Source organism: Komagataeibacter melaceti (genome assembly GCF_003403295.1).
GTDB lineage: Bacteria > Pseudomonadota > Alphaproteobacteria > Acetobacterales > Acetobacteraceae > Komagataeibacter > Komagataeibacter melaceti.
Window position 1 is genome coordinate 57,672 of sequence record NZ_QUWV01000039.1, and the last position, 45,279, is coordinate 102,950.

Below are 45,279 nucleotides of genomic sequence, written 5' to 3' on the forward strand. Positions count from 1 at the left end.
GGCACCTGCTGGAGCAGTTGCGCCTCACCCAGCTTGCGGCGCAGGACGGCGGCGGCAAACGGCGTGACATAAACCGGGCAGCCAAGCTGCGGCCACAGATGGGCGATGGCGCCCAGATGGTCCTCATGCGCATGGGTGACCACAAGCCCGGCCAGCGCCTTTTTACGCTCGGCAATGAAAACCGGGTCCGGCAGCAGGATTTCGGCTTCCGGCGTGTCGTTGCCGCTGAAGCCGATACCGCAATCCACCGCCAGCCATGCCTCCCCCTGCCGGTAGAGGTTGAGGTTCATACCAATTTCGCCTGTTCCGCCCAGCGGAAGGAATGAAACGCCTGTTATATCATTCATCAAGAAGTCCTGTTTGTGTTGATCTGCTTTGATATGGATTCGAAAAAATGGACGCGGAACGCCTGCTCCGTGTCGAATTGCATGCCCTGTTGTCAGCCCGCTCGGGCCAGTAATCCTGTTTGTCGCCAGCATATTGCCAGCGTGTGGCCTGCCGTGCGCGGTGGACCCGGCTCACTTCCCCATGCCCCACCTGATGGATCGGATGGCTGGAAATGGCGCTCAACACCACGCGGGCCGACAGGCCAGCGTTATGAATTCTCGCATGGGATTATCATGTAATCCCGCGAACTTAAAACTCTTTCCGTGACCGGCCCCGATTATTCTTACCCTCCGGGGGCCAGCAGCACTTCCCCCGTAACCACGCGCCGCAGGCCCGATGGTGTCTGCAAAAGCAGGATTCCGTCATCCGCCAGACCATAAAAAGTCCCACTGAACTGCTGGTTTCCCGCCCTTACGCCGATCGTCGTACCAACCGGATGCGCGCGCTCAAGCCATGCATGACGGATCACATCAAACCCGCCGGTCGTATAACGATGCAGCCATGTATCGAGTTCGCGCAGCACGGCCCGCGCCATCTCCTGTGGTGTCGGAGCATCCGGCACGCCATCCGCCAGGCAGGCCAGTTCGCGCCCCTCGATCCGTGGGGCGCGCGCCAGATTGACGCCAATCCCGATCACCTGCCACGCCATGTTCGCCACGGCGCCGGTCTCGATCAGGATACCCGCCATCTTGCGGCCAGCCAGCAGCAGGTCATTGGGCCATTTCAGTTCCAGCGCATCATCGGTGGGCAGGAAACGGGCCACGGCCCCATACAGCGCCAGCCCGGCAATGAAGGGCCACAGCCCCACCGGCACGCCAGCCCCCTGCCCCGTCAGCATGATGGACAGCGCAAGGTTGCCGCCCGGATCGGTCCACTCCCGCCCCCGGCTGCCACGCCCGGCTGTCTGTTCCAGCGCGAGGATCGCGACACCATTCGCGCCCTCACCCGCTTCCAGCCGGGCCTTGCATAGGTCGGAGGTTGATCCCAGCCGGTCATACACCTCCATCCGCCATCCCTCCCCCTGTTCACGGGGAAGCTGGAAGATGGCGGGAGCGACCGGGATATCTGTCATACGTTACCTGAACAATGCGGCGGCGGCGGCCTGTGCTGCGGATGAAACGGGACCAAGCCCCACCACGAAGAACACGGTCACCAGCCCCATCCCGACCGATACGAACGAGACGGAAACAGGCGAACGGTCTAGTGCGGGCTCGGCCGCATCAAAGAACATGACCTTGACGATGCGGATGTAATAATACGCCCCGATCACGCTGCTGATGATACCGATTGCCGCCAGCCCGTAAAGCTGTGCATTGATCGCGGCATAGAACACCATCAGCTTGCCAAAGAAACCGGCCAGCGGTGGCGCGCCCGCCATGCTGAACATGAACACCGCCATGGCCAGCGCCATGCCCGGGTCCGTGCGGCCCAGACCGGCCAGGTCACTGATGCGCGAGACTTCCCGCCCCTTGCGGCGCATCGCCACAATGCCGGCAAACGCCCCGACATTCATGAACAGGTAGGTGACAAGATAGACCAGCGTGCCCCGCGTGCCTTCCGCCGTGCCCGCGGCCATGCCGATCATGGCGTAGCCCATGTGCCCGATGGAGGAATAGGCCATGAGCCGCTTGATGTTCACCTGCGGAATGGCGGCCAGCGAACCGAACACCATGGACGCGGCGGACACCACCTCGATCAGCAACTGCCACTGCGGCGTCATGCTGCCAAAGGGACCGGCCATGACCCGTAGCAGGACCGCGAAGGCCGCGATCTTGGGCGCACCGGCCATGTAGGAGGTAACCGGCGTCGGCGCACCCTGATAGACATCGGGCGTCCACATATGGAACGGCACCATGGACAGCTTGAAGCACAGCCCCACCAGCACGAACACGATACCAACCATAAGCCCGGCGGGCAGCACGGCGCTGCCGCGCACGGCCTGCTGCAGCCCGGCATATTCCAGCGTCCCGGCAAAGCCGTAAGCCAGCGAAATGCCATAAAGCAGGATGCCCGAGGCCAGTGAGCCAAGCACGAAATACTTGAGCCCCGCCTCCGCCGCCGTAACCCGGTCCCGCGCGAAGGCGCACAGGATGTAGATGGACAGCGAGGACAGTTCCAGCCCGACAAACAGCGTCATGAGGTTGCCCGACGATGCCATGATCATGGTCCCCAGTGTGGAGAACAGGATCAGGATGGGGAATTCGAACTTGTCGATCTCCATTTCCCGCGCGTAACCCACGCTCAGCACCAGCGACAGCGCCGCGCCGGACAGGCTCAGCACCTTCATGAAGCGGGCAAAGCCGTCATTGATGAAGACATGGCTGTAACCGGTGCCATCAGGCGACATGACGACAAGGATGCCGGTGACGACAAGCGCCAGCAGCGTCATCATCGTGCACGAGAAGAAGGCCTGCCCGCGCTTCTGCATCACCCCGGCAAGCAGGATGGCCAGCCCGGACAGGGCCAGCACGATTTCGGGCAGAGCAAGTGTCCAGTTCATTGGTAGTGGCCCTGACATCCTTGGGGTTAGCGGGAAAACAGCATGGTGGAGAGAAGAACCACCAGGCCGATCAACATGGAAAAGGCATAAACCGCGATGGAGCCGGTCTGGACACGCACGGCCTGCCCGGCCGTGCCCGCGGTCAGGCGGGCCAGCCCTTCGGGTATGCCCTCGACCACGCCTTCATCCGCGCCTTTCCACAGCACGCGCGCCAGCGCACGGTAGGGACGGATGATGATGGCGTCATACAGCTCATCAAAATACCATTTGTTCAGCAGGAACAGGTAAAGCGGGCGCAGGCTGCGGGCCATCGCCGCCGGAATGCCGGGGCTGGCGATGTAGCATACATAGGCCACGGCAATGCCCAGCACGGCGGCGAAGGTGGGCACCAGTGCAATGAACCCCGGTGTCTGCTCAAGCCGGGCAATCACATCGTGGCCGGGAACACTGGCAATCGCCCCGTTCCAGAACACGGCCTGGCGCGCGCCCACATATAGCGGCTCGAGTACCAGCCCCGCCACGACCGCGCCAAAGGCCAGCAGGATGACCGGCAGCAGCATGGAGGGCGGGCTTTCATGCGCGCCCTCATACAGGTGCGCGTCCCGGGGTTTGCCATGGAAGACCAGGAAGATCAGCCGCCAGCTATACAGCGCGGTCAGGAACGCGGTGACGCAGCCCATGACCCAGCCATAATGGCCCATGGCGCTATCGGACATCCACGCGGCCTCAAGGATCGCGTCCTTCGACCAGTAACCCGCGAACGGGAAGATACCGGCCAGGGCAAGGCTGCCGATCCACATGGCGGCATAGGTCAGCGGGATCTTGCGCCACAGCCCGCCCATGCGGAACATGTCCTGTTCATCATGCACGGCGTGGATCACGCAGCCCGCGCCCAGAAACAGCAGCGCCTTGAAGAACGCATGCGTGGTCAGGTGGAACATGGAGGCCTGATAGGCCCCGACCCCGACCGCCACGAACATGTAGCCAAGCTGCGAACAGGTGGAATAGGCGATGGTGCGCTTGATGTCCGGCTGCACCAGCCCGACCGTGGCGGCAAAGAAGCTGGTCGTGCCGCCAACCAGCACGATCAGGTCACGCGTAACGGGCGCAAGCCCCAGCAGCGGCGACATGCGCACCATCAGGAAGACACCGGCCGTGACCATCGTGGCCGCATGGATCAGGGCGGAAACCGGGGTCGGTCCCTCCATCGCGTCGGGCAGCCATGTATGCAGCAGCAACTGGGCCGACTTGCCCATCGCGCCGATAAACAGCAGCGTCGCAATCACTTCCAGCAGCGGATGCGTGCCGAAAAGCTGGAACGTATCATTCACATGGGCGGGAATGGCCGCGAAAATATCATCATACGACACGCTGCCCAGCCGGATGAAGATGAGCGAGATGCCGACCAGGAAGAACAGGTCCGCCACGCGGTTGACGACAAACGCCTTGATCGCGGCCCGGGCGGCGGCAGGACGGTCATACCAGTACCCGATAAGCAGGTAACTGGCGAGGCCGACCCCTTCCCACCCGAAAAATAGCTGGAGCAGGTTGTCGGACGTCACGAGCATGAGCATCGCGAAGGTAAACAGCGACAGGTAGGAGAAGAAACGGTACACTGGCGCGCTTTCATGCGCCATGTAGCCCACGCTGTACACATGCACCAGCAGCGAGACCACGGTCACCATGGCCACCACGCTGACCGACAGCGCATCCATGCGCAGTTGCCAGTCCGCGGTGAAATCCGCCGCGTGAATCCACTGGGCCACGGGAACGATGACCGTGTTCATGCCGCTGCCCATCTCGAAGCCCAGCACGCCGATCGCCGCCAGCGCCGCGCAGGCCATGAGCGCGATGGTGGTCAGCCGCGCCGCCGCGTCGCCCATCAGGTGGCCAAAGCCACCGGCGACAAGGAACCCGATAAGGGGCGCGAAGACTGCCACCTCAAAAAGGAGGGATGCCATCTGCATTTTCCCTTACCCCTTCATCATCGTAACATCGTCGACTTCGATCGAGCCGCGATTACGGAAATAGACCGTGACAATGGCCAGCCCGATGGCGGATTCCGCCGCCGCGATGGTCAGCACGAACAGGGTCATCACCTGCCCCGACAGATCGCCGGTAGCGGCTGAGAACGCCACGAAATTGATGTTGGCCGAAAGCAGGATCAGCTCGATCGACATCAGGATGATGATGACGTTCTTGCGGTTCAGGAAAATGCCGAACACCCCCAGAACCAGCAGGATCGCGCCAACACTCAGGTATGGCGTAAGGCCGATCCCCTCAATCGCGTTATCCATTGTCCTGTCCTTTCGCGCCATCCGCCGGGGCCACAACCACCAGGGCGGTCTGTATTTCTTCCTCCGCCTCGCTCTGGCGCCATGCCTCGGTCCCGTAGGTTCCGGGCACGGCCGCCACGTCGTAGGAGTCACGGGGGCGCAGGAACCCGCCCTGCGCCGCGACACCGGCGCCCAGCGGAACCTGCAGCATTTCAAGGGAATCCTGCGGCACACGGTCGTGCTGGCGGTCGATGTTCTGCCTGCGTCCCGTGGGCCGGTCACGCAGGGTCAGCACGATCGCGCCGATCATGGCCACCAGCAGCACCAGCGCGCATGTCTGGAACAGGAAGATGTAGTGGGTATAGATCACGTCACCCAGCGCGGCGGTATTGGTCCGCGCGGGCGATGAGGGCACGAGATGCCTGATCTGCCCGATATTGCCGGCAACCCGCCAGTGCATGAACGCCATGAGCAGTTCCACCAGCAGGACGCCGCCCACCGCCGCCCCGATCGGGGCGTAACGCTGCACGCCTTCGCGCATCTGCGCAAAGCGGATATCGAGCATCATGACCACGAACAGGAAAAGCACCGCGACCGCGCCGACATAGACAATGACGAGCGTCATGGCCAGGAATTCGGCCCCCGCGATCAGGAACAGCCCCGCCGCATTGAAAAACGCCAGTATGAGGAACAGTACCGAATGCACCGGGTTACGGGCACACACCACCATGGTGGCGGACAGAACCAGAACCGCCGCGAAAACGTAAAAGACGATTTGGGTCATCATGGGTGAGCTTCCTGCCGCATGGATGTTTCCTCCTGCTGGCATGGCGGCCACGGCCTGCGCCGGGGCGGCCGTGCGGTGTCAACGGTACGGGGCATCAAGCTCGAGCCTGCGGGCGAGAACACTTTCCCACCGGTCGCCATTGGCCAGGAGCTTGTCCTTGTTGTACATAAGTTCTTCGCGGGTTTCGGTCGCGAATTCATAATTCGGCCCTTCGACAATCGCATCGACCGGGCAGGCTTCCTCGCACAGGCCGCAATAGATGCACTTGGTCATATCAATGTCGTAGCGCGTGGTGCGGCGTGAGCCGTCATCGCGCGGTTCGGCCTCGATGGTGATGGCTTCCGCCGGGCATGTCGCCTCGCACAGCTTGCATGCGATGCACCGCTCCTCCCCGTTCGGGTAGCGGCGCAATGCATGCTCGCCACGGAAACGGTGCGAAAGTACCCCCTTTTCATAGGGGTAGTTGATCGTGGCCTTCGGCTTGAACATCGCCCTGAATGTCACGCTCATGCCCGCCACCAGTTCGGACAGCAGCATGGCGTGGGCGGTTTTGCCTAACTTTCCCATTAGCCTGCTCCTCCGGGCAGAAGGCCCGTAACCATCAGGAATCCCGCGCTCAGCACCATCCACGCCAGTGAGAAGGGCAGGAACACCTTCCAGCCCAGCCGCATGAGCTGGTCGTAGCGGAAGCGGGGGAATGTGGCGCGCACCCAGATAAACACGAACAGGCAGAACAGGATCTTGGCGATCAGCCACAGCGGCCCGGGTATCCATGTCAGCGGCGCGATCCCCAGCGGCGGCAGCCAGCCACCAAGGAACAGGATGCTGACCATGCCGGACATGAGGAACATGTTCGCGTATTCACCCAGAAAGAACAGGCCGAAGGCGAGCGCCGAATATTCGACAAAGAAGCCTGCGACGAGTTCACTCTCGCCTTCGGGCAGGTCAAACGGGGCGCGGTTCGTCTCGGCCAGGGCCGAGATGAAAAACACGATGAACATGGGGAACATGGGCAGGCAGAACCAGACATGGCGCTGCGCCAGTACGATGTCGTTCAGGTTGAGGCTGCCCACGGCCAGCAGGACCGATACGATCACCAGCCCGATCGAGACCTCGTAGGACACCATCTGCGCGGCCGAGCGCAGGCCACCCAGAAAGGCGTATTTGGAATTGGACGCCCAACCCGCGATCAGCATGCCATAGACACCCAGCGACGAGATCGCCAGCAGGTACAGCACCCCCACGTTGATGTTGGCGATCGCCAGCCCGTTGCCCGTCGGTATGACCGCCCAGGCCACCATGGCCAGTGAAAAAGTCAGGAACGGTGCGAACAGGAACAGCATCCGGTTCGCGCCTGACGGGATGACCGTCTCCTTCGTCAGCATCTTGATGGCGTCGGCAAAAGCCTGCAGCACGCCGAACGGACCGTTCACATTCGGCCCCTTGCGCAACTGCATGGCGGCCATCACCTTGCGTTCCGCCAGTGTCAGGTACGCCACACCCAGCAGCAGGGGGGCGAGCACGGCCAGGGATTCAAGCGCGATCAGCAGGATCTGGCCGATAATGGTATGAAAGAAGAAATAAGCCATCTACCTACTCCGCAGCCTCAATGGCGGGGTGCACGTAAACCCCTGAACAGGTTTCCATGGTCGGGCTGGCGCGGCACACGGCATGGGTCAGGTAATAATTCGTAATGACCGGCCTGAACGGCGCATTCGATACGGCAACCTTGCCCGCCTGCGGGGCCGTGGTGTCCGACGTGCCATGGCGGCTCCACTCCACCTGCCCGAACACGGGGCTGGCCTGTGCCATGCGTGCGCGCAGGGCCTCGAGCGTGTCATAGGGCAGCTTGTGGCCCACGACCTCGGAAAACGCACGCAGGATGCGCCAGTCTTCGCGTGCATCGCCCGGCGGCATGACGGCCCGGAAAGCCTCCTGCACCCGCCCTTCGGTATTGGTGTAGGTGCCCGGCTTTTCGGCATAGAGCGTGCCGGGCAGGATCACATCCGCCCGCGCGGCACCCGCATCGCCATGATGGCCCTGATAGACCACAAAGGTTTCCGGCGCGATCTGGTCGGTCGGGAACTCATCCGCCCCCAGCAGCCACAGCACATCCACCCCGCCCCGCAGCATGCCCGCAACGTCGCGCCCCTTCGGGCCGGGCACGAGACCAAGGTCCAGCCCCGCCACGCGGCTGGCCGCCGTGTGCAGGACATTGAAGCCGTGCCATTCAGGAGTGATGGCGCCAACCTGTGCCGCCAGATCCCAGCAGGCCCGTGCTATGGCCTGCCCGTCCGGGCGGGTCAGCGCGCCATGGCCCACGATGATCATCGGCTTTTTCGCCTTGGCCAGCACATCGGCAAATGGCAGCTTGCCCGCGGCAAGCGCCGCCAGCGTGTCCGGTCCCTCCCCCAGCACCTCGGCGGCGTAGGTCGGGTCGGCATTGGGTGCGCCGATCATGGCGATGGGGAACCCGCCACGCCCCGCCGCCAGGTAGCGCTTGCGGATGCGGGCATTGAGTACGGGCGCTTCCTGCCGGGGGACCGAACCCACGATCAGCAGGGCATCCGCTTCCTCGATCCCGGTGATGCCGGTATTGAAGGTGTAGAAATCCCGGCGGGAAGTATCGTATTTCGCCCCGTCCTGCCGGCAGTCGATATTGGCTGAACCCAGTGCTTCCATCAGGTCCTTGAGCGCCAGCATGCTCTCGGCGTCGCACATGTCACCCGCAATCGCGCCAATGCGCTCACCGGGCACACCCTTCAGCCGGGTCGCGATGGTGGCGAAAGCATCCTGCCAGCTTGCGGGCTGGAGCCTGCCATCCACCCTGATCCACGGGCGGTCAAGGCGGCGGCGGCGGAAACCGTCAACAACAAAGCGCCCCTTGTCAGACAGCCATTCCTCGTTCACCTCGTCATTGATGCGCGGCACGATACGCAGCACGCTCGCGCCACGGGCATGCATGACGATGTTGGTGCCAACCGCGTCGCACACATCAATGGAATCCGTGCGTTTCAGCTCCCATGACCGCGCCGTGAAGGCATAGGGCTGCGATGTCAGCGCACCCACCGGGCAGATATCAATCAGGTTGCCCGACAGTTCGGATGTCAGGGCCTTTTCGACGTAGTTGGTGATTTCAAGATTTTCACCACGCGAAATCCCGCCCAGTTCCGGCACGCCCGCAATCTCGGTGGAAAAGCGGATGCAGCGCGTGCACTGGATGCAGCGCGTCATGACGGTCTTGACCAGCGGGCCAAGATATTTGTCGGTTACCGCACGCTTGTTTTCACGGTAGCGGGAATGGTCGGCGCCATAGCCAAAGGCCTGGTCCTGCAGGTCACATTCACCACCCTGATCGCAGATCGGGCAGTCAAGCGGATGGTTGATGAGCAGGAACTCCATCACCGCGCGGCGGGCGCGGCGCACCACCTCGGTATCGGTGAAAATCTGCATGCCATCATTTACCGGGAAGCCACACGACGCCACCGGCTTGCGGCCGCCGGAAACCTCCACCAGGCACATCCGGCAGTTCCCCGCCACCGACAGGCGCTCATGGTAACAGAAACGCGGGATTTCCTTGCCCGCCGCCTCACAGGCCTGCAGGGCGCTGGAACCTGGGGCGACCTCTACCGAGATACCGTCAACGGTTACTTTCACCACTGTTCCTACTCCGCAGCTTCAACCATGCCAGCCGGAACCTGCACGCTCCGGTTGGTGCCATGCGCCACCTTGTAGGCGCGGATGCGTTCCTCCATCACCGGGCGGAAACGGCGGATCAGCCCCTGAATCGGCCATGCGGCCGCATCGCCCAGCGCGCAGATGGTGTGCCCCTCCACCTGACGGGTCACCTGCTCAAGCATGTCGATTTCCTCGATTTCGGCGCGGCCTTCGACCATGCGCTCCATGATGCGCATCATCCAGCCGGTGCCCTCGCGGCACGGCGTGCACTGACCGCAGCTTTCATGCTTGAAGAATTTGGAGAAGCGCGCGATGGCCGCGATGATGTCGGTGGATTTGTCCATCACGATCATGCAGCCGGTGCCAAGGCCCGAGCCTTCGGCGCGCAGGCTGTCATAATCCATCAGCACCGTATCGCACACCGAACGCGGCAGCATGGGCACCGAGCAGCCACCGGGAATGACCGCCAGCAGGTTGTCCCACCCGCCACGTACGCCACCGCCATGTTTTTCGATGATTTCCTTCATCGGCACGCCGAGTTCTTCCTCGAACACGCACGGCGTGTTCACATGGCCCGATATGGCCATGAGCTTGCTGCCCGCATTGTTGGGGCGGCCCAGCCCGGCGAACCACGCGGCCCCACGGCGCAGGATGGTGGCGGCAACCGCGATGCTTTCCACATTATTGACCGTGGTGGGGCAGCCATACAGGCCCATCGCCGCCGGGAAAGGCGGCTTCATGCGCGGCTGGCCCTTCTTGCCCTCAAGGCTTTCCAGCAGGGCCGTTTCCTCGCCGCAGATATAGGCGCCAGCGCCGCGATGGATGTAGAAATCGAAATCCCAGCCGGAACCACAGGCATTCTTGCCGATCAGGCCCGCGGCATAGGCCTCGTCAATCGCGATCTGGAGATGCCGGGCCTCGTTATAGAACTCACCACGGATATAGATGTAGGCCGTATGCGCACCCATGGCGAAGGAGGCGATCAGCGCGCTTTCCACCAGCTTGTGCGGGTCATGGCGCAGGATCTCGCGGTCCTTGCAGGTGCCCGGCTCCGATTCATCGCCGTTGATGACCAGATAATGGGGCCTGCCATCGTTCTTTTTGGGCATGAACGACCATTTTACGCCGGTGGGAAAGCCTGCCCCCCCACGCCCACGCAACCCGGAGGCCTTCATCTCGTTAATGATGGCGTCAGGCCCGCGGGCGAGGATGGCGGCGGTGTTGTCCCAGTCGCCCCGTGCCCGTGCGCCCGCCAGTTTCCAGTCATTCTGGCCATACAGGTTGGTAAAGATGCGGTCCTTGTCCTGAAGCATGATCCTACCCCTGCCCCTGCGGCTTTGGCGCCGCGTCATCGACCAGCACCTTGCGCCCGCCCGCCGGGGCGGAATCCATGCGCCCGGTGGTGGAACCCGCCGGTGGCCGTTCGCCACGACGCAGCGCCTCGATCAGTTCGTGGGTGCGCGGACCGTCAAGGTCTTCGTAATAATCATTGTCCACCTGCAGGACCGGTGCGTTGGCGCAGGCGCCAAGGCATTCGACCTCGGTCAGGGTGAACAGGCCATCCTTGCTGGTTTCACCAAAATTGCTGATGCCCGTGGCCGCCTTGCACGCGGCCGTGACATCATCGGAGCCACGCAGCCAGCATGATGTGGTCGTGCAGACCTGCAGGTGGTACCGGCCAATCGGCTTGGTATTGAACATGAAATAGAAGGTCGCGACCTCATACACACGGATCGGTGCGACCTCCAGCCGTGCGGCCACGACATCCATGGCCACGCGGGGCACCCACGCACTGCCCGTGGTACGGCCCATCTGGTCCTGCACCACATAAAGCAGCGGCAACGTACCGCTCGCCTTGCGCTCGGGCGGATATTTGGCAAGGATCGCGGCGATCTGGCGCTCGCTTTCCTCATCAAATGCGAAGTGGGTCGGTTCCACGCCCTGGGGCGCGTCAGACTGGACGGACATTTTGGTCACCTGTCAATCTCGCCAAACACCAGATCAAGCGATCCGATAATGGCCACGGCATCCGCCAGCATGTGCCGACGCGACATTTCGTCGATGGCCTGGAGATGGGCAAAACCCGTGGGCCGGATCTTGCAGCGATAGGGCCGGTTACTGCCATCGGCCACCAGATACACGCCGAACTCCCCTTTCGGGGTTTCTACGGTCGTGTACGTAGCGCCCGGCGGCACGTGATAGCCTTCGGTAAACAGCTTGAAGTGATGGATCAGCGCTTCCATCGAGCGTTTCATCTCTCGGCGCGGGGGGGGCGAAATCTTGTGGTCCAGCACCTTCACCGGGCCGGGGCGGATATGCTCCAGGCACTGGTTGATGATACGCACGCTTTCACGCAGTTCCGCCACGCGGATAAGGTAGCGGTCATAGCAGTCGCCCTGCCTGCCCACCGGCACGTTGAATTCCACCTTGTCGTAATTGTCATAGGGCTGGCTGCGTCGCAGGTCCCATGGCACCCCCGATGCCCGCAGACAGGGACCGCTGAACCCCCAGGCCAGCGCCTGTTCGGTGGTGAACACGCCAATACCAACCGTTCGCTGCTTCCAGATACGGTTGCCGGTCAGCAGCGATTCCAGGTCATCGATCCACTGCGGGAAGGTACGCGCCCAGTCGGCAATGCGATCTTCCAGCCCAGCGGGCAGGTCACGCGCGACACCACCGGGGCGGAAGTAGTTGGCATGGAAGCGCGCGCCGGATGCAGCCTCGTAGAACTCCATCAGTTTTTCGCGCTCTTCATACCCCCACAGCGCCGGTGTCAGGGCGCCGCAGTCCAGCCCCAGCGCGGTTACGTTGAGGATATGGTTCAGGATGCGCGTGATCTCGGCAAACATGACCCGTATCCACCGCGCGCGGTCCGGGGCCTCGATCCCGAGCAGCTTTTCAACCGCCAGCGCGAAAGCGTGCTCCTCACACATGGGGGAGACGTAATCCAGCCGGTCGAAATACGGCAGGGCCTTGGGGTACGTCTTGTATTCGATCAGCTTTTCCGTGCCGCGATGCAGCAGCCCGACATGCGGAATGGCGCGGGCAACGACCTCGCCCTCCATTTCCAGCACCAGACGGAGCACACCGTGGGCGGATGGATGCTGCGGGCCGAAATTGACCGCGTGGGAGTCAATCTCGACCACATGGCGCTTCACTTCGCCCTTGCTGTCTTCAGGCAGGAGTGAATCCGGAACAGCCGCATCGCTGCGAAGGGTTACGTCGCTCTCGCTCATCTGTCGCCTATCCCTGCCGTTTCAAGTTCTGGCGGTCCGCATGCGCCTTTTCATCGCCAGGCAGGGTCAGGATGCCCTCCCATGGCGATTCAAAATCGAAATTGCGGAAATCCTGCACCAGATCGACCGGCTCATAGACAACCTGCCGCCGTTCCTCGTCGTACCGCATCTCGACATAGCCCGTGAGGGGGAAGTCCTTGCGCAGCGGATACCCTTCGAACCCGTAATCCGTCAGGATGCGCCGCAGGTCCGGCTGGTCGGTAAACAGGATGCCGAACATGTCGTAACATTCACGCTCCCACCATGTGGCGGCGGGCCAGATCCGGTGCACGGACGGCACGGGGCTGGTCTCATCCGTGGTGATGATCACGCGGATGCGGTGGTTATGGGTGACGGACAGCAGGTTGTAGACCACATCGAACCGTTCGGCACGGTCGGGAAAGTCAACGCCACATATGTCCATCGCCTGTTCACAGGCATAACGCGGGTCATCACGCAGCATGAGCATGAGCGCAAGAAGCCGGTCGCGTGTGGTGCGCACCACCAGTTCGCCCTTTTCGATACCGGCGGAAATGATGCCCGGAATCGTGGTGGACAGGCGGAAGGCGATAACCCCCAGCCCGCCGGACACCACGCGCGGCACATCCGCCGCCGGCACGGGATGGTTTTGAGGATCAGCCACGGCGAATTGTCCCTGTCCTGCGAATTTTCTTCTGCAACTGCAGAATTCCGTAGATCAGCGCCTCCGCCGTCGGCGGGCAGCCGGGCACGTACACATCAACCGGCACGATCCGGTCGCAGCCGCGCACCACGGAATAGGAATAGTGGTAATACCCGCCGCCATTGGCGCAGGAGCCCATGGAAATGACCCAGCGCGGTTCGGCCATCTGGTCGTAAACCCGGCGCAGGGCGGGCGCCATCTTGTTGGTCAGCGTGCCCGCCACGATCATCACGTCCGACTGGCGCGGCGATCCGCGCGGGATGATGCCCATGCGGTCAAGGTCATAGCGCGGCATGTAGGCATGGATCATTTCCACCGCACAGCATGCCAGCCCGAAGGACATGGGCCACAGGCTGCCTGTCCGCCCCCAGTTCACCAGCTTGTCCAGGTTGGCGACGACGAAGCCCTTTTCGGTAATTTCGCCGGTAATGCCCTTGATGACCGCATCCTGCTCCGCCCCCGGGGGCAGCATTTCACGATTCCAGGCGATGCTGTCCGCCGGCCGACCCGGCCCTGATGTATCTTGGCCCATTGGTGCGCCTCCCTTTGTCATGCTCAATCCCAGTCCAGCGCGCCCTTGCTCCATTCATAGATGAAGCCAACCACCAGAACGCCCAGAAAGCCCATCATGGACAGGAATCCGAACCACCCGATCCGTGACAGGCTGAGCGCCCACGGAAAGAGGAATGCGACCTCGAGATCGAAAATGATGAATAGGATCGCAACCAGATAGAACCGCACGTCAAACCGGTGGCGTGCATCATCAAATGCCTCGAAACCACATTCATATGCGGACGTTTTCTCGGCATAGGGCTTCTGGTGACCGAACAGCAGCGAACTGCCCAGCATCGCGCCTGCGATGACAACCGCGATGCACCCGAATATCAGCACGGGCAAATAATCAGCGATAACGGAATGCATGCTCCGTGGTCCCAACCTGTTAATGCGCCAGCTGGTGTCTTAATCGACTTATGTCTGGCACGGGAGATGCTAGACCCAACATCCCGCAGGGAACAGTTGGTTAAGTATGTTCTTTCAGGAACATTACTGTGAGGTTAGATACAGGACTAAAGCAGTCAATATTGTGTGAATAATACTTGGTCGTTATATCCTGTTTTCATTTTTCCGTGCACAGGCACAAAAAAACACCAGACCTGCATATCAGGAATGGTGTGGCAGGATATCCGATCCATGATGTGGCGCGAGTGACGGGGCTCGAACCCGCGACCTCCGGCGTGACAGGCCGGCGCTCTAACCAACTGAGCTACACCCGCATGGTGCTGCCCTGCCGTGTAACGAGGCAGGGAATATGGTGGGCGATGACGGGATCGAACCGCCGGCCATCTCGGTGTAAACGAGACGCTCTACCGCTGAGCTAATCGCCCGCGACCCTACTAGTCGATTGTAAAAAAAGGGGCAACCCATAAAAATGGATTGCCCCCTCTTTTTTTGAAAAAGAACAGTCTTACTTGCTGACTGCTTCTTTCAGGTTCTTGCCGGGCTTGAAGCGCACGGAGGTGGAAGCCGGAATGTCCAGCGGCTCGCCTGTACGGGGGTTACGCCCCTTGGCGGCCTTGCGGGTTGCCGTCACGAATGTGCCGAAACCGACCAGACGGACTTCCTGCTTGCTCGCCAGCGCCTTTTCAATCGCACCGAAAACCGCATCAACCACTTCGCTGGCCTTTGCCTTGGCCAGATCGGCTTCCTCGGCTACCGCAGCGACGAGTTCCTGCTTGTTAAGTGGCTTCTCCATTTTACGCCTTTCTTTATACTGTGCGCCCACGCAATCGTTCAAAAGTCGCGCCGCATTTCTGCACGCACTATGCCGCTGTTTTTTCTCACGTCAACCAACAGAATTCGAGGAATGACAGAGATATCTGTCATTCCTCGCCTTCATGTCGCATTTACGACGCTACCCCTGCCCCAATATCGCCTAATGCGTCAATGCGGGCGTTGCCGTGCTTTCCGTGGCCGGGGGGGTGACGGGTTCCGTCCATTCGATCGGCTCGGGCTTTTCAACCAGCGCCTGGCCGATCACCTCATCCACATGTGAAACCGGCAGGATGGTCAACGCCCCCTTCACCGCATCAGGAATGTCGATCAGGTCCTTCTCGTTATCCTTGGGGATGAAGATGGTCGTAAGCCCCGCGCGGTGGGCCGCCAGCAGCTTCTCCTTCAGCCCCCCGATCGGCAGGACACGGCCACGCAGCGTGATCTCGCCGGTCATGCCTACGTCCCTGCGCACCGGGATGCCCGTCATCACGCTGACCAGCGATGTCGCCATGGCGATACCGGCGGACGGCCCGTCCTTGGGCGTCGCACCTTCGGGCACATGCACATGCAGGTCACGCTTTTCAAACAGGTCGGGGCTGATGCCAAAGGTCACCGCACGGCTGCGCACGTAGGACAGTGCGGCCGCGACGCTCTCCTTCATCACATCCCCGAGCTTGCCGGTCAGCTTGATGTTGCCCTTGCCGGGCACCATCACACTTTCGATGGTCAGGATTTCTCCGCCCACCTCGGTCCATGCCAGCCCGGTCACGACTCCGACCATGTCTTCCGACTCGGTCTCACCATGGCGGAAGCGCTTCACCCCGGCATATTTCTCAAGGTTCTCGGCCGTGATCTCCACGGTCTTGGCCTTGCCGGTCACGATTTCGGTCACGGCCTTGCGCGCCAGCGTCGCGATCTCACGCTCAAGGTTACGCACGCCCGCTTCGCGCGTGTAGCTGCGGATCAGCTCACGCAGGGCATCGTCGGAGACAGACCATTCACCCGGCTTGAGGTTATTCGCCGCCGTCTGCTTGGACAGCAGGTGCCTCTTCGCGATCTCGACCTTTTCATCCTCGGTGTAGCCGGACAGGCGGATGATCTCCATGCGGTCCAGCAGCGGCTGGGGCATGTTCAGGCTGTTGGCCGTGGTGATGAACATCACGTCCGACAGGTCGTAATCCACCTCCAGGTAGTGGTCACCGAACGTGGCGTTCTGTTCGGGGTCCAGCACCTCCAGCAGGGCGGATGACGGATCGCCACGCCAGTCGGCGCCCAGCTTGTCGATCTCATCCAGCAGGAACAGCGGATTCGAGGTCTTGGCCTTCTTCATGCCCTGAATGATCTTGCCGGGCATGGAGCCGATATAGGTGCGGCGGTGCCCCCTGATCTCGGCCTCGTCACGCATGCCACCGAGCGACATACGCACGTACTGCCGCCCCGTCGCCTTGGCGATGGACCGCGCCAGCGAGGTCTTGCCGACACCCGGCGGCCCCACCAGGCACAGGATCGGCCCCTTGAGCTTCTGCGCGCGACTCTGCACGGCCAGATACTCGATAATACGTTCCTTGACCTTCTCCAGACCGTAATGGTCCTTGTCCAGCACCTCCTGTGCCTCGGACAGGTCATGACGTACCTTGGAGCGCTTCTTCCACGGAATGGCGAGAATCCAGTCGAGATAGTTGCGCACGACCGTCGACTCGGCCGACATCGGGCTCATGGCGCGCAGCTTCTTCAGCTCCGCCACCGCCTTTTCCCGCGCTTCCTTGCTCAGCTTGGTCTTGGCGATCTTTTCCTCAAGCTCGGCGGTCTCGTCCTTGCCTTCCTCGCCCTCGCCCAGTTCCTTCTGGATCGCCTTGAGCTGCTCGTTCAGGTAGTACTCGCGCTGGGTCTTCTCCATCTGCCGCTTGACGCGGTTGCGGATGCGCTTTTCGACCTGAAGCACGCCGATCTCGGCTTCCATATGCGCGAAAACGCGCTCCAGCCGGGCATTCACGTCCTGAATTTCAAGGATTTCCTGCTTTTCGGGAATCTTGAGGTTCAGATGGCTGGCAATGGTGTCAGCCAGTTTTGACAGGTCATCAATCTGGTTGAGCGAGACCAACACCTCCGGCGCGATCTTCTTGTTCAGCTTGATGTACTGCTCGAACTGCCCGATCAGCGTGCGGCCGATCGCCTCGGCTTCCTTGCCGTCGGTTTCCTGCTCGGGCACGTCCTCGATCTCGGCCTCGAAGTGACCGTCAATCTCGTGCAGCGCCGTGATATGGGCGCGACGGCCGCCTTCGACCAGAACCTTGACCGTGCCATCAGGCAGCTTGAGAAGCTGGAGAATGGTGGAAACCGTGCCGTAGCGATAGATATCCTCCGGCGAGGGGTCGTCCTGGGCGGCGTTCTTCTGGGCAACCAGCAGGATCTGCTTGTCACTGCGGGTGACCGCTTCCAGCGCGCGGACCGATTTTTCCCGGCCGACGAACAGCGGCACGATCATGTGCGGGAATACGACGATATCACGCAGCGGCAGCACGGCGATCGTGTCATGCCCACCGGAGACCTCTTCGGGTTCACGCGTTGCGGGAACCGGGGTCCCCGCCGTATTTTCAATGGATTCCGTCCCCTCGGGGACGGGTGTCAGTCTGTCAGTTTCAGACATGTTTTTTGACCTCCTGATGGACGATCCCGGAGGGACACCCGCTCTGGCGGCCTGTCCCGTCCGTTGCGCCGCATATGCGACAACTTACAGCTTCATGTTGTCACGGCGCCCCACCATCACAACCCCGGCGATGACAGTTTGCGCGAACCGGAACGTGCCGACCTCAGGCAGACTGCTCGGCCGGCTGGTTCTTGCCGTAAACGTAAACGGGCTGCGCCTTGCCTTCCGCCACTTCCTTGTTGACCACCACTTCCTCAACGTTTTTCAGGCCCGGCAGGTCAAACATGGTCAGGAGCAGGATGCTTTCCAGAATGGCGCGCAGGCCACGCGCGCCGGTGCGCCGGGCAATCGCACGCTGGGCCACCTGACGCAGCGCGTCCTCGGTAAAGGTCAACTGCACGTCTTCCATCTGGAACAGGCGCGCGTACTGCTTGACCAGCGCGTTCTTGGGCTTGGTCAGGATCTCGATCAGGGCGGCCTCATCCAGGTCCTCTAGCGTGGCGACCACGGGCAGACGACCGATGAATTCCGGGATCAGCCCGAATTTCAGCAGGTCTTCCGGCTCCACGTCCCGCAGCACGGCCCCCATGCGGCGTTCATCGGGGGACTGCACATCCGCACCAAAGCCAATGCCCGAACCCTTGCCGCGCGCACTGATGATCTTGTCGAGTCCGGCAAAGGCACCACCACAGATGAACAGCATGTTCGTGGTGTCCACCTGCAGGAATTCCTGCTGCGGATGCTTGCGCCCGCCCTGCGGCGGCACGGACGCGACGGTGCCTTCCATGATCTTGAGCAGCGCCTGCTGCACGCCCTCGCCACTCACGTCACGCGTGATGGAGGGGTTGTCGGACTTGCGGGAAATCTTGTCGATTTCGTCGATGTAGACAATGCCGCGCTGGGCCTTTTCCACATTGTAATCCGCGGCCTGAAGCAGCTTGAGGATGATGTTCTCGACATCCTCGCCCACGTAACCGGCTTCGGTCAGCGTCGTGGCGTCGGCCATGGTGAACGGCACGTCAAGGATGCGCGCAAGGGTCTGGGCCAGCAGCGTCTTGCCCGAGCCCGTCGGCCCGATCAGCATGATGTTGGATTTTGCAATCTCGACATCATTGTTTTTCTGGGCGTGGGCCAGGCGCTTGTAGTGGTTGTGCACCGCTACCGACAGCACCTTTTTCGCATGGGCCTGACCGATGACATAGTCATCCAGAATCTTGCAGATTTCCCGCGGCGTAGGCACCCCATCGCGCGATTTGACCAGATGCGTCTTGTGCTCCTCACGGATGATATCCATGCACAGCTCGACACATTCATCGCAAATGAACACGGTGGGACCGGCGATCAGTTTGCGGACCTCATGCTGCGACTTGCCGCAGAACGAGCAGTAAAGCGTATTTTTGGAATCGCCGGATTTGTTGTTCATAACCGCTCCTATTCCCACAGGGGGAACTTCTCCATACCTTGCAGCCGGACTGCACCATCCCGGCACGCCGCAGGTGACCTGACCCCTAAGGGCGGGGAGCACGCCTGCGCGCGCCCTCCCCTGTTACCGGCTATTCCGCCGGTTTTGACGCCGCGTTGCGACGGACGACTTCATCCACGATACCGAAGGCCTGCGCCTCTTCCGCCGACATGTAGCTGTCGCGCTCCAGCTTCTGCTCGATTTCCTCAAGCGTGCGGCCGGTATGCTCCTTGTAGATCTCGTTCAGGCGCTGGCGGATCGTCAGGATTTCCTGTGCCTGGATCTCGATGTCGCTGGCCTGTCCCTGCGCCCCGCCCGAGGGCTGGTGCACCATCACGCGCGCGTTCGGCAGGGCGAAGCGCCGCCCCTTCTCACCACCCGCCAGCAGCAGCGACCCCATGGACGCCGCCTGCCCGATGCACACCGTGCTGACGGGGCAGCGGATGTACTGCATGGTATCGTAAATCGCGAGTCCAGCCGACACCACGCCGCCGGGGCTGTTGATGTAGAACGATATTTCCTTGCTGGGGTTCACACTTTCCAGATAAAGCAGCTGCGCCGACACCAGAGCGGAAACCTGGTCATAGACCGGCCCGGTCAGAAAGATGATCCGTTCCTGCAGCAGGCGGGAATAGATGTCGAATGCCCGTTCCCCGCGGGAAGTCTGCTCAACCACCATCGGTACCAGAGCATTATTGAAGATCTCTACGGGATCCCGATCCCTCATAGCCATATTCCCGATCCTGAAAAGCGAGGAGCCATTCCACCTCCCGTACCCGGCGCACACACGCACGGGCAGTTATGGAAGCAGCCGGACCCTTCCCGGTTACTTATGACAAAATAGAGACAAACACGCCAGATACCACCCCACCCCTGTCATTTTGCCACGAACGGGGGTGACAAACTGTTCGCATTCACCTGTCCGCAAACACATACGGCGCACGGAAGTCACCTTCCGTGCGCCGCATCCGTCATTCATGCCGCGTGGGCGAATCAGACGTCAGCTTCCGGCATTTCCGCCAGTTCTTCCGGCGTTACGGTCTTGTCTTCAACCTTGGCCAGCTCGACGATGTAGTCGATGACCTTGTTTTCGAAGATCGGACCACGCAGGCCATCGGCCGCCTGCGGATTCTTGCTGAAGAATTCGAACACGGCCTGTTCCTGGCCGGGGTAGCGCATCGCTTCGGCCCGGACAGCCTGCATCATCTCGTCAGGCGTGACGGTGATGGTGTTGACCCGACCGATCTCGGCCAGCAGCAGGCCCAGCTTCACGCGACGTTCGGCAATGCGGCGATAGTCGGCGCGCAGCGTTTCGTCGTCCTTCTCCTTGTCTTCCGCGTCGAGACGGCCGGCCTTGCGGTCTTCCTCGATACGGTTCCAGATCTGCTCGAACTCGGCCTCGACCATGCCCGGAGGGGCCTGGAAATCGGTCTTTTCAGCCAGCTTGTCCAGCAGTTCGCGCTTCAGGCGCAGGCGGGAAAGCTGCTCGTATTCCTGGGCCACCTGCTTGGTGATCAGTTCGCGCACCTGGTCCAGCCCCTCGAAGCCGAGCTTCTTGGCCAGTTCGTCATCGATCTTGGCTTCGATCGGGCGCTTGAGCTCCTTCACCTTGATGTCGAAGGTGGCTTCCTTGCCCGCCAGATGCTCCGCGCCGTAATCGGCAGGGAACGTCACGGTGATCATTTTTTCGTCACCGGCCTTCATGCCCACGATCTGCTCGGCAAAACCGGGGATGAATCCGGCGCCACCCAGCTCGACGTTCACATCGTCAGCCGAGCCGCCTTCGAACGCGGTGCCGTCCACCTTGCCCACGAAGTCCACGACCACGACATCGCCATCGGCCGAGGGACGATCTTCTTCGATCTTCTCGAACTCACGCTGGCGACCGGCAATTTCCTTCAGGGCCTTGTCCACGGTCTCGGCGTTCACTTCGGCCTTGAGGCGCTCGAGCGTCAGGGTGGACAGGTCCGGGATCGTGATTTCGGGCAGGACCTCGAATTCAACGGTGAACTTCAGTTCGTCCTTGCTGCCGGGGGCCGCACCGGACACGACATCCACCTTCGGCTGCATGGCAGGGCGCAGGCCACGCTCGTCGAGCAGGCTGCGGGTCGCCTCACTGACAACCTGTTCCAGGACCTCGCCCTGAACGGCTTCGCCATAACGCTGCTGCAGGATGCTCATGGGCACCTTGCCCGGGCGGAAACCCGGCAGCTTCATGGTCTGTCCAACTTCTTTCAGGCGCGCGGTGCGCTTGCTCTCAATTCCCGCCGCCGGCACCGTAACGGTGAACCCGCGCTTCAGGCCCTCGGAAAGCGTTTCAGTAACCTGCATCTGCCAGGCCATCCTCTCGGTCAGTAACGTGTCAAAGAACGCAAGAGGCCGCTCGGGCCACCCGCGCCTGCTCGCATAACGCGACTTGCCGGGATCTTGGTACGGGCGGAGGGACTTGAACCCCCACGACTTGCGTCACCAGAACCTAAATCTGGCGTGTCTGCCAATTCCACCACGCCCGCACTGTGCCCAGGCTGTAAGCGCGCGGCTTTAGCGCACGATGGGCCATGGGGCAAGATCCAAGGGGGTATGAATACCCTTTTCAGCCGAAAACTTTTTGCGCCTCCACCTCCGCCCGTGCCCGCGCAGCGCCCACATGCAGGTCGAACGCCTCGGCCACCGGCCAGTCACCCGCGTGCAGCGCCGCGTCGCCATGCAGCCACACGCCCGCACAGGCGGCGTCCCACCGGGGCATGCCCGCAGCCAGCATGGCGGCGATGATTCCCGTCAGTGTATCGCCCGATCCCGCCGTGCCCAGCATGGGGGTTGCGTGGTCATTGATGGCGACGCGCCCGTCAGGTGCTGCGATGATGGTGTCAGGCCCCTTCAGCACCGTCACTGCGCCGGTCCGGGCGGCGGCCTGCCGCGCCGCGCCGACACGGTCCGCACCCGGTTTGCCGAACACGCGCGAGAACTCCCCTATATGTGGTGTGATGATGGCGGCCCCGCGCAGCCGCTCCGGCTGCCCCTCCGCCATGCTGAAGGCTCCGGCATCCGCGATCACGTCCCGCCCCGCTTGCAACAGCACGGGCAGGGTTGCCGCGACTTCCTCCACCGACAGGCCCGGACCACACACCCATACATGGCGGCGCGCATCCTTGAGCAGTTCTTCCAGCGGGCCGGAGTCCACGATCAGGCCCGGCGGTGCGGTCATGCGGTAATCCGGCGCGCTGTCACCAGCGGCCAGCCGCACCAGCCCCGCCCCGGCAGCGCGCGCACCAGCGGCGGACAGGCGGGCTGCACCGGGCATCTCCCGCCCGCCGCATATGCTCACGATCCCCCGGCTGTATTTATAGCTGTCCACCTTGCAAAGCGGTGTGCGCCACAGGCCGGGTTCGTTGCGCCATGTCCGAATCGGCTGGGACTCCACCACGCTTTCGGGAATACCAATATCTGCCAGCACCGTGCGCCCGCACAGCGTCCGCCCCGGCAACAACAGGTGCCCCGGCTTGAGGCGGCAAAACGTTACCGTCATCTCCGCCTGGGGCGCGTAGCCACGAACCGCCCCGGTCGCGCCATCCACGCCGGTTGGCATGTCTATGGCGACCACGCGGCGCGCGGCCCTGAGCACATCGGCCACATCCGGCCCGATATCCCGGCTCAGCCCCGCGCCGAACACGCCATCCACCACCAGATCGAATCCGGCAACACCCTGCGCCGTGAACGGCACGACGGGGCCGCGCCACAGCGCCGCCGCATGCGCGGCATCACCACCGGGATGGGGAGCCGCCAATGCGGCTATGGAGACGGGCCATCCCTCCTGCGCCAGCCTGCGCGCGGTCACGTAGCCATCCCCCCCGTTATTGCCGGGACCGCACAGCACCAGCACCCGGCAGGGCCGCATATTCTGGCGGATGGCGCGGGCCACGGCACGCCCCGCGTTCTCCATCAGGGTCGCGACCGGCACGCTGCGCGACGCGGCGGCGTCGATCCGCCCCATCTCCGTCGGGTCCGGCAGCATGAAGCGCGCAACAGCGGCAACCCGTTCTGGTTCGGCCATGGATATTTTCCTCCCCTTTCCAACAACTTTGACTGCTGAAACCGCCCTGCGCATGATACAGGAACAGGAAAACCGGCATGGCGCACCTGCCCGCGCCCTGCCCTTACCCATTCATATCCAAACCCCGGCAAGGAGGCTTCGTGTCCTACCCCATAGTCTGGAGCCTTGTGCTCGCACTCCACATTACCGGCATGGCGGCATGGGTCGGCGGCATGATCTATGCGGCCTTCGTCCTCAAGCCCAGCCTCGGGCTGCTTGACGCGACGCAGCGCGCATCGGTCCACCTGCAGACGCTGGGCCGCTTTTTCCGTATTGTCTGGCATACCATGCCTACGGTGCTGATTACGGGCTGGCTCCTGATTTTTCATTATGGCGGGTTTGCGGTCATGCCATGGCAGATCAACGTCATGCAGCTTTTCGGGCTGATCATGGCGGGGATTTTCGCCCGCATCTATTTCGGCCCCTACCAGAAGGCCCGCCGCGCCATCCGCCCGCAGCCCGGCGTGTTCGACTCGATCCGCTCGCTCATCATGCTCAATACCGGGCTGGGCGTGCTGACCATTGTTGCCGCCTGCCTGGCCCATCCGTTCTGAAATTCCGGGCCGCACACGGAATTACGGAACCGCGTGGTCACGCCCTCTTGATTTCCGTTGCAAAGGTAGATAGGCACAGGGAATGTGGCGCATGAGGGGTCTGTCCCCGCCATGTCACATTCCCCCTCCCTGCATTGCTGCAGGTACATCAGGGACGGCAGCCTGATACAGCGCGACACGGTGGCAATCGGACGGGGCCATATCCATCTGCTGATATGTTCGAGAGTAATTTGAGCGCCAAAAAAACTTCCTCCGCCCCCGCACGTTCCGCAAAAACGGCGGCAGCCGCAGTTCCCGCCGCCAGCATCGACGGGACCGCCGCCAGTGACACGCCAGCACAAACAGCCGCGCCGGAACAGGCACAGCCCCTGTTTTCCGAACTTGGCCTGTCGGCCCCCATCCAGCAGGCCATAGATGAGATGGGATACCGTCATCCCACCCCCATCCAGGCCCAGGCCATTCCCTATGTGCTGATGGGGCGCGACGTACTGGGCGTTGCCCAGACGGGCACCGGCAAGACCGCGTCGTTCACGCTGCCCATGCTCGAGATGCTGTCCGGATCGCGCGCCCGCGCGCGCATGCCGCGTTCGCTCATCCTTGAGCCCACGCGCGAACTCGCGCTGCAGGTGGCGGAAAATTTCGTCAATTACGGCAAATACCTCAAGTTGACCCACGCGCTGCTGATCGGCGGCGAAAGCATGGCCGAGCAGAAGGAAGTGCTCAACCGTGGCGTTGACGTGCTGATCGCCACCCCCGGGCGGCTGATCGACCTGTTTGAACGCGGCGGCCTGCTGCTGACCCAGACCCGCCTGCTGGTGATTGATGAGGCGGACCGCATGCTCGATATGGGATTCATTCCCGATATCGAGAAGATCGTGAGCATGCTCTCCCCGCTGCGCCAGACCATGTTCTTCTCGGCCACCATGGCGCCGGAAATCCGGCGTCTGGCCGACATGTTCCTGAGCAACCCGAAGGAAATCACGGTCAGCCGCCCCTCCTCCGTCGCGACCACCATCGAGACCGGGCTTGCGGTCGTGGATGCCCATGACAAGCGTCGCGCCCTGCGCAAGATGCTGCGTGAGGCGGACATGCAGAACGCCATCGTGTTCTGCAACCGCAAGCGTGATGTGGACGTGCTGTGCAAATCGCTCATCAAGCACGGATTCTCCGCTGGCGCCCTGCATGGCGACCTGCCGCAGTCCACCCGCTTCGCCACGCTTGATGCCTTCAAGACCGGCAAGCTCCAGATACTGGTCTGCTCCGACATCGCGGCGCGCGGTATCGACATTGGCGGTCTGTCGCACGTGTTCAATTTCGACCTGCCATTCCATGCGGAGGATTACGTCCACCGCATCGGCCGCACCGGGCGTGCGGGCCGCACCGGACATGCCTACAGCCTGGCCACCCCCGATGAGGAAGGTCTGGCCCAGGCCATCGAGAAACTGACGGGCAAGCCCATCCCCCGAATTGAGGTCAATGGCGTGGATAATCTGGACTGGTCCGATGAGCCGCGATCCGCTGGCGGTCGCCGCAAGCCCCGCAAGGACAGCGCGGCACAGCCGAAAAGCAGCGCGCCTGCGCCAGCACCAACCCCGGCGGCACCTGCCGCCCCCGCCCCTGCTCCCGCAGCGGAGAAGGCACCCCGCAAGGGCCGCAGGTCCGATACGGCGGCAAGCGCCCCCACACGGCGCGATGCCGGCCTGCTGCCGCCCGCCGCCGATCAGGGCATTGTCGGGTTCGGGGAGGACATCCCCGCCTTCATGCAGCTTCCCCGCCGTGAAAAGACAGTCATCCCGGCGGATGAATAGGCAGGCGACGCTTCAAGCGACAGCATAATGGAAAACGTAATGGCCGATGCCATCCGGGTGGTGGCGCTTGGCAATGATGGGGATGGCGTGGCCCAGTCCCCGCAGGGGCGCGTGTTCATACCCGGGACACTACCGGGCGATGAAGTCCTGCTGGCCTGCCAGAATGGCACGCATGCCACGCTGGAGCGGGTCATCACCCCCGGTCCCGACCGGGTCACGCCACCGTGCCACCTGGCGGGTACCTGCGGTGGGTGCCGCCTCCAGCACATGGCGCTGCCTGCCATCGCGGCATGGAAAACCACCCGTGTGATCGAGGCACTGGAACGCTGCGGCTTTGCAGCGCTTCCCACCCCCACCACCCATCAGGTCGCCCCGCATGGCAGGCGGCGTGTCGATCTCGCCTTTCGGCGGGTGGACAGGCAGATCGTGCTGGGTCTCCATCGCCGCCGTGGCGATGTGGTGGACATGACGGAGTGCACCCTGCTGCACCCGGCCATTTTCGCGCTGCTCGCGCCGCTGCGCCAGATGCTGCACTCGCTGCCAGCGGTGCATGCGGGTGGTGATGTCCAGATCAACCTGCTTGATAGCGGGCCGGACCTGCTGATTACGCTCGATGGTACGCCTGACGCCAATGACCGGCGGATTCTGGCCCAATTCTGCAAAAGCCACGCCATACCGCGCATTTCCCTGAACGCCCGGCCACCGGAGACACTGGCCCTGACCGGGCCGGTCTTCCATCATTTTGGTGCCGTGCGTGTCGTGCCCCCTCCGGGTGCCTTCCTGCAGGCGGCACTTGATGGTGAAGAAGCGATCAGGACTGCGGTTCTGGCCGGACTGCCGCGCAAGGGCCTGAAGGCAGGCATTATCGAACTTTACGCAGGCTGCGGCACGCTGTCCTTCGCGCTGGCAGAACATGCCAAGGTTGCTGCCTATGAAGGGGATAAGGCCGCTTTTGCCTGCCTGAAGCAGGCCAGTGGCGGCACGCGTGTCATGCCTGCGCTGCGCGATCTCAACCGCCAGCCGGTCATGGCGACCGATCTGGCCAAGGCAGCCGCCATTGTGCTGGACCCGCCCCATGCCGGGGCCGGGGCGCAGGTGGCGCAGATCGTGGCGGGCAAGCCCCGGCACGTCATTTATGTCAGTTGCAACCCCACGGCACTCCAGCGCGACCTGACCCCGCTACAGCAGGCAGGCTACCGGGTGGACAGCGTAACGGTGATTGACCAGTTCCTGTGGTCAGCCGAGGTAGAGGCCGTATGCGTGCTGACCCTGCCCGGAAGCACGCGGCAGAACCGGCGCTAGGCACCGGGGGCCGTGTGCCCCCGGTATCCCATCAATGCCGCCCTTTCGAGAAAAAGCGGCACCCGGAAACGCCCGTTTTCAGACGTGAAAGCTCTCGCCGCACCCGCAGCGGCCTTTTTCATTGGGGTTGCTGAAGGTAAAACCGGCTTCAAGCTGCTTGACCTCATAATCCATGACCGAGCCGATCAGGAACAGCGTCGCCTTGCGGTCAACCAGCAGGGTCACGCCTTTATCCTTCACCACTTCATCACCCGGGCCGGGCTGTTCAACGAAGGTCATGTCATAGGCATTGCCCGAGCACCCCTTGGTCGAGACACCAATGCGCAGCAGGTGGCCGGCATGGTTGGTCCGGTACAGAGTCTCAAGCCGTTGCGCCGCGCGCTCCGTCAGTGACAGGAGCGGCGGCAGTTCACGGCGGACCGGGGGCCGGGCGGTTACGGTATTCTGTTCGGTCATGGCACGTTCCCCTTGCTGGGTTCAGAACATGTTCAGGGCGAGGCGCGCATCTTCACTCATACGCGACATATCCCATGGCGGTTCCCACACGATCTCGACCGTGGCGCTGGTGACCGCATCAATCTTTTCCACGGCTTCCTTCACCTGCACGGGCAGTTCCTGCGCGCTGGGGCAGTTGGGGGCCGTAAGGGTCATCTCGACCTTGACCGACCCATCATCATGCAGGTCGATGGCGTAGATCAGGCCGAGTTCATAGATGTTGACCGGAATTTCCGGGTCATACACCGTCGCGATCGCCTCGATGACGGTATCTTCATCCGGAGTACCCGTCTTTGCGCTGTTTTCCGGCGGCTTTTCACCATCCGGCGTCCAGGCCGACACGGGTTTGACCTTCGTCGCCGTATCATCCGCCTCCAGGGAGAAAGAACCGGTTCCCTCAGCCATGCCGATGGCGGGCTCTACCTGATGTTTCTCGTCCATGAGACTTTCACCTGTCTTTGTCATCATTGAGCATCTCCATCAGTGCCGTCCATGGCAGCATGGCGCAGCGGATACGGGAACGATGCCGGTGCAGGGGTGCGAAGGCCGAGAGTTCACCCAGGGCCGCCGGGGCGTTGCCCGTCTGCACCGCTGCCTCCATATCCGCATGAAGCTGCCTGATCCGCGCCGGTTCCTGTCCCGTTACCCTTTCCGCCATCAGATCAGCGGAGGCGGCGCAGATGGCGCAGCCACGCGTTTCATGCCGGATCGCGTCGATACGTCCCTGCGCGTCAATGACCGCATGGAGGTGAACCCTGTCCCCACATAGCGGGTTCGTGCCCTGCCCCTGTGCGTTTGCCTGCGCCAGCTTGCCCGCGTAAAGGGGCGTTTTGGTCCGTTGCAGTACAACGGTGCGGTACAGATCGTCCTGCGTCATCACACCGTCAGACAAAAAAACCGCGTATCTGCACCAGCGTCGCGGCCAGCAGGTCTATTTCCTCCGGCGTGGTGTAGATGCCAAAGCTGGCCCGCGCTGTGGCCGACACGCCCAGCCTGCGCATGAGCGGTTCGGCGCAGTGATGCCCCGCCCGCACCGCGATTCCGTTGCGGTCCAGCAGGGTGGCAATATCGTGCGGGTGCACATCCGCCATGGTGAACGAAATGACCCCGCCACGTTCCGGCGCGGTCCCGATCACCTTCAGCCCGCTGACCTGCCCCAGCGCCTTGAGCGCGTGGGCGGTCAGGGCTTCCTCATGCGCGCCGATCCGGTCAAAGCCGATGGACTCGATATAGCTGATGGCGGCACCCAGCCCGATGGTCTCGATAATGGCGGGGGTTCCGGCCTCGAACTTGTGCGGCACGGGCGCCCATGTCGAACGGCCGAAGGACACGGTTGAAATCATGTCGCCTCCGCCAAGGAAGGGCGGCATTTCATCCAGTATCTCACGCCGTGCCCACAGCACGCCAATACCGGTCGGCCCGTACAGCTTGTGCCCGGTCAGCACGTAGAAATCCGCATCCAGTTCGCGCACGTTCACCCGGCGGTGGACGGCAAGCTGGCTGCCATCGAACAGCACCTTCGCCCCGGCGGCATGCGCCATGTCGGCAATGGCCCGCGCATCCGTGATCGTACCCAGCACGTTGGACATGTGCGTAATGGCAACCAGCGCCACCCGGCCATCGGACAGGTTCTGCCCGAGGGCTTCCATGTCCAGCGCGCCGTCATCGGTCACCGGCGTGACCCGCAGTTCGATGCCGGCGCGATCACGCAGCATCTGCCAGGGCACGATGTTGGCGTGATGCTCCATTTCCGAAATCAGCACCACCTGCCCCGGACGGAGCAGCGAGCCGTAGGAATGGGCCACGAGGTTGATGGCTTCGGTGCTGTTGCGGGTGAATATGATCTCCTCCCGCGCGCCAGCACCCAGAAAACCCGCAACCTGATCACGAACGGCCTCATAGGCTTCGGTCGTGCGCTCGCTCATCCAGTACAGGCCACGGTGGATGTTGGCGTACTGGGTGCGCATGGTCTCGGCCATGCAGTCAATGACCTGCCGGGGTTTCTGCGCGGAAGCCGCACTGTCCAGAAACACCAGGTCCTTGCCATGCACCTTCTGTGTCAGGATGGGGAAATCGGCGCGGATATGCCGGAGGCTCCCCGCCGCGTCGGAGGCCTGTGTCACGACCTGATCCATCATGCCGCCTCCCGCTTCCACCATGCTTCCACGGCCAGGTTGAGGCTGTCCTTCAGCCGCAGGTCAGCCACCTCGTCCACCACATCGTGCAGGAACGCACGGATCAGCATGGAACGGGCGACATCATCGGGTATGCCACGGCTGCGCAGGTAGAAAAGCTGGTCATCATCCAGCGCGCCCACCGTGGCACCGTGGCTGCATTTCACGTCATCGGCGTAGATTTCAAGCTCGGGCTTGGCGTCGATTTCCGCACCATCAGACAGCAGCAGCGCCTGGTTCATCTGGTAACCATCGGTCTGCTGGGCAACCCGTTCCACCAGGATCTTGCCCTGAAACACGCCGCGCGCCTGATCGGACAGGACGTTCTTGACCGTCTGGCGTGAAACGCAGCCGGGTGCGGCATGCGTAATCACGCTGGTCAGGTCCCCATGCTGGCGGCCCGTCAGAAGCTGCGCGCCGTTGACATGCACATGCGCGCCCGACCGGGTCAGCCCCGCATGCACTTCATGCCGCGACAGGTTGCCGCCCAGCGTCAGCGTAAAGCTATCGTACACGCCATCCGCCGCAACATGCGCATGACTTACAGCAAGATGCACCGCAAGCGCGCCTTCCGCCTGTATGCGGGCATGGGACAGGTAGCCCTTGTCGGCTACGGCAATGTCATAAAGCGGGTTATGCAGGTAATGGCCCTGCCCCACGGAGGCATCCAGCACGGCCAGCCTGCCACCCTTCTCCACCACGATACGGTGGCGCGGATGGAACGAGACCGGCGCGTCATCCGCCGTGATGCCGATGCTGACCAGCAGCAGGCAACCGGCATCCACCCCTTCGGGCACGACCAGATCCAGCCCGTCGCGCGCCAGCAGGGTGTTCAGCGCCGTCGTGACATCACCCGCCGGGTCAATCCCGTCCTCCGCCACATCCGCACCAGCGCCGGTGGAAATCCGGACATTGGCGGGCAGGCGCGAACGGGCGGCATCGAAATAACCGTTGACGAACACGGCACGGTTCGCCCCGGCCCCAAGGCCGGAAATGGTCTCGATTTCGGCCAGAAGCGTATCGACGGGACCGTCGTTTACATTGCGCGGGGCCGTGGCGAAGGGCACGTCGGCCAGCGTGCGCAGGGTGGTGTATTTCCATGCCTCCACCCCGGCACGCGGCAGGCCCGCGTGGCGCAGGAACTCCGCCGCCTTGCGCTGGCTGGCACCCGCCAGTCCATCATCCCGGTCGAGAAAGGCGCTGGCATTGACCCCGACCGGTGTCAGCGCGTTCACGCCGCCTCCGCCAGGAAGCGCGCGTAACCCTGCGCTTCAAGCTGCTTGGCCAGTTCCGGCCCGCCACTGTGGATGATGCGCCCCTTCGCCATGACGTGGATGCGATCGGGCACGATATAATCCAGCAGGCGCTGGTGGTGCGTGATGACCAGCGCGGAGAAATCCGGCCCGCGCAGGGAATTGACGCCCTCCGCCACGATGCGCAGCGCATCAATGTCCAGCCCGCTATCCGTCTCGTCCAGAATGGCGAAGGAGGGCTGGAGCATGCGCATCTGCAGCACTTCGTTGCGCTTCTTCTCACCACCGGAGAAGCCGACATTCACATTGCGCTTGAGCATCTCGTCCGACATGGAAAGATGCTTGGTCTCCTTGCGCACGGCCTTGAGAAAGGCCACGGCGTCCAGTTCTTCCTGCCCGCGCGCGCGCCGCACGGCATTGACCGCGGTGCGCAGGAAGTTGGCGTTGTTCACGCCCGGCAGTTCAACCGGGGTCTGGAACGCAAGGAACAGGCCCAGGGCCGCACGCTCCTCCGGTTCCAGCGCCAGCAGGTCCTGCCCCTTGAAGGTCGCGCCGCCGCCGGTCACCTCATAATCTTCCCGTCCGGCAAGGACGTAGGACAGGGTGGACTTGCCCGACCCGTTCGGCCCCATGATCGCATGGACCTCACCCGCGGGGATCTGCAGATCCACACCGCGCAGGATTTCCTTATGTGTCCCACCGTCCGAAATACGGGCGCACAGGCCATCAATGCTTACGAATTGCTTGCTCACGTTTCCCAATCCCTGTTAGCCCACGCTGCCTTCAAGGCTGATTTGCAGGAGCTTCTGCGCCTCTACGGCGAATTCCATCGGCAGTTCCTTGAGAACGTCCTTGCAGAAGCCATTGACGATCAGGCCCACCGCATCTTCTTCGGACAGGCCGCGCTGGCGGCAGTAGAAGAGCTGGTCTTCCGATATCTTGGAGGTCGTCGCCTCATGCTCCACGCGCGCGGACATGTTGCGGCTCTCGATATAGGGCACGGTATGCGCCCCGCACTGGTCACCGATCAGCAGGCTGTCGCACTGCGTGAAATTGCGGCTGCCCGATGCCTTGGGCATCATGCGCACCAGCCCGCGATAGGTGCTGTCGGAGTGCCCGGCGCTTATGGTCTTGGCGATGATGGTCGAACGCGTGTTGCGCCCGATATGGATCATCTTGGTGCCGGTATCGGCCTGCTGGTGGTTGTTGGTGACGGCGACCGAATAGAACTCACCCACAGATCCTTCCCCCTGAAGGATGCACGAGGGGTATTTCCATGTAATGGCCGAGCCGGTTTCCACCTGCGTCCATGAAATCTTGGAGCGCGCGCCCCGGCAGGCCCCGCGCTTGGTCACGAAGTTATAGATGCCACCCTTGCCGTTCTCATCACCGGGGTACCAGTTCTGCACGGTGGAATACTTGATGGAGGCATCATCCATCGCCACCAGTTCGACCACGGCGGCATGAAGCTGGTTTTCATCGCGCATCGGCGCGGTGCAGCCCTCCAGATAAGAGACGGAAGCCCCCTCCTCCACCACGATCAGCGTACGCTCGAACTGGCCGGTATTGCGGGCGTTGATGCGGAAATAGGTGGACAGTTCCATCGGGCAGCGCACGCCCTTGGGCACGTACACGAACGACCCGTCGGTAAACACCGCCGCGTTCAGGGCGGCGTAGAAATTGTCCGTAACCGGCACCACGCTGCCCAGGTACTTGCGCACCAGTTCGGGATGGTCGCGCACGGCCTCCGAAATGGGGCAGAAGATCACGCCCGCTTCCTGCAGGGTCTTGCGGAAGGTGGTGGCGACGGAAACGCTGTCGAATACCGCGTCAACAGCCACGGGGGGGCGGGCTTCCTGCCCCTCGGGCAGTTCCACGCCCGCCAGCATCGCCTGTTCATGCAGCGGAATCCCGAGCTTTTCGTAAGTACGCAGCAGTTCGGGATCAACCTCGTCCAGCGACTTGGGACCCGGCTTCTTGCGGGGGGCGGCGTAGTAATGCACGTCCTGGTAGTCGATGGGGGGATAATGCACCTTGGCCCATGTCGGCTCACGCATTTCCAGCCAAGAACGGTAGGCCTTGAGCCGCCATTCCAGCAGCCACTGCGGTTCCTGCTTGCGGCTGGAAATCAGACGGATCGTGTCTTCATTCAGCCCCTTGGGGGCGATATCCATCTCGATATCGGTCTCGAATCCCCATTTATAGGTATTCTGCCCAAGGGTTTCGACCGTCTTGCGGGTTTCAGCTACTGCCGGCATGGCTCTCTCCTTTCCCCAGTTCAGGCCGTGGCTTCGGGCGCGATGAACATGGTTGGGGCGTTCATGGTTTCCAGCCTGTCGGTAACGGTGTGGTTCTTCATGTCCGCCAGCGTGATGCTGGACAGGGCATTGCGGATGGCGGAGTTGACCAGATCCCACTGCTCCCCCAGCCCGCAGGTGGAGCGGGCGTCGCAGTCACCACCATCAACGCAGGTGGTCAGCGAGATCGGGCCATCAATGGCCTGGATCACGGTGGCGATCGAGATTTCCTCCAGCGGGGAGGCCAGCCTGTAGCCGCCGCGCGCCCCGCGCTGGGAAATCACGACACCCTGCGTTGCCAGAATCTTGAGCACCTTGGCCACCGTCGGTTCGGGAATGCCCGTCGAACGGGACAGGACAGGCGAGGTCGTGACCCCTTCCTTCTGCCCCAGCCGGACCAGAGCCACCACGGCATAATCGGTCAGTTTCGACAGTTTCAGCATTCCGTTCTCCCGTACGTCTGGCCCGGGGCACTAATTGGACCGAAACAGTACTGTTTCATGAATTCCCAGATGGGCCACCTGCGGCGCGTCGTCAAGTCCTAACGTACAATACCCGCGCACCCTACCCGATCCCGGTTCCGAATATGAGTTGTAATAGCACGGACAGGCCACACCCGGCCATAAAACCGACCAGTGTTCCATTAAGGCGGATATACTGGAGATCCTTGCCTACCCTCAGTTCCAGCCTGTCGCTCAGGCTTTCCGCGTCCCATCCGTTCACGACCGAGTAAATAAAACGCGACATCCGCTCCCGCAGGAAGGGCAGGCTGCCCAGAATCATGCCGCGCGCGCCATCATTTATGCGTTTGCGCATGGTCGCGTCATGATACATCTGTTCCGACAGGCGGTGCAGCGCATCGCGCACGATGGTGGCGGCCCAGCTTGTCTCCCCCTTGCGCATGTCTTCCTCGATCATGCGGCGCAGGCGGTGCCAGACCTCGCTGCTCCAGCCACGCACGCTGTCATGCGTCAGCACGCCCATCACCGCATCGGTAATCTCGCGCCTGCGCTCGCCATCCTGCTCGATCCGGTCGATTTCGGAGCGCACCCATGTCGTGAATCCCTCGCGCAGTTCCGAATTCTGCGGGTCGATCCGGTCAAGCTCCTGACTGGCCGCCAGCAGCACCTTGGTGGCGATCGAGCCGCCAATGGCCCAGCCCAGCACGCGCCCGCCCTGTTCGCGCACGCGGTCCTCGATCATCGCGCGCAGGGCCGGCTCCTTGGCCTTGAGCCCCTCCTTCAGCCGCGCGAGCAGGAAGGACAGCACCTCCTGATGGCAATCTCCCTCCACCATCGCGCGCAGGCTGCGGGTCACGACCGGCGCGATCTCCTCACCACCCAGCAGGACGGGCAGCATCCGGGCGATGGCGAGACTCGCCCGCCCGTCCTCCAGCCGGTCCAGCACGTGCGGCACGGAGCCAAGCACCGCGCGGTTGACCATTTCCGCCGTTTCCGGCTCCTGAAGGATGTTGCCGAGGATCGAAGGCAGGTCGATGCGGCTGAACGCGGACGCAACCTCCTTTTCCGTAAAGACGTTGGTGGAGACGAACCGCCCGAGCGCCTGCGCCAGCCGTTCCTTCTGCGCGGGCAGGATGGCGGTATGCGGAATCGGCAGGCCCATCGGCCTGCGGAACAGCGCGGTCACGGCGAACCAGTCCGCCAGGCCGCCCACTACCCCGGCCTTGGTGCCCGAACGCAGGATTTCCAGCCAGGGCCGGTCCGCCAGCCAGCCCATCTGCGGCAGGGCGTACCCCGCTACCGTAAGCGCCGCCATGGCGCCCAGCAGGCCGGTTGCGGACCGTTTATACCGCTGCAGTACCTGCCGCGCGTCCTGATCCGACTGTGCAATACCATTCATGACATCATTGATACCATTGTCTTCTCCCCAGCCCAAGCAACACTCGCCCCCCTACCCCAAATACCCGTGAAATGATGCTCCAGACATTGCGGCCCGCACCGGAACATGGGATTTGAAAAGGGCCATGACGAACTTTTACAACAGGACCACACGATGACCGAAGCCGCCGCGCGGAATGCGTCCGACCTGCTCCAGCAGGCCGAGCGCCTGATAGCCAGCCATGACGAGACCGCATCGGGCAGCCCGGTCATGGCGCTGGCACGCCACATCGGCCGGCAGATGGGCAGCGGCGCCCTGCCCATGGATCAGGTGGAGGACATCGTACGCCTGCTGCGCGACAGGGCCTTTGCCGGGCGGGCCTATCATATCGCCACCTACCTCGATGGCCCCGACGAAAAGACCGTAACCACGCGTATGTGTACGGTCGCGCGCCGGATCGTGCAGCCCGACCCCGATGACAGCCCGGTGCCGATCGCGCGTTTCCGCGCCGCCATCGAGCGCAGCCGTTTCGCCGCCGTCTTTACCGCGCACCCCACTTTCGCGCTGGCCAACCCGGTCTATGAGGCGCTGGCCGAGCTGGCATCCGCCAACCCGTCCGAGCCGCCCGCCCATGTCCCGGCCTTCCTGACGCATCGCCGCGCGGGGCCGCCCACGCTGGATGAGGAATTCAGCCTGGCCACGCAGGCCATCCTGCGCGGCCGCACGGCGCTGGACAGGCTGAATGCCATCCTGCTGTCGGAAGCCCGGACGCACTGGCCCCAGCTTTGGTTCACGCTGGTCCCGCGCCCCATCATCATGACAAGCTGGGTCGGGTACGACACCGATGGCCGCACCGACATCGGCTGGTGGGATACGCTGCGCCTGCGCCTGCGCATGAAGCAGCTCCAGCTTTCCCGCCTGCATGACCAGGTGGCCACGGTCACCGACTGCGCCAATGACCTGCTCCAGCGCATCGACACCGCGCTTGACGCGGTGAACGAACAGATCGCCGCCTGCCCCACCGGCCCCGAGCCCGAGGCGGTCTCGCGCTTTGCCGATGTGCTGATCAACCGCAGTGCCGACGCCCTGACCAGCACCAATGACCTGAGCGCTACCTTTGGCGAGGCCATTGACGCGGCGTCGGCCGATGACAAGATGACGCTGGCGGTGGCGCGCGCGGGCTTCATGGCGCATGGCCTGTCGGCTGCGCATACGCATACGCGGCTCAATGCAACGCAGCTTCACAATATCGCGCGCCAGCGGCTGAACATTACCGACAGCCCGGACGTTCCGGCCCAGCGCCGCGCCCTGATCAGCCGCATGAACGAGGCGCTGGATACGGTCGAACCGATCGAGATCGACTTCGGCTCGCTGCTCATGGAACAGGCCAGCGCCGGGCGGCTCATGATGACCGTGCGCCAGATCCTGCGTCATATCGACCGCACCAGCCCCATCCGCTTCCTGATTGCCGAGACCGAAACCGGCTACACGCTGCTGACGGCGCTGTGGCTGGCGCGGCTGTACGGCATTGACGACATGATCGAGATTTCGCCCCTGTTCGAGACGCAGGATGCGCTGGAAAATGGCGAGCAGATCATTGAGGAAGCCCTGCGCTCCCCCCACTGGCGCGCCTACCTGCACCGCACGCGCAAGCTCAGCCTCCAGTTCGGTTTCTCCGATTCCGGGCGTTATGTCGGGCAGCTTGCCGCCACCTATCTGATCGAGCGGCTGCGCATCAAGGTATGCGACCTGCTGCGCAAGTGGGACCTCGCCTTTGTCGAGGTGATCCTGTTCGACACCCATGGCGAGAGCATCGGTCGCGGCGCGCATCCCTATCGCCTGGCGGACCGCTTCGACTACCTCTCCCCGCCGCATGCCCGCGCCCGCTTCGCCCGCGCCGGTATCCAGCTACGTGAGGAAACCGCCTTTCAGGGTGGGGACGGCTACCTCCTGTTCGGAACGCAGGCGCTGGCGGATGCAACGGTCAGCATCATTGCCGAACATGCCTTCACCACCACGGCGCTTGATCGCGACCCGGTTTATGACGAGCCGGATTTCTCGGCCGATTTCTTCTCCACCATCGCCAACGGCATGACCGGGCTGGTGGAAGATCCCGGCTATGCGGCCCTGCTGGGCGCGTTCGGGCCGTCGCTGATCGACAAGACCGGTTCACGCCCCTCGGCACGGCAGAGCGACGCGGCCTCCACCGTTACCCGCATCAAGCATCCCAGCCAGTTGCGGGCCATCCCCAACAACGCCATCCTGCAGCAGCTTGCATGGTGCGCGAACACCCTGCAGGGGCTGGGCACCGCCGCCGCCCGCCACCCCGAAACATTCGAGAGGTACCTGGCCGAAAGCCCGCGCTTCCGCCGGGCTATGGACTTCGCCGCCCATGCGCTGGCCCATTCGGACCACGGGGTGCTGCGTGGCGTCATTCACCTGCTGGACCCCGACCTGTGGCTTGAGCGCGCCACCACGCAGAAGGACCCGGCCCGGCAGGAATCGTTCCTGTCGCTCATGCACGGACTGGAAAACCTGGATTTCTGGGCCAGCACGCAGGCCATGTTCCGCCGCATCCAGTCCGACCATCTGGCCCTGCGCCGCGCGTGGCCCGAAGCGCCGCACATGCAGCCCGATGAACTGCTGCTGCATGCCATCCGCATTGCCATTATCGAGCATATCTGGCTGCTTTCCACCCGCATCCCGTATTTCTCGCCCCGGCATGCCTTCTCGCGTGATGTGCTGACGCTGAAGGTCCTGTGCCTGGACATTCCCACGGTGCTGACGGAACTGGAGCAGATCTTCCCCTACCGCTCGGACGGCAGTTTCGACCTCGACTTCCACGAGCCGCATGGCCCCCGGCAGGAAGGCACCTACAGCCGCGAATACACCGACATCTTCGAGCCGATGCAGCGCCTGTTCCAGACAGTGCGTGAAATCAGCACGGGTGTGATGCACCATGTCGGCGCCTTTGGCTGAGGCCGCGCAGCCATCACGCAACGGGTGGCGGGTCACTGAACCGCCACCCCTGTATGATGTGCCACTGCCCGAAACCCCCACCATAAGGCGGGTCGTGGCCAACAACCCCGGCCCGATGACCGGCAACGGCACCAATAGCTGGGTGGTCGAACATGCACAGGGCTGCGTGATCATCGACCCCGGCAGCGCCACCCCCGAACATCTGGACGCTCTGGTCAACGCAACCGCCGGGCACCCCGTAACGCATATCATCCTGACCCATACCCACCGTGACCACCTGGAGGGCGCGCGCCCGCTCGGGGAGCGACTGGGTGTCCCGGTATGCGGGTTTTACCAGAGCGCCGAGCCTTCGTTCACGCCCGATATCGGCCTGCATGATGCTGACGTGATTGCGGGCCTGCGGGTGCTGTATACCCCCGGCCATGCCAATGACCATATCTGCCTGGAAACGCCGGACGGGATCATCTTTACCGGTGACCATGTGATGGGCTGGTCCACGACCATGGTGCCCCCTGCACCCCACGGGTCGGTGCGGCAGTTTCTCGACAGCATGGATTACCTGCAGCAACGCAACAGCCACCTGCTGCTCTCCGCCCACGGCCCGGCCATTACGCAGGTGAACGAGTGCATCAACGGGCTGGTCGCCCACCGCCACGCGCGCGAGAAAAGCATCCTCGCACTCCTGCCCGCGACACCCCGCACGCTCGATGAAATTCTGGACAGCATGTACCACAAGCTGCGCCCCGGCCTGCGCCGGGCGGCCCGGCTGAACCTGCATGCCCATCTGGAAAAACTGCATGAGGAAGGACGGGTCAGCCTGCATGATGACAGGTGGGCGAAAATAACGCCCTGACCCGCATGGCATGGCGGCCGCGCGTCTCTCCGCGTCGCCCCCATCCGCAATAATCACACACCTGTCAGGCACATCCCTGCCCACCCCCTCCGGCGGGCGGGTCATCCGCGTCCTTATTTTTGCTGTAACCGGCAGACGGCAGGCCAAAAAAAACCGGCCCACATGGGGCCGGTTTCCTCAGGCGCTCTCTTTCGAGAAAGATCAGGCGGACTTCGCCATGATCTCTTCCGCAACGTTGCGGGGCACCGGATCGTAGTGATGGAACTGCATCGTGAAGGATGCACGGCCCTTGGTCATCGAACGCAGGTGCGAGATGTAGCCGAACATTTCCTTCAGCGGAACCTGCGCACGGACCATGACGGTCGAACCCGAGCTTTCCTGGCTCTGGATCATGCCACGGCGGCGGTTCAGGTCACCCACCACGTCACCAACGTGATCGTTCGGGGTGGTGATTTCCACGTCCATGATCGGCTCGAGAATGACCGGGCCGGCCTTCTTCATGCCTTCACGGAAGCAGGCCTTCGCAGCGATTTCGAACGCCAGGGCCGAGGAGTCGACATCATGGTACTTACCGTCCAGCAGCGTGAACTTGAAGTCCACCGTGGGGAAGCCCGCGAGCACGCCGGTCGTGGCCTGCGCCGTGATGCCCTTTTCCACCGCCGGGATGTATTCCTTCGGCACCGTGCCGCCGACGACCTTGTTCTCGAAGGAGATGCCTTCGTTACGCTCGACCGGCGTGAACTCGATCTTCACTTCAGCGAACTGGCCCGAACCACCCGACTGCTTCTTGTGGGTGTAGGTTTCGGTGTGCGTCTGGGTGATCGTTTCACGATACGCAACCTGCGGGGCACCGATGTTCGCGTCCACGCCATATTCACGACGCAGGCGGTCGATGATGATGTCGAGATGCAGCTCACCCATGCCGGACAGGATGGTCTGGCCGGTTTCCTGATCGGTCTTCAGACGCAGGGAGGGATCTTCACCCGACAGCTTCTGCAGCGCCAGGGTCATCTTTTCCACGCCGTCCTTGGTCTTCGGCTCAACGGAGATGTCGATGACCGGGATCGGGAAGGTCATGCGTTCCAGCACCACCGGATCGGTGGGGTCGGCCAGCGTGTCACCCGTCTGGCTGTCCTTCAGGCCAACGAAGGCCGCGATGTCACCGGCATGGACTTCGGACAGTTCCTCGCGCTTGTCAGCATGCATCTGATAGATGCGGCCGATGCGCTCCTTGTGGCCCTTGGTCGTGTTCAGCACGGTGTCACCGGTCTTCAGCACGCCACGATAGACGCGCACGAAGGTCAGGGTGCCGTATTTGTCGTTGATGATCTTGAAGGCGAGGCCAGCGAACTTGCCATCCGGGTCAACCGGGATGATCGGCAGCTTCTTCTCGTCAACTTCCTCATCTTCCGGCGGGGCGATGCGGATGCCTTCCACGTCGTCCGGCGCGGGCAGGAAGTCGATGACGGCGTCGAGCAGCGGCTGGACACCCTTGTTCTTGAAGGCCGTGCCGCACAGGACGGGACGGAACTCACCGGAGATGGTGCCCTTCTTGATGCAGCGCTTCAGCGTCGCGACCTCGACATCGCCCTTGTCGAAGTATTCTTCCATCGCCGCGTCGTCCACCGCCAGCGCGGTGTCGAGCAGGTTCTGGCGGGCTTCCTTGGCCTTTTCCAGCAGGTCGGCGGGAATTTCCTCGTCATGGAACTTCGCGCCCAGCTCACCGCCTTCCCAGACGATGGCCTTCATCTCGATCAGGTCCACCACGCCGACGAAGTTTTCTTCGGCGCCGATGGGAAGCTGCAGCGGGATGGCAACGATGTCCAGCTTCTCCTTCAGCGTGTCGAACGCGCGGTAGAAGTCGGCGCCGGTGCGGTCCAGCTTGTTGATGAAGATGATGCGGGGCACGTTGTAGCGGTCAGCCAGACGCCAGTTGGTCTCGGACTGCGGCTGCACGCCGGCCACGCCTTCGATGATGAAGACCGCGCCATCGAGCACGCGCAGCGAGCGGTTGACTTCGATGTTGAAGTCGATGTGGCCCGGGGTGTCGATGATGTTGATGCGGTGCCCGGCCCATTCGCACGTCACGGCGGCGGACGTGATGGTGATGCCGCGCTCACGTTCCTGCGCCATGTAATCGGTGGTGGTGTTGCCCTCGTGCACCTCCCCGATCTTGTGCGACACACCCGTGTAATACAGGATGCGCTCGGTCGTGGTGGTCTTGCCGGCATCAATATGCGCGGTAATACCGATATTGCGAATCAGGGACAGATCAGACTTGGCGGACACGGGATTACCTCCACAAGACAACACGGGCGCGAAGGGGAATCCGTCCCTTTCGCGCCTGCCGGAACCGTAAGCTGCTTCCGCCCTCAGTCTTTTTCAACCCGGACGACGCAGACCGGCACAGCGGAACAATGCGCCAGACATCAGTCAGGCTTTTACAGCGCCGGGCCAGCGCCCTGCCCCCATGGGGCGGGGCGGCGTGGCCCGTGGCGCATCAGGCTACGGCAGCCTTCTTTTCCTGAACGCGCAGGATGCGACGCTTCACCGTCATGGCTTCCGGCGTCAGCTTGCGGTTCGGGGTGGACAGCAGGAACGCGTCCAGCCCGCCATTGTGCTCGACCGTGCGGATGCCGTTGGTGGTCATGCGCAGGGGAACGGCCGTGCCGAGGATATCGGACAGCAGCGAGGTTTCCTGCAGGTTGGGCAGGAAGCGGCGGCGGGACTTGTTGTTGGCGTGGCTGACGTTGTTTCCGGTCAGCACGCCCTTGCCTGTGATCTGGCAGCGGCGAGACATTCTATCATCCTCGGATATAACTGTGGCCGAGGCATAAATGCCCGGCAAGGATCGTCTTGATTAGGCGCGGCTTATCGCCAAACCGCCGCCAACAGTCAAGGTGCATAAGCGTGATTCGGCATTTTTTGTCCCGGAAAGGGCCGGGATCACCCCTTTTGCCCCCTTCCGGCCCCCGTGGGTCAGCCCGCCTTGCGGTCCTGATCGGGGTGCAGTTCGCCCGCCTGCACGCTGTGCAGCGCGTTTTCCAACATGGCCTGCATCGTCTCGCGGCCCATGGTGCGCGACAGCAGCCCCAGTGAGCCACCCAGCAGCGCGGACGCGATGGCCACCGGCGGCAGGTTCTCACCGATCATGTATTCAATGGCCTTGTCCACCACCGCGCCGCAATGGCTCAGTTCGGGGGGGATGGCCTCGGCTTCGGGCGGCTGGTTGCTTGTTTCCGTCATCTTGCGGCTCCTTGTGGTCTTCAGCCTGATATGGGCTTGCCTGCCGTCCCTTACCAGTACGACGCGGATATGAAACCGGTAACAAGCGCGCGTGAAGCCTATACGGCGGCGTCTTCCTCCGCCTGGGCGGCCCACATCCGCGCGTAATGCCCGCCGCGTTCCAGCAGCGCGCGATGGGGGCCGCGCTCCAGTATGCGCCCCTGTCCCATCACGAGGATTTCATCAGCATCGACAATGGTGGACAGCCGGTGGGCGATGATGATGGTGGTGCGGTTGGCCGCCACCGTGTGCAGCGCGGCCTGTATTTCCTGTTCGGTGCGGGTATCGAGCGCGCTGGTCGCCTCATCAAGCAGCAGCACGCGCGGGTTTTTCAGGATGGTGCGCGCAATGGCCACGCGCTGCTTCTCCCCGCCCGACAGCTTGAGGCCGCGCTCACCCACGCGGGTGGCGTAGCCTTCGGGCAGCGAGATGATGAAATCATGGATGCAGGCCAGACGCGCCGCCTGCTCGATCTCGGCCTGCGTGGCGCCAAGGCGGCCATAGGCGATGTTGTAGCCGATCGTATCATTGAACAGGATGGTATCCTGCGGCACCACGCCCACGGCACCGCGCAGCGCCGCCTGTGCGCAGTCACGGATGTCATGCCCGTCGATCAGGATGCGGCCTGATGTCACGTCATAGAACCGGAACAGCAGGCGGCTTATAGTGGACTTGCCCGCCCCCGTAGGGCCGACAATGGCCACCCGATGCCCTGTCGGCACATGGAAGCTGACCCCGCGCAGGATCTCACGGTCGGGATGGTAGCTGAAATGCACGTTCTCGAAGCGGATGTCAGCAGCCGGGGCTTCATCAAGCCGCGCGGGAATGGAAACCGCACCGGGGGAATCGGTAATGTCCGCCTGCTCGTCCATCAGGGCGAACATGTGTTCGAGGTCCACCAGTGAATTGCGCAGCGAGGAATACACGCTGCCAAGGAAGTTCAGCGGCAGGTAAAGCTGCATGAGGTAGGTGTTGACCAGCACGAAATGGCCCATCGTCATGCGACCGGCCTCGACATCGCGCCCCGCCATGAGCATGACGGCAATCAGGGCCAGGGCTATGATTGCCGCCTGCCCGAAATTCAGCCCGTTGAGGGAAATCTGGGTGCGCACGGCAGCGCGTTCGTAGCGGCGCTGGGCATCCTCGTAGCGCTGGCGCTCATGTTCCTCGTTATTGAAGTATTTTACGGTCTCGTAGTTGAGCAGGCTGTCCAGCGCCTTCCAACTTGCCTCGCTGTTGATGTCGTTCATCCGCCGCCGCAGCCCGATCCGCCACGACGTGAACCCGATGGTGAACGCCACATAGGCCGCCACCGCCAGCAGCATCACGATGGCGTAGCGCCAGTCAAACAGCCGCCAGATCACGGCTATGACCATCAGCGCCTCGATCATGGTGGGCACCACGTTGAACACACCCACGCGCAGCACGGTCTCGATCGCATCCGTGCCGCGCGCGATCGCCTGCGTCACGCTGCCTGACTGGCGGTTGAGATGAAAGCGCAGGGATAGCTGGTGCATGTGGGTAAAGCTGCGCATGGCCGCGATCCGGCTGATCCGGTAGCGCAGGGGCGCGAACAGGGCGTCACGCAGTTCGCCCAGCGCGGCGGCGGCCATGCGCAACAGCCCATACCCCACGATCAGCATGAGCGGCATCATCGCCCCCCGCCCCGCCGTGGGCTGCAGGGCGTCGATCACCCGGCTGTAGGCATAGGGCACGCAGATCGTGGCGATCTTGGCCAGGATGAGCAGCAGGCACACAGCCCCCACCCGCAGGCGGGTGCGCGGGTCGTGAGAGGGCCAGAGATAGGGAAGAAGGCCACGCAGGGTCGCGGCGGCGGAACGCTCCGGCCTGTCATGCCGGGCCTTGTCGGTAACAGCCATCCGCATGCCATGCGGCATCTGCCCCGCGTTTTGCAACCCATATTCCCTGCACCCGGCAGGTCCGGCGCAGGATTGTCAGCATCCGGGACAGCCGGTATGCCACCCATGGCCCAAAAGACAGGGCCCGAAAGACAGGGATGGATCATGTCACACAGCCTCGATGGTTTCTTTCGGCATATTACCGCCTGCAATACGGCGGTCCTGCCCGGGGGGCGGCTGGAATTCCGGCTGGGCCACCAGCCCGCGGGCTGGGTGCAGCCCGACCTGCTGCCGGTCCTGCTGCGCCATGGCATGACCGTGGCGGGCCGCACCGTCACGCTGGCCGACCCGGCGCGGCTGGAACAGATCGGGGCGGACATGGCGGCGGAAGGGGTCTATCGCTCCCACCACGAACTGTTTGATGTCTGGACCGACATGGCCGCCCCGCCCGTGGCCCGCATCGACCGTGGCGCGCTGCCGCTGTTTGGCCTGATGGCGGCGGGCGTGCACCTGAACGGGATCGTGCGCCGCGCGGACGGGCTGCACCTGTGGGTGGCCCGCCGCGCCATGACCAAGCGCCTTGACCCTGGCAAGTTGGACCATCTGGTGGCGGGCGGCATCCCGGCGGGGCATACCGTCATCCAGACCCTGATCAAGGAAGCCGCGGAAGAAGCCAGCCTGCCCGAGGAACTGGTACGCAACGCCCGCCCCACGGCGGACATATGCTACGCGCTTGACAGGCCGGAGGGATTGCGCCGGGATGTGCTGCACTGCTTCGAGCTGGAACTGCCACCCGATTTCGTGCCCGTGCCCGCTGATGGGGAGGTGGAGGAATTCCGCCTGATTCCCCTGCGGGAAGCCTACGAACTGGTGCGCGATACCGATGCGTTCAAATTCAACGTCAACCTTGTCCTGATTGACCTGTTCCTGCGCACCGGCATGATTGATGCCTCCAGCCCCGACGGCCAGCGCCTGCGCCGTGGCCTGACCGGCTGGCACACCCCCCACCCCACCTGAACTCCCC

The 45,279-nt window shown here is 63.0% G+C and carries 40 protein-coding genes and 3 tRNA genes (1 of these 43 cut by a window edge); 6 read left to right on the forward strand and 37 right to left on the reverse strand.

The window, feature by feature from the left end; translation table 11 throughout:
- The 24 genes from DY926_RS04990 to DY926_RS05105 form a co-directional block, all read right to left on the reverse strand.
- Positions 1-347: the beginning of a ribonuclease J gene (locus DY926_RS04990; protein WP_116702356.1), read on the reverse strand. The gene continues 1,297 nt to the left of window position 1, outside the view; 347 of the gene's 1,644 nt are visible here — the first part of the coding sequence; its start codon is at positions 345-347; its stop codon lies off the left edge, out of view.
- 323 nt (positions 348-670) lie between these two features.
- Positions 671-1,459 carry a biotin--[acetyl-CoA-carboxylase] ligase gene (locus DY926_RS04995; protein ID WP_116702357.1) on the reverse strand — a complete coding sequence of 263 codons (789 nt, stop codon included), beginning with the start codon at positions 1,457-1,459 and terminating at the stop codon, positions 671-673.
- A gap of 3 nt (positions 1,460-1,462) precedes the next feature.
- Positions 1,463-2,887 (reverse strand): NADH-quinone oxidoreductase subunit NuoN, encoded by a 1,425-nt coding sequence (nuoN, locus tag DY926_RS05000; RefSeq protein ID WP_116702358.1) that lies wholly within the window; start codon positions 2,885-2,887, stop codon positions 1,463-1,465.
- A 26-nt stretch (positions 2,888-2,913) separates the two neighbouring features.
- Complete coding sequence (gene nuoL, locus DY926_RS05005) at positions 2,914-4,854, reverse strand: NADH-quinone oxidoreductase subunit L (RefSeq protein WP_116702359.1); 1,941 nt, start codon at positions 4,852-4,854, stop codon at positions 2,914-2,916.
- Positions 4,855-4,860: 6 nt separating this feature from the next.
- Positions 4,861-5,184 (reverse strand): NADH-quinone oxidoreductase subunit NuoK, encoded by a 324-nt coding sequence (gene nuoK / locus DY926_RS05010; RefSeq protein ID WP_116702360.1) that lies wholly within the window; start codon positions 5,182-5,184, stop codon positions 4,861-4,863.
- Complete coding sequence (locus DY926_RS05015) at positions 5,177-5,950, reverse strand: NADH-quinone oxidoreductase subunit J (RefSeq protein WP_116702361.1); 774 nt, start codon at positions 5,948-5,950, stop codon at positions 5,177-5,179. Before DY926_RS05015 ends, nuoK begins: the two co-directional genes overlap by 8 nt.
- A gap of 78 nt (positions 5,951-6,028) precedes the next feature.
- Positions 6,029-6,517 carry an NADH-quinone oxidoreductase subunit NuoI gene (nuoI, locus tag DY926_RS05020; protein ID WP_116702362.1) on the reverse strand — a complete coding sequence of 163 codons (489 nt, stop codon included), beginning with the start codon at positions 6,515-6,517 and terminating at the stop codon, positions 6,029-6,031.
- Positions 6,517-7,539 (reverse strand): NADH-quinone oxidoreductase subunit NuoH, encoded by a 1,023-nt coding sequence (gene nuoH, locus DY926_RS05025; protein WP_116702363.1) that lies wholly within the window; start codon positions 7,537-7,539, stop codon positions 6,517-6,519. Before nuoH ends, nuoI begins: the two co-directional genes overlap by 1 nt.
- Positions 7,540-7,543: 4 nt before the next feature.
- Entirely contained in the window at positions 7,544-9,610 is a 2,067-nt protein-coding gene (gene nuoG / locus DY926_RS05030) for an NADH-quinone oxidoreductase subunit NuoG (RefSeq protein ID WP_116702364.1), read from the reverse strand.
- 5 nt (positions 9,611-9,615) lie between these two features.
- Positions 9,616-10,941: an NADH-quinone oxidoreductase subunit NuoF gene (gene nuoF, locus DY926_RS05035; protein ID WP_116702365.1), complete on the reverse strand. Its 1,326-nt coding sequence runs from the start codon at positions 10,939-10,941 to the stop codon at positions 9,616-9,618.
- 4 nt (positions 10,942-10,945) lie between these two features.
- Positions 10,946-11,596, reverse strand: a complete 651-nt coding sequence (locus DY926_RS05040; RefSeq protein WP_116702366.1) for a complex I 24 kDa subunit family protein — start codon at positions 11,594-11,596, stop codon at positions 10,946-10,948.
- A 5-nt stretch (positions 11,597-11,601) separates the two neighbouring features.
- Positions 11,602-12,864 (reverse strand): NADH-quinone oxidoreductase subunit D, encoded by a 1,263-nt coding sequence (locus DY926_RS05045; RefSeq protein WP_116702367.1) that lies wholly within the window; start codon positions 12,862-12,864, stop codon positions 11,602-11,604.
- 7 nt (positions 12,865-12,871) lie between these two features.
- Positions 12,872-13,546: an NADH-quinone oxidoreductase subunit C gene (locus DY926_RS05050; protein WP_116702368.1), complete on the reverse strand. Its 675-nt coding sequence runs from the start codon at positions 13,544-13,546 to the stop codon at positions 12,872-12,874.
- A complete protein-coding gene (locus tag DY926_RS05055) occupies positions 13,539-14,117 on the reverse strand; it encodes a NuoB/complex I 20 kDa subunit family protein (protein ID WP_116702369.1) in 579 nt (192 codons plus the stop codon). The genes DY926_RS05050 and DY926_RS05055 overlap by 8 nt, the downstream gene beginning before the upstream one ends.
- A 23-nt stretch (positions 14,118-14,140) precedes the next feature.
- Positions 14,141-14,506 (reverse strand): NADH-quinone oxidoreductase subunit A, encoded by a 366-nt coding sequence (locus tag DY926_RS05060; protein ID WP_116702370.1) that lies wholly within the window; start codon positions 14,504-14,506, stop codon positions 14,141-14,143.
- A gap of 276 nt (positions 14,507-14,782) precedes the next feature.
- Positions 14,783-14,859: transfer RNA gene (locus tag DY926_RS05065), tRNA-Asp, on the reverse strand.
- A 36-nt stretch (positions 14,860-14,895) separates the two neighbouring features.
- Positions 14,896-14,970: transfer RNA gene (locus tag DY926_RS05070), tRNA-Val, on the reverse strand.
- Positions 14,971-15,050: 80 nt separating this feature from the next.
- Positions 15,051-15,338, reverse strand: coding sequence for an HU family DNA-binding protein (locus tag DY926_RS05075; RefSeq protein ID WP_025812342.1), 288 nt, complete (start codon positions 15,336-15,338; stop codon positions 15,051-15,053).
- A gap of 180 nt (positions 15,339-15,518) precedes the next feature.
- Positions 15,519-18,005, reverse strand: coding sequence for an endopeptidase La (gene lon, locus DY926_RS05080; protein ID WP_116702371.1), 2,487 nt, complete (start codon positions 18,003-18,005; stop codon positions 15,519-15,521).
- A 163-nt stretch (positions 18,006-18,168) separates the two neighbouring features.
- On the reverse strand, positions 18,169-19,428 hold the full coding sequence (gene clpX / locus DY926_RS05085; protein ID WP_116702372.1) for an ATP-dependent Clp protease ATP-binding subunit ClpX: 1,260 nt from the start codon (positions 19,426-19,428) through the stop codon (positions 18,169-18,171).
- A 130-nt stretch (positions 19,429-19,558) separates the two neighbouring features.
- Positions 19,559-20,194, reverse strand: coding sequence for an ATP-dependent Clp protease proteolytic subunit (locus DY926_RS05090; protein ID WP_116702373.1), 636 nt, complete (start codon positions 20,192-20,194; stop codon positions 19,559-19,561).
- A gap of 266 nt (positions 20,195-20,460) precedes the next feature.
- Entirely contained in the window at positions 20,461-21,798 is a 1,338-nt protein-coding gene (gene tig / locus DY926_RS05095; RefSeq protein WP_116702391.1) for a trigger factor, read from the reverse strand.
- A gap of 97 nt (positions 21,799-21,895) precedes the next feature.
- Positions 21,896-21,980 (reverse strand) — tRNA-Leu (locus DY926_RS05100).
- Positions 21,981-22,060: 80 nt separating this feature from the next.
- Complete coding sequence (locus tag DY926_RS05105) at positions 22,061-23,518, reverse strand: NAD(P)H-hydrate dehydratase (protein ID WP_116702374.1); 1,458 nt, start codon at positions 23,516-23,518, stop codon at positions 22,061-22,063.
- Positions 23,519-23,658: 140 nt separating this feature from the next.
- Here DY926_RS05105 and DY926_RS05110 point away from each other — a divergent pair, with 140 nt between their 5' ends.
- The 3 genes from DY926_RS05110 (at position 23,659) to DY926_RS05120 (ending at position 27,221) form a co-directional block, all read left to right on the forward strand.
- Positions 23,659-24,111 carry a CopD family protein gene (locus DY926_RS05110; protein WP_116702392.1) on the forward strand — a complete coding sequence of 151 codons (453 nt, stop codon included), beginning with the start codon at positions 23,659-23,661 and terminating at the stop codon, positions 24,109-24,111.
- A gap of 230 nt (positions 24,112-24,341) precedes the next feature.
- Entirely contained in the window at positions 24,342-25,919 is a 1,578-nt protein-coding gene (locus DY926_RS05115) for a DEAD/DEAH box helicase (protein WP_116702375.1), read from the forward strand.
- 27 nt (positions 25,920-25,946) lie between these two features.
- Positions 25,947-27,221, forward strand: coding sequence for a class I SAM-dependent RNA methyltransferase (locus DY926_RS05120; RefSeq protein WP_116702376.1), 1,275 nt, complete (start codon positions 25,947-25,949; stop codon positions 27,219-27,221).
- 78 nt (positions 27,222-27,299) lie between these two features.
- Here the strand turns inward: DY926_RS05120 and DY926_RS05125 are convergent, their stop codons facing one another.
- The 9 genes from DY926_RS05125 to DY926_RS05165 all read right to left on the reverse strand — a co-directional run bounded on the left by DY926_RS05125 (position 27,300) and on the right by DY926_RS05165 (position 35,300).
- Positions 27,300-27,677, reverse strand: coding sequence for a HesB/IscA family protein (locus DY926_RS05125; protein ID WP_116702377.1), 378 nt, complete (start codon positions 27,675-27,677; stop codon positions 27,300-27,302).
- Positions 27,678-27,698: 21 nt separating this feature from the next.
- Positions 27,699-28,121: an SUF system Fe-S cluster assembly protein gene (locus DY926_RS05130; RefSeq protein ID WP_241503071.1), complete on the reverse strand. Its 423-nt coding sequence runs from the start codon at positions 28,119-28,121 to the stop codon at positions 27,699-27,701.
- Positions 28,122-28,164: 43 nt separating this feature from the next.
- Entirely contained in the window at positions 28,165-28,593 is a 429-nt protein-coding gene (sufU, locus tag DY926_RS05135) for a Fe-S cluster assembly sulfur transfer protein SufU (protein ID WP_116702379.1), read from the reverse strand.
- A 7-nt stretch (positions 28,594-28,600) separates the two neighbouring features.
- Positions 28,601-29,851 carry an aminotransferase class V-fold PLP-dependent enzyme gene (locus DY926_RS05140; protein WP_116702393.1) on the reverse strand — a complete coding sequence of 417 codons (1,251 nt, stop codon included), beginning with the start codon at positions 29,849-29,851 and terminating at the stop codon, positions 28,601-28,603.
- The gene (gene sufD, locus DY926_RS05145; protein ID WP_116702380.1) at positions 29,851-31,125 is read right to left on the reverse strand and encodes a Fe-S cluster assembly protein SufD; all 1,275 of its coding nucleotides are present in this window, start codon (positions 31,123-31,125) and stop codon (positions 29,851-29,853) included. The genes DY926_RS05140 and sufD overlap by 1 nt, the downstream gene beginning before the upstream one ends.
- Positions 31,122-31,895, reverse strand: a complete 774-nt coding sequence (gene sufC, locus DY926_RS05150; protein WP_116702381.1) for a Fe-S cluster assembly ATPase SufC — start codon at positions 31,893-31,895, stop codon at positions 31,122-31,124. The genes sufD and sufC overlap by 4 nt, the downstream gene beginning before the upstream one ends.
- A 15-nt stretch (positions 31,896-31,910) precedes the next feature.
- Positions 31,911-33,401: a Fe-S cluster assembly protein SufB gene (gene sufB, locus DY926_RS05155; protein ID WP_116702382.1), complete on the reverse strand. Its 1,491-nt coding sequence runs from the start codon at positions 33,399-33,401 to the stop codon at positions 31,911-31,913.
- 20 nt (positions 33,402-33,421) lie between these two features.
- Positions 33,422-33,883 (reverse strand): SUF system Fe-S cluster assembly regulator, encoded by a 462-nt coding sequence (locus tag DY926_RS05160; protein WP_116702383.1) that lies wholly within the window; start codon positions 33,881-33,883, stop codon positions 33,422-33,424.
- A 121-nt stretch (positions 33,884-34,004) separates the two neighbouring features.
- A complete protein-coding gene (locus tag DY926_RS05165; RefSeq protein WP_116702394.1) occupies positions 34,005-35,300 on the reverse strand; it encodes a DUF445 domain-containing protein in 1,296 nt (431 codons plus the stop codon).
- A 153-nt stretch (positions 35,301-35,453) separates the two neighbouring features.
- On the opposite strand from DY926_RS05165, the gene DY926_RS05170 reads away from it, so the two are divergent.
- Entirely contained in the window at positions 35,454-38,258 is a 2,805-nt protein-coding gene (locus DY926_RS05170) for a phosphoenolpyruvate carboxylase (protein WP_116702395.1), read from the forward strand.
- Complete coding sequence (locus DY926_RS05175; protein ID WP_116702384.1) at positions 38,239-39,111, forward strand: MBL fold metallo-hydrolase; 873 nt, start codon at positions 38,239-38,241, stop codon at positions 39,109-39,111. Before DY926_RS05170 ends, DY926_RS05175 begins: the two co-directional genes overlap by 20 nt.
- A gap of 201 nt (positions 39,112-39,312) precedes the next feature.
- Here DY926_RS05175 and fusA read toward each other — a convergent pair whose 3' ends face one another.
- The 4 genes from fusA to DY926_RS05195 form a co-directional block, all read right to left on the reverse strand.
- Positions 39,313-41,400, reverse strand: coding sequence for an elongation factor G (gene fusA / locus DY926_RS05180; protein ID WP_116702385.1), 2,088 nt, complete (start codon positions 41,398-41,400; stop codon positions 39,313-39,315).
- A gap of 211 nt (positions 41,401-41,611) precedes the next feature.
- Entirely contained in the window at positions 41,612-41,911 is a 300-nt protein-coding gene (gene rpmB / locus DY926_RS05185) for a 50S ribosomal protein L28 (RefSeq protein WP_116702396.1), read from the reverse strand.
- A 179-nt stretch (positions 41,912-42,090) separates the two neighbouring features.
- Complete coding sequence (locus DY926_RS05190) at positions 42,091-42,357, reverse strand: hypothetical protein (RefSeq protein ID WP_116702386.1); 267 nt, start codon at positions 42,355-42,357, stop codon at positions 42,091-42,093.
- 98 nt (positions 42,358-42,455) lie between these two features.
- A complete protein-coding gene (locus DY926_RS05195) occupies positions 42,456-44,294 on the reverse strand; it encodes an ABCB family ABC transporter ATP-binding protein/permease (protein ID WP_116702387.1) in 1,839 nt (612 codons plus the stop codon).
- Between the two features lie 126 nt (positions 44,295-44,420).
- On the opposite strand from DY926_RS05195, the gene DY926_RS05200 reads away from it, so the two are divergent.
- Positions 44,421-45,272: an NUDIX hydrolase gene (locus DY926_RS05200; RefSeq protein WP_116702397.1), complete on the forward strand. Its 852-nt coding sequence runs from the start codon at positions 44,421-44,423 to the stop codon at positions 45,270-45,272.
- Positions 45,273-45,279: the final 7 nt, after the last annotated feature.

What these genes read in the sequence shown, in the direction of transcription:
- DY926_RS04995 (WP_116702357.1), bottom strand. Translation starts at nt 1,459, where the DNA reads ATGACAGATATCCCGGTCGCTCCCGCCATCTTCCAGCTTCCCCGTGAA.
- nuoN (WP_116702358.1), bottom strand. Translation starts at nt 2,887, where the DNA reads ATGAACTGGACACTTGCTCTGCCCGAAATCGTGCTGGCCCTGTCCGGG.
- nuoL (WP_116702359.1), bottom strand. Translation starts at nt 4,854, where the DNA reads ATGCAGATGGCATCCCTCCTTTTTGAGGTGGCAGTCTTCGCGCCCCTT.
- nuoK (WP_116702360.1), bottom strand. Translation starts at nt 5,184, where the DNA reads ATGGATAACGCGATTGAGGGGATCGGCCTTACGCCATACCTGAGTGTT.
- DY926_RS05015 (WP_116702361.1), bottom strand. Translation starts at nt 5,950, where the DNA reads ATGATGACCCAAATCGTCTTTTACGTTTTCGCGGCGGTTCTGGTTCTG.
- nuoI (WP_116702362.1), bottom strand. Translation starts at nt 6,517, where the DNA reads ATGGGAAAGTTAGGCAAAACCGCCCACGCCATGCTGCTGTCCGAACTG.
- nuoH (WP_116702363.1), bottom strand. Translation starts at nt 7,539, where the DNA reads ATGGCTTATTTCTTCTTTCATACCATTATCGGCCAGATCCTGCTGATC.
- nuoF (WP_116702365.1), bottom strand. Translation starts at nt 10,941, where the DNA reads ATGCTTCAGGACAAGGACCGCATCTTTACCAACCTGTATGGCCAGAAT.
- DY926_RS05040 (WP_116702366.1), bottom strand. Translation starts at nt 11,596, where the DNA reads ATGTCCGTCCAGTCTGACGCGCCCCAGGGCGTGGAACCGACCCACTTC.
- DY926_RS05045 (WP_116702367.1), bottom strand. Translation starts at nt 12,864, where the DNA reads ATGAGCGAGAGCGACGTAACCCTTCGCAGCGATGCGGCTGTTCCGGAT.
- DY926_RS05055 (WP_116702369.1), bottom strand. Translation starts at nt 14,117, where the DNA reads ATGGGCCAAGATACATCAGGGCCGGGTCGGCCGGCGGACAGCATCGCC.
- DY926_RS05060 (WP_116702370.1), bottom strand. Translation starts at nt 14,506, where the DNA reads ATGCATTCCGTTATCGCTGATTATTTGCCCGTGCTGATATTCGGGTGC.
- DY926_RS05075 (WP_025812342.1), bottom strand. Translation starts at nt 15,338, where the DNA reads ATGGAGAAGCCACTTAACAAGCAGGAACTCGTCGCTGCGGTAGCCGAG.
- lon (WP_116702371.1), bottom strand. Translation starts at nt 18,005, where the DNA reads ATGTCTGAAACTGACAGACTGACACCCGTCCCCGAGGGGACGGAATCC.
- clpX (WP_116702372.1), bottom strand. Translation starts at nt 19,428, where the DNA reads ATGAACAACAAATCCGGCGATTCCAAAAATACGCTTTACTGCTCGTTC.
- DY926_RS05090 (WP_116702373.1), bottom strand. Translation starts at nt 20,194, where the DNA reads ATGAGGGATCGGGATCCCGTAGAGATCTTCAATAATGCTCTGGTACCG.
- tig (WP_116702391.1), bottom strand. Translation starts at nt 21,798, where the DNA reads ATGCAGGTTACTGAAACGCTTTCCGAGGGCCTGAAGCGCGGGTTCACC.
- DY926_RS05105 (WP_116702374.1), bottom strand. Translation starts at nt 23,518, where the DNA reads ATGGCCGAACCAGAACGGGTTGCCGCTGTTGCGCGCTTCATGCTGCCG.
- DY926_RS05120 (WP_116702376.1), top strand. Translation starts at nt 25,947, where the DNA reads ATGGAAAACGTAATGGCCGATGCCATCCGGGTGGTGGCGCTTGGCAAT.
- DY926_RS05125 (WP_116702377.1), bottom strand. Translation starts at nt 27,677, where the DNA reads ATGACCGAACAGAATACCGTAACCGCCCGGCCCCCGGTCCGCCGTGAA.
- DY926_RS05130 (WP_241503071.1), bottom strand. Translation starts at nt 28,121, where the DNA reads ATGGCTGAGGGAACCGGTTCTTTCTCCCTGGAGGCGGATGATACGGCG.
- sufU (WP_116702379.1), bottom strand. Translation starts at nt 28,593, where the DNA reads ATGACGCAGGACGATCTGTACCGCACCGTTGTACTGCAACGGACCAAA.
- DY926_RS05140 (WP_116702393.1), bottom strand. Translation starts at nt 29,851, where the DNA reads ATGGATCAGGTCGTGACACAGGCCTCCGACGCGGCGGGGAGCCTCCGG.
- sufB (WP_116702382.1), bottom strand. Translation starts at nt 33,401, where the DNA reads ATGCCGGCAGTAGCTGAAACCCGCAAGACGGTCGAAACCCTTGGGCAG.
- DY926_RS05160 (WP_116702383.1), bottom strand. Translation starts at nt 33,883, where the DNA reads ATGCTGAAACTGTCGAAACTGACCGATTATGCCGTGGTGGCTCTGGTC.
- DY926_RS05165 (WP_116702394.1), bottom strand. Translation starts at nt 35,300, where the DNA reads ATGAATGGTATTGCACAGTCGGATCAGGACGCGCGGCAGGTACTGCAG.
- DY926_RS05170 (WP_116702395.1), top strand. Translation starts at nt 35,454, where the DNA reads ATGACCGAAGCCGCCGCGCGGAATGCGTCCGACCTGCTCCAGCAGGCC.
- DY926_RS05175 (WP_116702384.1), top strand. Translation starts at nt 38,239, where the DNA reads ATGTCGGCGCCTTTGGCTGAGGCCGCGCAGCCATCACGCAACGGGTGG.
- rpmB (WP_116702396.1), bottom strand. Translation starts at nt 41,911, where the DNA reads ATGTCTCGCCGCTGCCAGATCACAGGCAAGGGCGTGCTGACCGGAAAC.
- DY926_RS05190 (WP_116702386.1), bottom strand. Translation starts at nt 42,357, where the DNA reads ATGACGGAAACAAGCAACCAGCCGCCCGAAGCCGAGGCCATCCCCCCC.
- DY926_RS05195 (WP_116702387.1), bottom strand. Translation starts at nt 44,294, where the DNA reads ATGCCGCATGGCATGCGGATGGCTGTTACCGACAAGGCCCGGCATGAC.
- DY926_RS05200 (WP_116702397.1), top strand. Translation starts at nt 44,421, where the DNA reads ATGTCACACAGCCTCGATGGTTTCTTTCGGCATATTACCGCCTGCAAT.